The organism is Vibrio lamellibrachiae (assembly GCF_050337265.1).
Classification (GTDB): Bacteria; Pseudomonadota; Gammaproteobacteria; order Enterobacterales; family Vibrionaceae; genus Vibrio; species Vibrio kyushuensis.
Genome location: NZ_JAKJSU010000012.1, coordinates 1 through 57,671, shown reverse-complemented (window position 1 = coordinate 57,671; position 57,671 = coordinate 1). Strand labels below are relative to the sequence as shown.

The following is a 57,671-nucleotide window of genomic DNA, read 5'->3' as shown; positions in this document are numbered from 1 at the left end:
ATTAAATTAAATAAACCCACAACGGGCGAAGCAAGTTATTTATTCTTCGCGCTAATTGGCGGTTGGATATGCAGCCTCATTTTTCACTATGTTTGGCACCTTAAACAGAAATCGTTCTTCTATCAGGTGTTCTTGTTCCTCATAATCACTGGGCACGTCGCCTTTTTTGGCTGGACGCTGACCGCCTATGGAACCTTTTGGCTTGAACAACAATTAATAGCTTTAAAGCCGCTGGTAACAAGCCTTCGAGAAATACTGTCACGGTATTAAGCTCAATAGTGAGCTGGTCAATAACCGCTAACTAACCTTTTGATAAATCGCTCCTTAATTGTTTTATTTCCTCCAAGATTAAGAATAATTAATGAAAGCACAACCGCTCCTTAATCCTCACTTATTTATCCTAGAGAAATAATCAATATAAAAAGGATAAGAGATGAACATACTTGGATATTTACAAAAAATAGGTAAGGCGCTGATGGTGCCAATAGCCGTACTCCCTGCAGGCGGTCTGATGTTAGGTTTAGGCTATGCTTTGGACCCTACTGGTTGGGGTGAAAATAGTGCTATTGCAACCATCTTAGTTTACGGAGGCAAAGGCATTATGGATAACCAAGCATGGTTATTCGCAGTCGGTGTTGCTTACGGTCTTGCTAAAGATAACAACGGTGCCGCTGCCCTTTCAGGTCTTCTTGGATTACTCATCATTGAAATGATCGTAGGAAACGTAGCCGTCATATCCCAAATTACCGGTGTTCCGGTCAGTCAAATGACCAGCTCTGAGCTAATTGCATCTGAGGCTTCCGTCAGTGCGTTTACGGGCATCATGATGGGTATTGTTGCAGCGACACTGTACAACCGCTTCCACACTATCAAGCTCCCTGCGGCTTTAGGCTTTTTTGGCGGTCGACGCTTCATTCCAATCGTAACTTCACTCGCTGCAATCACCATCAGTTTAGCAATGGTCTACATATGGCCTGTCGTTTATGGTGCATTAGTTGATTTTGGTATTGCGATTTCAGAACTAGGCGCAGCCGGCGCTGGGCTGTATGGGTTCTTCAACCGTCTTCTTATTCCTGTTGGCCTTCACCACGCGTTAAACCAAGTGTTCATTTTTGATTTAGTCGGTATTAATGACATTTCAAAACTTTGGTCAGGCACTGGAGAACTCGGTGTAACGGGTATTTACCAAGGTGGTTTATTCCCTGTGATGGGCTATGGCTTACCAGCAGCGTGTTTAGCAATGTACCATTGTGCGAAGCCTGAAAACAAAAAGAAAGTAGGTGGCATTTTAGGTGCATCAGCATTAACAGCAATTCTTACGGGTGTAACCGAGCCAATTGAATTTGCCTTTATGTTTGTCGCTCCTGTTCTCTTCGTAATTCATGCTCTGCTCACGGCATTATCACTGTATATCGCAGCTAGCATGCAATGGATTGCCGGTTTTACTTTCAGTGCAGGACTTATTGATTTCGTATTGTCATTCAACCTACCGCTTGCAATGAAACCTTATATGCTAATCGTACAGGGAATCTGTTTTGCGGCGATTTACTACTGTGTATTCCGCTTCGCAATCATCAAATTTGACCTTAAAACACCAGGTCGTGAAGATGATGAAACAGAAGAAGTGGCAACAGTAAGCTCTAACGAGAAAGCTGCTCTTTATCTAAAAGCATTAGGCGGACACCAAAACCTTGAGACCATTGACTCATGTATCACACGCTTGCGATTGACATTAAAAGATATCTCAGTCGCTGACGAGAAAGCTTTAAAAGCCATTGGGGCAATGGGTGTCGTGAAGATTGGTGGCAATAATCTACAAGTTATCATCGGTACGGAAGCTGAAGAAATTGCGCATGCAATGAAGCAGATTCCTGCTAGCCAAGACTTAACCGGGCTATCAACACCAGCTCAATAGCGCCCGAAGATAGTATTTTAAGTACAATAAAGCCAAAGCATACGCTTTGGCTTTTTCTTGATTAGACTAAGCACTTTACTTCTAGTGATCGAAATAAATTCTCGCTCTTAGCCCTGGGTTGTTGTCTCTCAAAATCAAGCGGGCATTATGCCGGTTGACCACGGCATCAACTAATGAAAGACCTAATCCATTGCCATGCTCACTTCTACTTTTATCAGCTCGGTACATAGGTCGGCACACATTTAGTTTATCAGCATCCGAAATCCCTATACCGGAATCAGTCACAACGACACCAAAATGATCAACGATCACCTCAACACGACCGCCTTCAGGCGTATATTTAACTGCGTTTTCAATGAGGTTAAAGACTGCTCGAAAGAGTAACGATCGGTCTCCTATCACTGAGCAGGGGTGGTCTTCACGAAGAGTCATTGACTGTAATTTCAACTCGGCCAAAGGTGAAATAAACTCCATTGCATCTTTCGCTATCAACCCCAAGTCAACACGTTCGGTTTGAACCATTAGCTGACCACTATTCAACTTAGCTATTTCCAACATGCTATTAAACAGAGAAAGAATCAGCTCTAACTCATCGTGGCAGATCGACAGTTGCTCTTGCTGCCCCTCGGGTAAATCTGATTGTGACAACATGTCTTCGAGTCGTAACTTGAGGCGAGCCATTGGCGTTCGCATATCATGCGCCATCCCAACCGTTAGAGACTTGAGCGATGATTCGTTTTGCGCCATTTGTTCAATCATAAAATTGAGATGGATCGCTATGACATCGAATTCATCATCTTGCTTTGAAACAGGAATTTTTACATTTCGCTCGCCACAGAGCACTCGGTTCATCGATTTATTGATAAGCTCTATTTTTTTTAGCATTACAACGGTAAAAAATAATGCAGCAACTAACATGACAGCAATCGGAAATACGACTCCCGATAGCACAATAGGGATCAGTGATTTACGAAACGCATCAACACTTGCGGGGTCAATACCAATTTCCAATTGATGGTCTGTGCCAATACGAATATAAGTCTTATTATTGACGGACAAAGAACTTACAGGGTAATAGTGAGCACTATAAACTGGCTCTTCATACTCAGAGAGTTTATAAAAGAAAGGGGTTTTGGTCACTTGCTTAGTCCGTAGAAAGGTCTCTACTTGTTCTTTCCCTTGTTTTGCCACAAAACTAAACTCGAGAATTTCATCGTTGAGCTGCTTAGTAAGTTGTTGTTGATGAAAAGCGTCGGAATCTAAATATACTTTTCGTATTACTACGATATTTACAATCGTCACTAAAATAAACAAGGTAATAAGTGTCTTAAAAATCGATGACCGTGTCAGTGTATAATCATCGACGAAGGACATAGCCAGCCCCTCTCACTGTATGGAGTAAATCCCGACAATCTGCGTCCTCAAGTTTTCGCCTTAAGTTGGCCACATGAACATCAATCACATTTGTTTTTGGATCAAAGTGGTAGCTCCAAATACTTTCAAATAAACGCATACGCGAGACCACTTGCTCACTGTGCTCAATAAAATACTGGAGTAATTGAAACTCTTTAGGCTGCAAGTTAAGTTCTTGATGATTACACATCACACGATGTGCTTTTAAATTCAGCTCAAGACAGTCATAGCTGAGTATGTTTTGAAACGGTGTCTGCCTTTGAGTTCGATTAATGATGATATCGACTCTAGCGATCAACTCTGCCAACGCGAAAGGCTTTATCAAATAATCATCGCTGCCCGCTTGTAGACCATCAACTCTGTCTTCCACGCTGTCCATTGCGCTCAATATCAAGACGGGTAGATCTTCTTGGGTTGCCTTTATAGCAGATAGCACTTTCATTCCATCTAGATATGGCAACATTCGATCAAGAACAACCAACTGGTACTCACTACTGAGTGCCATCATAAGGCCTTGCTTGCCGTCTTCTGCTTGGTCGACAGAATAGCCGTGCTCCTGCAAACCTTTAGCAACAAACTCTCTGGTCGTCATATCGTCTTCGATGATGAGTATTTTCACAACATCTCCTCACTTTGGGGGCTTTAAGGGTATCGTATTCATAAAGGGAGTGGTATAAAAATGGCTCGCGTGACTAATGCGAGCCATAACGGTTTAGGGGGTAAACCGCGTATTCTTATTCGTCTTTAAGGACTAAGTCAGTATGACTTATCTTATATTTAGTTCTGATGGATAGAACATTAAAGATTCTTAATGCAGAACATGATTAAAGGTCTTGACCGTACAAAACAATTAATAAATTCAACTTGTCAGTACACTTTTCTTTCGACACCTAACAAGTGTTAGTAGCGGCATCATCAGTAATGCAAACCAGCCTATAGAACCACCACCAGAGTCACCACCTGTATCGGTTGTAACACCGTCAGTGTCAACTACACTAGAATCCTCATTACGTATTAAGCTACGTATACCATTGGTTGTGACAACATAATACTTTGGATCTTCTTGACCATTGATAACTTGGCTAATCCAAGATTGATAATCATAGACCTCAGTGAAAGCAGATGAATAAGGAGCAGATGAATCTCCGCATGTTTTGGGTCCAAAGCTAGTGATCCCTATTTGTTGCCCTCCCCAAAATAGCGGCCCGCCTGAATCACCATTACAGGTAGAGTTTTTATACCCGCTTCCACCAACAGCACTAGTAAAACAAATCTGCTTATTTGACATTCGGCTATCGCAGGTTGCATTATTTTCTTGAGTTAACGTTGTCTCGAGTAAAAGATTACCACCATCCACGTTACCCTCAATCAAACCATGACCGATGGTGGTCGAGTTACCCGTATACTCCAACGTAGAGCCCGTATAATTCGTCGTTGTATTAAGCAAAGCGTAGAAGTTACCAACGTTAAGTGCCGTTTCTAATTTAAGAATAGCGATATCATTCGCGTATAAGTCGCTATCACTGTCAGAATAATCTGTAGGGTAATAGTATTTTTCGACTCTCGCTTTATCGACCCCGCCATTCAAATAATCAGACTCATCTTCAAGCCCCGGGGCGACATAAAAATTCAACATCCCATCAAAATCATCATAAATGCAATGGGCAGCTGTCAAGATATACTGCGAATTGATCACCGTCGCCCCACAGTAGTTACCATAAGATGAGCCGTTGTCATAAAAAAGACTGGCAAAGCTAGGATAATTGGCTATATCTGCGCTACTACCATTAACAATATATGCACTTACATCAGAAGCAAATGCATTAAAACTCAGTGAAGCACAGCCTAAAAGCAGGCCACTAACGCGCATACAACTTTTGTTCATCAAGTAATCCTTCTTAACTGAACATTGATTAGGTGAATATGTCCATATAGTACCTAAGTGCCAACAACAAAAAAACCCTCGGAAAGAGGGCTTTTACTTCATTCCTTAGTACTAGTATAAGCTACCCACGGAAATAACGCTGAGGAACAAACGGCATTTTTTCTACTGTCATTGGAAGCTTTTTACCACGTACTTCAGCAAACAGTTCTGTACCAACAGCCATTAGGTCAGCTCTTACATAAGCCATTGATACTGGCTTGCCAGCATTTGGTCCAGCTGTACCACTTGTTACGATGCCTACTTTGTTATCTTCTGCATCAAAAAGCTCAGTACCTTCACGTACTGGTGCTTTCGTTTGACCAATCAAACCAACACGTTTACGCGTTACGTCTTTAGTGATGATTTGGTTTAGGATGATATCTGCACCAGGGAAACCGCCTGCACGTTCACCATCTGTACGACGTACTTTTTGAATGCCCCATAAAAGGCTAGCTTCAACTGGTGTTGTGGTCGTATCAAGGTCGTGACCGTACAAACATAGACCACACTCTAAGCGAAGTGAATCACGTGCGCCTAGGCCAATCCATTCGACTTCTTCAAACGACGTTAACTTACGACCCAAAGACTCAGCATGCTCAGATGGCACTGAAATCTCGTAGCCATCTTCACCCGTGTAACCACTACGGCTTACGATACATTCAACGCCATCGATATCTAGAGTTCTTACATCCATAAACACCATGTCTGCAACTTCTGGTTGAATCTGAGACAATACAGTGACGGCTTTTGGTCCTTGAAGTGCAAGTAGTGCGCGATCTTCAATAATTTCAAGTTCTACACCTGAAGGTAGATGTGCTTGTAGGTGGGTAATGTCTTGCTCTTTACATGCAGCATTAACAACAACAAATAGATGATCGCCTTGGTTCGCCACCATAAGGTCATCCATAATACCGCCCTGCTCATTGGTAAAGAACGCATAACGTTGATTGCCTTGTGGAAGGTCGATGATATCAACAGGAACCAATGACTCTAAGAATGCAGCTGCCCCTTCACCGTGCAGGCGTAGTTGCCCCATATGAGACACATCAAACAAACCAGCAGCGTCACGAGTATGAAGATGCTCTTTTTTAACGCCAAGTGGATACTGAACTGGCATGTCGTACCCTGCGAACGGTACCATCTTTGCGCCTACTTCAACGTGTAGGGTATGCAGCGGGGTCTTCAAAAGTTCTTGATTCGTTAGTTCTTGAGACATTTTCTTCTCCGGTAGGTCAGACACAGCGTATCTATTTATTTAACTGGTTCGATTATTTAACTAATTCGACAAAGTTAATGAGTGCATTGGGCGATTAACCGCTTTTCACAACTAATAGCTTTTAGCTACTTATTGCTTTAGCTAACCATAGCTTTAACGACTAATCACATGAGCGACTGTTAATGTGGCAATGTTTTATAATGTGACAATGTTTTAGTGAGCTTTCCACTTTCTAAATTCACTTAGGTGGAAATCTTGTTTCCTATAATAAACAAGCATGACGACTTTTCCACCTTTAACAAGTTCCCCACAGCTCAAAGTGTGACATTTAACATACTAATTACAATAATCAGCCCAAATAAAAAGCGCCCATTCGATTCATTCCAAATCAAACAGGCGCTTTTCAATCGATTTACTTAAAAACGAAAACGGTTGCTTTCACTATAAGAAATTTGTATCCCTCACTTTAAACATCACGAATTGTCGTATTTACTTCGCGGTCACCCACAAAATGTGCGCATCTTCCTCACTGGTAGAGATCAACATATGGCCCATATTCGCGTCATAATAAACACTATCACCTTCGCTCATTGACACTGGTTCGTAAAACTCAGAATAGAACAATACTTCACCAGAAAGAATCAACAAGAACTCTTCACCATCGTGTCTTACCCAATCCCCATACTCTTCAAACTTACGTGCATGAATGCGGCTTTTGAACGGCATCATCTTTTTATTAGAAAGCTGAGTGGCAAGCAATTCATGCTCATAAGTTGGGGTAGGATGTGCTTTACCTTCACCAGAACGGGATATATCACGACGCCCCGTTGCAACTTTTTTCCTAGGTGGCTCAAAGAGTTGAGGCATATTTATCTGCAAACCAAGCGCCAATTTCTGCATTGCTTGAAACGTTGGTGAGATCTGTTCATTTTCTATTTTACTTAACGTAGAGCGAGCTAAGCCCGTTCGTTGACTAGCCTCTTCTAACGTAATACCAAGCTTAGCTCGAATGTCTTTGATTCGCTCTCCAAGCTTTAATGGCTCTATGTTTTGATCCGTTGATTCTTTGGCCAACGTTAAAGATGGGTACTCGTCATAGATGTCTTCTGACATGCTTTTCCCTCTACTATTGTTACTTCCTGTCTGTGAGTATTCATTGTTGCATGAAGCGACTAATTGATTAAAGACCACACACCAAAATAAAGCGTGCTCTCGGTAACAGAAATGGAAACTAGGTTTCCTATAGGAAATTTTTGATTGATTGTTTTTGTGGCTGGGGGTATGTTATCGACTTGTTAGATGAAGAGATGCAGTTTTTGGTTTGACCTAAGTTCGTTTTATTGAGCATTTGGTTGAATCGCTTTTACCCATTTTAGGGACTTATTCGCGCTGTATTGCTGTTAGAAATCAATGGTTGTTAGATGCAAGTTGTTCCACCTAAACCATGCAGATAACACCGCCTATAAACAGTATTACAGTTATAAACGAAAGATTTAGCAGGCAACAACAATAATGCAAGCTTGCTATTAAATTGGAAGACCTCTGCCATGAACAAAGCTTACTCGAACCACAGCCTAGACAGTTTTTTCACCACCAACCTTGGTGCTACTGACGATGCCGTATTTGCAGGCATCCAAGCTGAGAACACGCGTCAAAACGAACAAATTGAATTAATCGCCTCAGAAAACATTGTTTCTAAAGCGGTTATGCAAGCGCAAGGTACATGCCTAACTAACAAATATGCAGAAGGCTACCCTGGTCGTCGCTACTACGGTGGTTGTGAACATGTTGATACAGTAGAAGCGATTGCTATTGAGCGCGCTAAAAAGCTGTTTAACTGTGGCTATGTGAATGTTCAGCCTCACTCTGGTGCTCAAGCGAACGGTGCGGTCAAACTAGCGCTTCTTCAACCGGGCGACACAATTCTTGGTATGTCTTTAGACGCAGGTGGCCACTTAACTCATGGTGCGCGCCCAGCAATGTCAGGAAAGTGGTTCAATGCTGTTCAATATGGCGTTGATCGTGACACTCTAGAAATCGATTACGATGCCGTATTAGAACTAGCTAAAGAACATAAGCCGAAGATGATCATCGCGGGCGGTTCAGCTATTCCGCGCACTATCGATTTTGCTAAATTCCGCGCAATCGCTGATGAAGTCGATGCAATCCTAATGGTCGATATGGCTCACATCGCCGGCCTTATTGCTACTGGTGCTCACCCTAGCCCACTTCCTCACGCTCACGTTGTAACAACAACAACGCATAAAACATTGCGTGGCCCACGTGGCGGCATGATTCTAACAAACGACGAAGCGATCAATAAGAAGATCAACTCAGCAGTATTCCCTGGTCTTCAAGGCGGTCCACTGATGCACGTTATCGCAGCTAAAGCGGTCGCATTTGGTGAGGCACTTGGTCCTGAGTTTTCGACTTACATTGATTCTGTCATCAACAACGCGAAAGTTCTTGCTGAAGTCCTGCAAGCTCGTGGCTGTGACATCGTTACAGGTGGAACAGATACACACCTAATGCTAGTCGACCTACGTCCTAAAGGACTAAAAGGTAATAAAGCAGAAGAAGCATTAGAACGTGCAGGGATCACATGTAACAAAAATGGCATTCCATTTGATACAGAAAAACCTATGATTACATCGGGTATCCGTTTGGGTACACCAGCAGGAACCAGTCGTGGTTTCGGCAGTGAAGAATTTAAGCTCGTCGGTGAGTGGATTGGTGACGTACTAGATGGTCTTGTTGAAAGCCCTGAAGGTAACCCAGAAGTTGAACAGCGTGTTCGCAAGCAAGTGAAAACGCTGTGTGCTCGCTTCCCACTGTACCAATAAGAATTGAACAACATTTTAAAAACTAATAGTTATTTTTGGAGATAAGCAATGGATAACACACTAAAGTTTGCAGAGAGCCACGAATGGGTTAAAGACAATGGTGACGGCACTGTAACCATCGGAATTTCAGCTCACGCACAAGAAATGCTTGGCGATGTCGTATTTGTCGACCTACCAGAAGTTGAAGACGAAATCGAAGCGGGCGAAAGCTTCTCTTTGGTTGAATCTGTTAAAGCAGCGTCTGACATTTATGCTCCTGTAACTGGTGAGATTGTTGAAATCAATGAAGAGCTTGAAGATAGCCCTGAGCTGATTAATGAAGAGTCTTACGAAGGTGGCTGGATAGTAAAAGTTAAGCTTTCTGACCCATCAGAGCTTGATAATCTAAAAAATGCTGAAGAATACCTAAACTCTATCGAAGATGAGTAATTAGGAAGACAAATTAAAGCTGCCTTGTTACCCCAACATTGGCAGCTTTTTTTCAAGATGAACATCAAGCGCATCATCTCGTAATGAATTGCGATTGATTTCCATCTGTTAAAGAAGGTAAAGGAACAATGACTGAATTACTTCAAAGCCCGTTACTAGCCGATCTGGGCACACAAAACGAATTCGTTGCACGTCACAACGGTCCAAATAAAGCGGATCAACAAAAGATGCTAGAAGCGATTAACGCCGCTAGCCTTGAATCTCTTATTGATGAAACGGTTCCAGCACAGATTCGCGTTGAACAGCCAATGACGCTTGCTGCGCCAAAAAGCGAAACGGACATGCTGGTGGCGATGAAAGAATTCGCTAATAAGAACCAAGTTAAACGTACCTTTATCGGACAAGGTTATTACAACACCTTCACTCCTAACGTTATCTTACGTAACGTACTAGAAAACCCAGGTTGGTACACAGCGTACACGCCTTATCAGCCTGAAATCTCACAAGGCCGATTAGAAGCACTACTTAATTTCCAACAAATGGTGATGGATTTAACGGCGATGGATATTGCCAACGCATCACTGCTTGATGAAGCAACAGCCGCAGGCGAAGCGATGACGCTTTGTAAACGCGCTGGAAAAAGCAAAAGCAAAGTCTTCTTTGTTGCAGACGATGTGCACCCTCAGACGCTAGAAGTTGTTAAAACTCGCGCAGAGTACATCGGTTTTGAAGTGTTAGTTGGCGCTTTAGAGACATTGCCACAACAAGACGTGTTTGGCGCTCTGGTTCAATACCCAAGCACAACAGGTCAAGTACAAGACCTCACTGACGTAATCGCAGCAGCACAAGCAAACAAAACTTTGGTAACTGTAGTTACTGATCTGCTTGCTTCTACTCTATTAAAGCCTGCTGGTGAAATGGGCGCTGACGTCGTCATCGGTTCATCGCAACGCTTCGGTGTTCCTATGGGATACGGCGGTCCTCACGCTGCATTCATGGCAACACGTGACAAACACAAGCGTACAATGCCAGGTCGTATCATTGGTGTCTCTGTAGACTCGAATGGCAACCAAGCACTGCGTATGGCTATGCAAACTCGTGAGCAACACATCCGCCGCGAGAAAGCGACATCAAACATCTGTACCGCTCAAGCTCTACTTGCAAACATGGCGTCATTCTTTGCTGTGTACCACGGCGCTGAAGGTCTACGTACTATCGCTCGTCGTACGCACCACATGACAGCAATTTTAGCGGCTGGCCTAACGAAATCTGGTTTTGAGCTTGCTCACAACAGCTTCTTTGACACAATTACGCTAAATACCGGTGATCAAACAGACGCGCTTTATGCGAAAGCACAAGCGGCTGATATCAACCTACGTAAGCTACCAAATCAGATAGGTGTGAGCCTTGATGAGACGACAACAACATCTGATATCGAAGCGTTATTCGCTATCTTCAATGTTGCTGAAGATTTCAATGCACTATCAACTGAAATTGCTACGAACGAGTTTGCAGCAATTCCAGAGAGCTGCCGTCGTGAGTCTAAATTCCTAACTCACCCTGTTTTCAATACGCACCACAGCGAAACGCAAATGATGCGTTACCTGAAGCAGCTAGAGAATAAAGATTTCTCGCTGACTCACGGTATGATCCCGCTGGGTAGCTGTACGATGAAGCTTAACGCGGTTGCGGAAATGATTCCGGTCACTTGGCCTGAGTTTAGTGAACTGCACCCATTTGCTCCACTAGAGCAAGCTGCAGGCTACACAGCACTAGCACAAGATCTAAAAGAGAAACTGTGTGAAATTACTGGCTACGATGATTTCTCACTACAACCTAACTCTGGTGCTTCAGGTGAATACGCAGGTTTAATTGCGATTCAACGTTACCATGCTAGCCGTGGTGAAGGTCACCGTAATGTGTGTCTGATCCCTAGCTCTGCGCACGGTACAAACCCAGCGACAGCGTCAATGGTTTCTATGAAGGTTGTAGTTGTTAAGTGTGATGAAGATGGCAACATCGACATGACAGACCTAGCAGCGAAAATCGAGAAGCACCACGATAACCTTTCAAGCATCATGATCACTTACCCTTCAACGCATGGCGTATACGAAGAGCAAGTGAAAGAAGTATGTGAAATGGTTCATGCTGCTGGCGGTCAAGTTTACCTAGATGGCGCGAACATGAACGCACAGGTTGGTCTTACGTCTCCAGGCTTTATCGGCTCTGACGTATCTCACCTAAACTTGCACAAAACATTCTGTATCCCACACGGTGGTGGTGGTCCGGGTATGGGTCCTATCGGTGTTAAATCACACCTAGCACCTTTCCTACCAGGTCACATCGAGAATGGTTCACAAGGTACGGATTACGCAGTATCTGCTGCAGATCTAGGTAGCGCATCTATCTTACCGATCTCTTGGGCGTACATTGCCATGATGGGTGAACCTGGACTTAAAGAAGCAACCAAGGTGGCGATTCTAAACGCAAACTACGTGATGGAAATGCTTCGTCCTCACTACCCTGTTCTTTACCGTGGTACTAACGGCCGCGTAGCACACGAATGTATTATTGATATTCGCCCGCTAAAAGAAGAGACAGGCATCAGCGAAGAAGATATCGCTAAGCGTCTAATGGACTACGGTTTCCACGCGCCAACGATGTCATTCCCTGTAGCAGGCACATTAATGGTAGAACCAACTGAATCTGAAGATTTAGAAGAGCTAGACCGCTTCTGTGAAGCGATGATCGCGATTCGTCATGAAATGACAGCGGTAAAAGAAGGCGCTTGGCCACTAGATAACAACCCACTTGTTAATGCTCCACATACACAAGTAGACCTATCTAGCGAAGAGTGGGATCGTCCTTATTCACGTGAACTGGCATGTTTCCCTACATGGTCCACTAAGCAGTCTAAGTACTGGCCTACGGTAAACCGCGTTGATAACGTGCACGGTGATCGTAACCTGATTTGTTCTTGCCCAAGCATTGATCATTACCAGTAAGGTTTTAATTCTCCCGTTGGAGTTTAGAACAACCTAAATTAAAAAATGGACAAACTTCGGTTTGTCCATTTTTTTGCCTATAGAATATAGCGACCCTAAACGTCCGACTTACTCGCTAATTTCGAGTTCGCTGCTGCCTGCTCAACAGCAACAAGCTCATCAAACACAGATACACTAGCTATAAACGATGCCCTTTCACTCTGATCAATCGATGTCGCTAGTGGAAGATCGGCGGTCATGGGGTCAACCGCTCTATTTCGTACCAACACTTCAAAATGTAGATGTGGCCCAGTTATTCTCCCAGTCGCCCCCGCTAAGGCTATTTTTTGACCGCGTTTAACAGTTTGTCCACGCTTGACTAAGAAACTATCTAGATGAAGGTAACGAGTTTTGTAGACGCTATTATGCTCAATCACCAAGTACTTCCCTGCATAGGGGTGGTTTCGAACCATGATCACTTTTCCATCGCCCGTTGAATAAACTGGCGCCCCAATAGGCGTCGCGAAGTCAGTACCGTTATGTGGCGTCACTCGCCCTGTTACTGGGTGCTTTCTTTTGGGGTTAAATGGCGATGTGATACGTCGATATTTCTTATCCACTGGATAACGGTCGAAAGCCTGCTCTAAGCTGTTGCCTTGCCTATCGTAAAACCGACCATCTTTTGCCAAAAATGCTGATATATCTTTTCCATGTACATTTATCGAAATACCTTTAATCTCATTATTCCCAGTTAAATGATTACCCACGTATTGCTGCGTTATAAGCACGTTAAAGGTATCCCCTGCCCTTAACTCCCTTGAGAAGTTCACTTTATCGCGCAGCACTCTCGTAATGTTGGCAATTTGAGCGGTTGTTAAACCCAACTTATAAGCCGATGCAGAAAAACTTCCGTTAATGGTTCCTGAAATGAGCTTTTCTTTCCATTCTCCAGCCTCTTCAACAAATTCATAAACGTAGCTACCGTCTTTCGCTTTCTTATATATCGCACGTTCCACGAGACTTTCATGGTAAATAAGTTTAACTAACTGTTTTGAATCACTATCAAGGAAGAGTTCGATGTGGTCCCCTGGTTTGATGGTATCGAGCTTAAGCGACTCAAGATCCGATTCTAGAATCCTCTGTGTTGTCTCATACGGTATACCCCATGATGAAAAGATCGTACTAAGAGAGTCACCTACTTTTACAAAGTAATGAACTCGAGCTAGATTCCGCTCACTTTTGTAGTGCGGGCTTTCTAGAGTGTTTTCGGCCTCTGGGTTTTGATATGAAGTGACCTTTATTTCGCTCACTTCATCTTTTGGTTGAGAGTTAAAAGTAAGTAAGGCTGCAAAAGAGAAAGCGACAACCGCTATGGCAATTAATGTGTATCGGAAAAATTTCATAAAATAATAAGTGTTAAAATGGTGAAAGTTAATGTTTTAAGCGACGAGGCACGCCATCAAATGTTTTTCAAACGAATCATCGATGGTGCCTGATATCAATTCAATACGGCTTTCCATGCAATCGTCTAACTCAACCTCCGTTAACTCGTCAGGGGTGAGGTTGTAGCCAAACACACCAGTGTCAGTGATAAATACCGCTTTCATTCGTTCCGCTTTAAGACTCACTAACAACGAAGAGAGCTTTGTTCGGCTAAAGACTTTCGTAGGTTCAAACCGCCAACCGATACTTTGGAAACCGTCCTCTTCATTTTCTGCTTTGATAAAACCGCACTCTGGAATTGGAAGCTCTGAGACTATTGGCTTTGAATGCCCATGGTGATGGTGGTGATGTGAAGCCACAGTACTAAACACGGTCGGCCCACTTAGCTCTGAAAAATCAAACTGCCCTTGTTGAGCGAATAGAACTTTGGTGCCTCGTTGCCCATGTTTCGCCACATAATCCCGCAATACCTCTTTATCGGCATCTTGATAAAGATCCAGTTTATGACCAACAATCGTGTCGGCGATTGATATCTGTTGGTTAAACGTATCGTGATTGGTATATCGAACATCAGACAATTTTCTCGCATCAACCAAAGTCAGTGTTTTTTGCAGTGAAAGTACCTCTCGATAGTACTCAGATAACAGAACTTCCAATACCTCTTTAGGGTGACCAAGCCCAGTAGGTTCAATCAATAATCGGTCCGGTTTCGCTTCAGATAACAACTGACTTAAAGCAATTTGCATCGGTAAGCCTGCAGCGCAACACATGCAGCCACCTGGAACCTCACGAATGAAGACCTTCTGCTCTTCGTCGTACTGCCCTTTCATCAGGCTGCCATCAACACCAATCTCACCGAATTCATTAACTAAAATAGCCCAACGCTCACCTTCAGGTTTATTTTGCATTAAATTTAATATGGCGGATGTTTTTCCTACACCCAAAAAACCAGTGATGATATTAGTGGGTACTGCGCGGATTGGATCAGGTTTGGAACTCATCTGTTGTTCTCATTACGACAATCGGAATAATTAAAACGTTATAACATAACAACAAATAAAAACAAATCTAAGTAAAGCCCATACTTACCTAGTTTGTTGGTTCAAATAGCTTGTGTTCAGGGGTTAAGCACAGGGAGCGCTATGTGGAATATTACAATTCATTGAAAGGACTTTAAGGCAAAGAAGGATTATGACAAGCCTAAATAAGGTGAAAGGAACTCACTGACTTCATCACTTGCGATACCAACGATAACTTCAATACCACGACGTTCAAGCAAGCTAATACCCTGACCATTATTTCTTGGGTCTGGATCTAACATAGCTACCACCGCTCTTCTGATTCCAGCTTCCGCTAACGTTTCGGCACATGCGGGGGTTCGACCAACAAATGAACAAGGCTCTAAAGTCACGTATGCCGTTACTCCATCCATCGAACCTGAATAGGCTTTCAGTGCCGTCACCTCCGCATGATCACCGCCGATCGATTGTGTAAATCCTTCTGCGACGATTTTCTCGCCGATAGCCAATATGCACCCAACAGGTGGGTTAGGCTGGCAATCCGGCAATGCCCGCTTTGATACCTTTAACGCTCGAAGCATTAGTTTCTTTTCGATAGCTAGATTCATCAATCAGTTTGAACCTCTGTATTTATGTAAGAGATCCTGTGGAATATGGCAATAGTCGTTTGGCCGTAACGTTAATCTGTCCTGATGCTCATCATCGCTTTTGATGTAATTAGAAAGTGGAAGTACCTCAATTACTATTCGATCTGAGTCAGACTGCGCTTGAATAAAGCTAGCTGCCAGTTTCAAGTGCTCTGGATTGGTGCTGTAAACACCCGTTCGATACTTCTCGCCAATGTCTTCCCCTTGTTGATTGACGCTGAAAGGATCGATGATTTCAAAAAGGTAAGCCATCAATTGGTCAACGGACACTATAGTCGGTTCAAACTGAGTTTTTACACACTCCGCATAGCCGTCGTATTCACCTTCTGTTGTAGTCGACGTTCCATTCGCTCGACCAGCTTCAGTAGAGACAACCCCAGGCAGGTGTTTCATAAACTCCTGAACACCCCACAGGCAACCGCCAGCAAACACTATCTCTTCCATTAATATTCTCCATACCGCACCAATCATATGATGAGCTTAAGTTTACACAGGAAATGCTGAGCACTACAGGTTTTCATTTCTCACTCATATCATATTCGTTCATAACCAAAATGCGACCCATCACAATCAAATCCTCATACGCCTCACGATTCATATGCTATATTTTTCATAGTTAACGGATATTAATCCGACATCGATGTCCGTAAATCAGTTGTCTGCCACCATTTGAAAGGAACTCAATATGCTTAAAACATTACAATGGACTGTGCTGCTAATCGCTGGATTGAACCTAATCGGCTGTGCAAAACTACTCACCGTCGAAGAATCAGCGCCAGAAGTTAATATTTCGTCTGAAATTGGAGCAGTTTCTATCGCTGTATTAGATCAAAGACCCTATGTATTAGATAAAGATAAACCAGCTGCGTTTGAGGGAATAATTCGAAGTTCACTTGGTATTCCATACAGTTACAACACCGCGACTCAAGAGCCTATGGCAACATTTATTGGTACCAGAATCGAACACGGCTTTAAGGATAGAGGCATCGATGCGACATTACATCTCACAGAACTTGAGACTCAACTTCCCGACCTGATCGATGAGTTAGGACAAGATGGCAAGAAGTCACTAGTAATCTCGTTAAATGAGTGGAAGTATGATTTTCATGCGTTTTCCGATTCATCTTGGTATGACGTTGATATCATCATCTTAGACCCAGCAGGTAAAAAGCTGGTATCGAAGAATTTTACTGGTGAAAATGACATCCCTGATAGCGGAGCTATCATGAATGAGATGCAGCTGATTTACAAAGCTCGTTTTGAAGAGGTTTTCTCATCGCCAGACATTGTGGATGCTCTAACACATTAAACTGATGATAAGAGTGGAGATCCGATCTCCACTCTTATTGCTGCTTGTTTAGCTATACAAAACACATGCTATGGCTTGTACCACCCTTCCAAACCCGACTGCAAACGATTTGCAGCATCAGCAGGCATCATTGAACCATTGATAACACCCACACTGGTTTCCCAAATTTCCATTTCTAGACTTGGAGTACCTCGATTTAAAATTTGATATGAATTTCGAATCGTCGAGTCACATTCGTCTCGCCAAGCGATCATCGCTTTCGCGGTTGGATCAACAACATCAATGAAGTGATTGGATAGAGAGAAAAAGCCCGGCAATGCGTTGGTAAAAATACCTGCAAACTCTTCACTTGCCATCCAATTTATAAAAATTAATGCTTCTTCCTGATTTGAGCCCTTAGCATTAACACCAATTCCTATGTCCGTGTGATCACTGATAAAGCAATCGTCACCTGCATTTGCTACTGGCGGTCTAAATACCCCTAAATCAATCTTGCTATTAAACGCTGATATATCCCAAGAACCGGCGGGATAAACTGCTGCTTTGCCCCCTCCAAACATCTCTATGGCATCACCATAACCACGAGTTTGATAGCCCTCGCCCATATAGCTGCCCCATCGACCAAGTTGCTCAAAAACAGCGGTATACTCTGGCGCTGACAATTTACCTTCACCAGAAATGATCGCGAAACGTCCATCTTCGCCATGCCAGTAGTTTGGTCCGACATTTTGAAAGCCCATGGTCGCGGCTTCCCACTTGTCGTTGGTTCCCATAGCTAAGGGGACATACTTACCATCCGCTTTCACTTTTTCCAATGCTGCAAAAAACTCTTCAACCGTACTCGGCTCTTTTAACCCTAACTCAGAAAATATCGTTTTATTGTAAAAGAACCCATGAATAACCGACGCTAAAGGAAGACAAAAAGTGGAGGCTCCGTCATCGGTTTGCCAAGCTGATTGCGCAAAGGATGGGAAGTTTTCCATTCCATCTTCGTCTGTCAAATCAATCAGATTCCCTGCTTCAAATAACTTTAGAGAATCATCGAACGGACGGCAGGTAATAATATCGCCAGCCGTTCCATCAGCAAGTCGACCGTTTAATTGGTCGTTATAATCAGTGGCGATCGTATGTTTGTATTCAACTTTGATTCCCGGATGTTTGGCATTGAACGCTGGAATAATCTTGTCATTCCAGATTTTTCCATCTTCGCGCCAGCTCTCTATCACCAAGGTTCCACTCTGCCCTACGGCTGAAAAGCACACCGCAAAAAATAGGCTCAACTTTATAAAATATCTCATAACACTCCCTACCTTTTGATTCGCCAACGAACGCTCAACTACAGCTTAAATTTATGGACCAGTGTCCGTTGTTGTTGTGCGAGCTGAGCCAATACATCACTTACTGACGATGCTCCTCTCGCCTCTGTTTCTGTTTCTGTTGCTACTTCAGAAATTTCATTAATGGTTTTCGCTATATCTTTACTTACCGCAATTTGCTCTTCTGATGCATGAGCAACTTGCATACTCATTTCGTTGATGGCTTCCATACGCTCTGCGACAGACTTCAGTGTTTCGTCAGTGACTCGGCTTTGGCTAACACACTCTTTGGTTTTATCCTGACTGGTATTCATAACCGCCACCACTTGCTCAGAACTCTCTTGTAAGCGCTCGATCATGGCTTGAATTTCTACGGTCGATTGCTGCGTTCGCGTTGCTAACGTTCTGACTTCATCAGCAACTACAGCAAAACCCCTTCCGTGCTCTCCTGCTCGAGCCGCTTCAATTGCCGCATTTAGTGCCAGCAAATTAGTTTGTTCTGCAATGCCACGAATAACATCCAAGATACTGCCGATGTTGTTACTAAACTCTTCCAGCTTATGGGCAATATCTACCGCAGAATTGATAGACTCAAACAGCTCTTCGACTAAAACGAGGCTACTTGCCACTTGCTCTCGACTTACTTGAGTACTCGCGTTAGCGCTTTCTACCTCATTTTGAGATTGTTCTGTTGAACGAAACACCTCAGAAACACTCACTTCCATCTCAGAGATAGCGGCAGCGACCAACTCAATTTGCTGTTTCTGAGTAGATACACGAGACATGGTCGTTTCGCTAATATTAGAGGCATTTTGTGCTTCTTCCGCCAAGCTATCCGTTCCGGTATTAATCTGAGAGAGGACATTTTTCATTTCAGAAACCAGCTTATCAATCGATTGGGACAACTCACCAAACTCACAGCTCGATTGATAGTTTACGTAATGGGTCATGTCGCCTTGTGTCATCTTGCGTAATACTCGGTTGATAAGCGACAAAGGGTTGTGAATGGCTTTGGAGGTTAAATAACCGATTATGGCCGCAACAAATGCCGAAGCCATCGTCAATGAAATGATCATTACTTTTGCAGTGCCTACCGATTGAGACGTAACAAAGCTGGTTGAATCCACTTCTTCTAACGCTATGGTTGCGAGTTGATCCACTTCATTTTCAACCAAGCGAGTATTTCGTTGAGATTGTTCGATTAAACCTCGTATCTCAGCTTGTAATTGCCTTTGCTGGATCATTAATGGCAACATACCTTGTTCAGACACTCCCGCTTCTTCTAGCTTAGCGACTGTCTTTTCAAATCGAGCGATAACACCTGCACTCACTTTAATACTACTAATCCCTTCTTTTGCTCGGCTAACATTACTGGTGAAGGTCTTAACCAATTTTTGCAAATCCATCTCAGGGTTTGCAGCTCGTAGTGTTCTCAAGTCTCGCTTAATTCCGCTGGTAAGACGGTCAACTTTATTGCTTTGTGAGCGGCTGCCACTCACCTTATCAAGAAGCAATAACGTCACTTTTTGAAACGAATCTTCGTATTTCACAAACACTTCACGGGCGCTGTTTAGTTTGAGGTTAAGTTCAATAGATTTTCGATGACGATCCATTATCTGATCGGCGACTGAAAAATAGGATTGCGATGCATCACCTATAGCACTGGTCTGCTCAACCCCAGAGGCAGAAGATCGGATTTTTTCTAATATCGATAAAAACTCCCCCTTCTGTTCATTAAATAAAGAGATAATTGGAGGCAGGTACTCTGCATCCGTGTAGGTAATATACTCAAGAAGACTTCTTTGGCTTTTAAGAACTGATATTTGCAGCTGAGATGTGTCAACTAGCAGCGGAGTCGCTTCATTGGTGACTTGCACAACATGGTCATTTACCGTGGCTAGTTTGAGAAAACTGCTTCCTCCGAGCAATGCCAATAGAAGAAACATGATGAAATAACCACCAACAATTCTCTGGACAATACTGAACTTCATGAGCCTTCACCTAATACGAACACTATCAATAAACGTAGTAGATATATCGACCTTGATCACAAAAAGATCATGCTATGGCGTTAATTTTTAGGGCGAAATTTTATCGAAGATTTAACTGTTCCATCGGCTAGACTATGTAAAACTCCGACAAGACACTGAATTTATGCAGTTTGGGCATTCATGGCCTATATATCCGTCCATTACATTAACGACTTTCTGAACATAAAAATTGCTAACAATATTAAGCCGTTTTCAACCTTTCTTTACGAACGCTATTCAAACGATGACAAGCTAGCCCCAAACATAGTCCCCAAAACGTACTACCGATACCTAACACTGTAATGCCTGAAGCAGTCATTAAAAACGTCAACAGCGCCGCCTCTCGTTGCTCACTCTCCGCCATTGCACTCGTTAAACAATTCATCAATGTGGGCATCACAGCGAGCCCCGCAATGGTCATCACCACGGCTGCTGGCACCGCTTGAAATAGTGAAACAAATGACATTCCTAATACGCCCGCTAGCAGATAAAACACACCCATAGAGATTGCGGCCATATATCGAGTTTTCGGGTTTTCGTCAGCATTGGGGCCCATACAAATCGCCCCGGTAATCGCAGCTAGATTAAAAGCAAAGCCGCCAAATGGAGCCAGTATTAATCCTGTAAACCCTGTGGCCGTGATGATCTTTGAAGATTCAACTTTATAACCATTCGCTTTCAATACAGCAAAGCCCGGTAGATTTTGAGAGGCCATAGTAACGATGAACAGCGGAATCCCAACACTGATTAATGCGGAAAGGTTAAAGTCAGGCATGATAAAGACAGGTTGAGTCACTGTAAGTGTTACAGCCGTTAAATCCAGTTTCCCCATCCCGATAGATAATGCCAAAGCCACCGAAAAAATAACCGGAATCAACAAGTTTTTGAGCCAAGCTTTCATCAAGATGAACAGGGTTAACATCACAAAAACAATCTGGACTTCTTCCAGTAGTGATGAAAATACCCCGATTCCAAACTGCAATAAAACACCGGCTAACATAGCCGCGGCAATGGACGTTGGTATCTGTTTCAATAGCTTTTCAAACACACCCGCTGCACCGACTAAAGTAATCAATAGTGAACTAAAGAGAAATGCCGCCACGGCCTCGTTCATTGTTAGCCCCTCAAGAGAGGTAATGAGCAGAGCCGCCCCCGGAGTTGACCATGCTGTTACGATAGGTTTTTTATAACGAAACGACAACAAAATGGTGGAAGCACCCATTCCTATTCCTAATGCCCAAAACCAAGAAGCCACTTGTGATTCACTCGCACCTGCACTCATTGCTGCTTGGAAAATAATGGCGGCTGCACTCGCGTAGCCGATGAAAACAGCTATGAATCCCGCGCTTATGTGGGAAAACTTTAGTTTCGTCATATTAATTGCCTGCTAGTCATCTGATATAGCTCATTAGTTATGTTATTCAGCCCTTAGGTATGTTCTTTAAAGGCGATGTGCGTTATAACGTCCATAGAGACAACCTACACTTGTGCGCTATAACGCACAAGTATTTTTGTAGAGTAATTATGCAAACAGAGATAAAAGTCAGTGACAACTTAAAGCGCCTTCGTAAAGAAAAGAGCTGGAGTCTAGACAAAGCCGCAAAGGCGACAGGCGTGAGCAAAGCCATGCTAGGTCAAATTGAACGAGGTGAATCGAGCCCTACTATCGCTAAACTATGGGAAATTGCCTCAGGGTTTGATGTTTCTATTTCAGACCTAATATCAGTGAGCTCCAATAATGAAATAACGAGCCTGTTTCGAGATGCTAATGAACTTAGACGCGAAGAGTATAACGTTGGATTTCTTGTCAGTTTATTATTTCCGTTCGAACCAGCGTTAGGCTTTGAGATATTCGAGCTAACGCTAACACCTGATTATCAACACCACTCCGACGCCCATAACCTTGGGGTGACAGAGCACATAATATGTACGTCTGGTGAGATGTTGGTTCTTTTCGACGACGAGTGGCACGAACTTAAAGAAGGCCAAGCTGTTCGTTTTAACGCCAATCAACCGCATGGTTATAAAAATATAAGCAAGAAGAATGCGGTGTTTCATAACGTTATCCATTACGCTCATAGCCACAGGTAACGGAATGTCAGTGCAACGTCACGGAAAATTATCGTGAAGATGACGAAAATTCGCGTTATTTAGTCGCTTAACATTACATATTGGCGCCAAGTAAGGTATAACGTCGCTATGAAAATACCGAAAAGAATACAACCTTTAGTTGACGATGGTTTAGTCGACGAGGTAACAAGCCAGCTGATGAGTGGCAAAGAAGCCGATGTGTACATTGTACGCTGCGGTGAAGAGATCCGTTGTGCCAAAGTGTACAAGGAAGCCACGCAGCGCAGCTTTAAAAAAGCCGTCGCCTACCGAGAAGGCCGCAAGGTCCGAAACAGCCGCCGTGCGCGTGCGATGGAAAAAGGCTCAGGTTTTGGCCGAGACCAACAAGAGAAAGTTTGGCAGAGCGCCGAAGTGGATGCTTTATTCAAACTGGCTGCTGCAGGCGTAAGAGTTCCTGAACCTTACGGTTGCTATGACGGCGTCTTATTGATGGAACTGGTCACCGATGACGAAGGTTACGTAGCACCAAGGCTCAACGACGTCATGATGCCTGCAGATCAAGCACTCGAAGATCATGCAGTGATGATGACTTACGTCGTCAAAATGCTCTGCGTCGGTTTAATCCATGGTGACTTGTCTGAATTCAACGTGTTGGTTGATGAGTATGGTCCTGTGATCATCGATTTACCGCAAGCCGTTGATGCTGCTGCCAATAATAATGCAGAGTGGATGCTAACGCGTGATATTAATAATATCCGTGATTACTACAGCCAATTTGCACCAGAATTAAAAGAGACCGACTACGCCAAAGAAATTTGGGCGATCTTTGAAAAAGGCGATTTGAAGCCTGATACCGAGCTAACCGGTCAATTTACCGAACAAGACATCGACGCTGACCTAGCTTCTATCATGCAAGAGATTGACGACGCTCGACGTGCAGAACAGTTCCGACGCGAACGTATCAAAGAAGCAAAAGAAGGTGTTGACGAAAGTAAGTTCAATTGGGCTGACGCGGACTCATAGAACTGTTACGACACGATTATTCTTAAGAAAAAGGTAGAGATGATTCTCTACCTTTTTTCATTTTAAGTAGCCTAATTAACTTAATCATAGACTAATCAAGAGATAAGGAAGCCTACTCCTAGTTCGGTGTTTTGAGTTTGATTACTTTTCGTCTTTCAACATTTAAAAACTCAAAGTCGGCGCTCCAATACTCTCTAGCCATCGCCTTTATTAATCCATTTTTTTCAGCGGCAATAAGGGCTTCTTTTAACACCGGTACAATATCAGCGTGCTTACTGGAGATGTAGAAAACAAAATCTCGCTCATAGCTAAGCAACAGATAAGGATCAATGGACAAATACGGGTGTTGGATAGATTCATTGGCGATTTCTGTCAGCCCACGAGAAAAGTAATCGAGGCCTCGATTTCTTCTGGCTAACATTTTATATAGCCTTCTCCACTCACCATCGATCTCTAGATAAGGCAAACCATTCAGCGCCCAAACTTTAGTATCAAACCAAGATTGACCAAAACCACCCACTTTACCTAGCGTTCTAAAATCCTCCAAGGAATCAACAAACCTGAAAACATCTTCATCCCCTTTAGGAACAAACAACACCCTCTGACCAATTAGGCTGTCCGTTAACCCGACACTCACCGGAATGTAGTCCTTATCTTCATTTCTCTGCTTGGATTCCACCAACCAAATTAAGCTAAACTCGCCCGTTTTTACCTTATGAATCGCTCGTTTTTGGGGAATATGGACCGATGTAGTTGTAATCTGTACCTCGTGCCCCGCATCCGTTAACGCTTGATAAAGTAACTCATGATAATAGATATGCGATTCATCAGAATACGAAGGCAGCGTCAATGTAATGGTTTCTGCTGCAACCGAAGTAGCAAAAAGTAGAGCCCCAAATAGACCCTTAGTGAGTAACGTCATTCTTTCCTCTCTTAAATTAAATTCTAGAGTCCCAATTTAATTTTCGAAGTTGCTGACCAAATATGACAATAATTGTAGTTCGGTTAATCAAAAACATGATGGTGAGTATTCCAAGAACACTCTGTTATTAGAACCCAAAGACTGTCTTTAGCCTCCAACTTGTAACTGCCTTAGTAACTGCTAGTTTTATTATTAAATACCAAATATTTATTTAGATCTAAGGCTCACCTCATGAAGCATTTATCGATTAGCACTAAGTTGCTTTGGATTACATCGACGCTATTCCTATCAATAGTACTGCTTCTCTCTCTTTCATTATGGTGGACGCTCAACGAAAAGAACGCAGAAATGGCCGAGCAGGTTCAGCAAGGCATTCATTTCGAGATCAAGTCAAAACTGTCTTCCACGGCTGGTATGTATGGTGAAAAGATCGCAGGATTCATTAATAGTGCTTATCAAATTCCCTATTCAATCGCCGCTTCTATAGCCAAAACATCTGGTTCTTCTCTCAACTCTCGCGACGCTGTCGAGGGAAACCTAGACGCTACTTTAAATAACAGCCCTCAGCTATCCGCGATTTACGCACAGTTCGAACCAAACGGATTTGATGGTAATGATGAAGAGAATACTCAAGGGACAACCCATAGTGTTCCCGATGTGGGTAGCTTAGAGCTATATTTTTATCGTGAAAGCGATGGGAGTGTCGTACAAGAGCAGGTCGAAGATGCCGATGAGAAATACGCTAATGAACTTGATGAGTTTGGGCTAAGAGAAGCGGAATGGTACTTATGTTCTAAAGATAATCTTAAACCCTGCATCATGGAACCCTATCTTGAAGAGGTGAATAGTCAGGAAGTCATGATGAGCTCTCTGGTGGCTCCGGTTATTAAACAGGGTCAATTCTCAGGCGTTGTTGGGGTCGATATTCACCTTCCCATTTTTCAACAATTGATCGATGAGTTATCTCAAAGCCTCTATGGCGGTGAAGCGAAAGTCACTCTTCTCAGTGCAAAAGGGCTAATCGTCGCAGCCAGTCATTACGAACAAAAAGGACGACCTTTAAAAGAAGCGATACCTTCAGAGCTAGCCCAAACATTAAGCTCTCTTCACCAAAATAACGGCTACTTTGAAAACGACATCGAAATCGCCGTCGCTTACAGCATCGATATCCCATTAGCTAAAAACAGTTGGTCATTGATCATCGAGGTTCCGAATCAGCAAGCATTCAGCACTGCTAACATACTCAGCGACTCAATGCAGGAGATGGCTAATTCACTTGGCCGTCTACAGATGATACTGGGTATCGTTGTCTCAATCATCTCCATCATCAGCATTGCTATCGTGATTAAAGGCATTGTCGCCCCTATTAAAACTATTCAAACTCGAGTAGAAAATTTGGCCAGCTCTGAAGGTGATCTTACACAATCGATTTCGATTGAATCACATGCTGAACTTATTGCTCTAAGCCGCGGTTTCAATCTCTTTATCGATAAACTAAAGAGACTGATTATCGAACTTAAAGGACTTGCAGATCAGTCTCAAAATGTCAGCTCTTCCACTGCAACGATTGCTCAACAAACGCGGGATAGCCTTAATGATCAAAACCGTGAAATCGAAAATGTAGTAACAGCTATGAACCAAATGAGTGCCACCGCATCTGAAGTGGCGAACTCTTCAGAACAGACTGCCAGTGAAACTGAACATATGTCTAAGAACCTCAAATCTTGCGAAAATAGCTTGGTTCTAGCAATGGATCACGTAGATACGATGTCGAAGGAATCACTGCATGCAAAAGAGGCTGTGAGCAAGGTAGCCGAGAGCAGTAACAATATTAGCTCCATCGTTGAAGTCATTCGTTCAATTGCAGACCAAACCAACTTGTTGGCGCTCAATGCGGCCATCGAAGCCGCCAGAGCTGGCGAACAAGGGCGAGGATTTGCTGTGGTTGCTGACGAGGTTCGTTCCCTCGCCTCTAAAACTCAGAGTTCAACCGATGACATTACTCAGCTCATCAACGCACTTCAAATCGAAGTAGATAGCGCCTCAAAAGTTATCGAGTCCGGCACAGAAAAAGCTGAACTTGCCGTATCCCAGACTAACGAGGCCTTGTCATCAATCACTGCGATAGTCGGCCAAATTGATACTGTTTCAAGCCAGATTACTCATATTGCCACCGCAGCTGAAGAGCAAAGTGCAGTGACCGAAGAGATAAACAGAAACATCACCGGTATATCCGACTCAACAGCGCAGTTAGCGCGATTGGCAGATCAGTCATTTGATAGTAGCAATCACTTATCTGAACTTGTTCGTGCTCAATACGAGCAGCTTGATAGGCTAAAAACTTAGATGCTTAGATAGCGGGTTAGTAAAAATGAAAACAGAGGTGAATGATTGTGTTCACCTCTTTTTATTCGTGTGCCCTATCTTGCTTGATTCGCTTTGAATGAATCAAAAAAAGTCTCGCATCACTTTATCATGGAAAATCGAAATTCTGCTCACGACATTCTTAAGGTTTTTTTGTTCTAGATAAGTAAGATCATTGATGGCTAGTACATCGTTCACTTTACGCAAATCTGTGTATTCGATGATCTGATTCATAAAGCGAAGATGCCAAATATGGTCAAAAATATACACCATTTCTCTAAAGGCTTTCGCGTCAATTTCTTCTTCGGCTAACAGCCCTTTAAGCCTCGCCATTGTATTGATCTCTCGAATGTCATGCTTAAGCGCATAGAGTCGACAGAAAATCTCCATTGGTCTTAAACAGTCCTTTAAATTCAACGATTCTCTACCATCATGCTTTTCCGTTTTGATTTCATCAGCGGTATTAAGTGGAACTTCATAAGATAAGCAGTTCTGTGCATAAATTGAGAAAAACTCTGGGTGCTGACGAAGTAAAAGTTGAATATGTGATTGAATAGCGTCTACTAAGCGCGCTTCCCCATAGGTAGATCTAATATCAAAAAACACATTGAGTTCAAGTATCGAATCTGGAGAGGCTTTGTCTATCCAGTCACTAAAGTTGGCTTGCCACTCTTTCTGACTCAAGCACCATTGATGATTCGACGCCATGATCAGCCCATCACAATAACTATACCCAGCTTGGTTTAGCATGGCGCAGACCTTTTCTGCCAAATGTAGGAAGTAGCGTCGAATAGACTTAAGGTCAGCGTCGTCTGGAGTTTCAAAGACAATCGCATTATCTTGATCAGAGAACAGCGTCATGTCATGACGAGCATTACTACCAAATGAGATAAAGGAGAATGGCACCGGTGGTTCACCAATGTCATCAATTGTTAACTCAATAAAACGGCAAATGGCCGCATCATAAGTGCTACCAATGAGACGACGAAGGTAGTCTGGACGTGAGCCTGTCTCTATCATTTCTCGGATCAGATCTGGTAGTTGATTAAGCGACTCCACCACTTGCCCATGACTCTGTCCGTTTTCAATTTCAGTCACAATGACACTGCTAAGTTTTTGGTAATTGCTCACTTGGTTCACTGAACCAAAGCGACCACCGTAAATCTTGCGCACAATCGGACGAAACGAGATCACATGGCCTAACTTTTCAGATAAAAATATCTTAGAGGTACTAAGAATGATATCAATCTGCTTCCCACTTTTAGTTTTTAACTGAGCTTCAAACTCTCCTGGTTCACTTTCATTATTAAACAGTTGCAACAGATGTTGAATGACGTCTCTGTTTTGTGGGCTATCGGCAAACAGCTCTTTCCAAATAGAATGATTTTTTAACTCGCTATCAGTATATCCGAGGAGTTGATGTAAACGGCTATTAGAAAAGATAATCTTGCCATCAGCTTCTAAAATATAACCTTCATTGGAAGACTCAACCAGAGCACGATAGCGGTCTTTCGCTTCATGTAGCGCCATTTCAGCACGTTTTTTACGAATTTCAGATGATTTCGATTGTGAAAGTACATAGCCCATCACCCCGATTAAGCCTAATGTAATAATAAAAAACACTCGATATAATGTTGCTTCTAGACGATCAATCCCTTGCTGTACATCTTGAAAATAGACCCCTGTTCCAATGATCCATTGCCACTCTTCAATGCCTTGAACATAAGTCATTTTGGGTGCAGTAATGTTTGGATCGTCTTTCCACTGCCACTGGTACTCTAAAAATCCATGCTGTTTAGCTTTAACTAGCTTAGTGATTTCAGCAAACACTGGAAAACCAGTGGTATTTTCGCTGTCTCTATAATTGGTAAGATCTTGCCCGGTTAAATCACGTCGATATGGGTGCATGATCATTTTTGGCTGCATATCAGTTATAAAGAAATAGTCTTTATTTTCAGCACCGTAACGCATAGCTTTAATTTCTAAAGCTGCTTTGGCCTTTGCTTCCTCAGTGGTCATCAAACCGCTCTGCTCTTGAGCAACATAACTGTCAACAATACTTACCGCAGTGGAAGTCAGCTCTTTTAGCATCTGCCTTTTTTGCCCGCGCATTGAGTCCTCAACAAGAGGGACAATCACATAAATAATGGAGGTGACAAAAAGTACAATCGCAATAATCGTTGGCAACACAATTCGGAAACTGAAATTATTGATAGAAGATTGATTCTCTTGGCTAGAGTGATGTAGGCCACTAAAGTAATCTTCCAGCTCACCCGCATCAAGTACCTCACGAATCTCTTCAGCATGCGCTGCGTCGTGGTATTTGGCTGTAAACGTACCGTTTTCAAAGTCAGCTCTTAAAGGCAGGTAACCCGCATAGTCGTCGCGAACATGGGTTTCAAAAATATCTTTGATTTGCTGATTGGTATACTTATCGCCAAACTCTTTTACCGCTTCACCAAGCGCCTCTTTACAGTGGCGAAAACGGCGATGATCGTAGGGATCATAGTCCATATTGCTGGACATTCTTAATGAATGATCAGTGCCATTGTGATCAAAAAATCCATCAATCCATTTATGTATTTCTTCGGCTCGAATACCAAACAGTTGCTCGGTACGGTTAGCATGTTCTGAGATTTTCATTCTTTTTTACCGGCTCAACAGTGACAATTGATAATTCACTCAAAAGTGTGCAGTGTGCTGCAATTTTATTAAAAGTAGTAGCCCTCTCCACCTGAACTCTAGCTATTAATTAACCCAAATCAATAAGTCCTGCAAATGTCTTTTTTAGACTCAAGGTGAAGTCGTAGTTCGTATTTCATACGGGAGCAGAGGTTCCCGTTTATTCAACATCGAGTAACTGCAGTTCTTCGAATCTCCTCTTTATTGAAACAATAGAGGTGCATGGTAGCGTCTGGGATGTCGCCCCGTACTGATCGAAGGTCAGTATACCAAGCGTAAGCGAGATTGAACGAATTGGGTTGACTCGAAATCCTATAAGGAAAGAGTAGATGTCTAGGAAAAGCAAGACTTTTTATAGAGATATGCGTCGTAAGGCGCAAGAGTTTGAAAGTCGTGAAGAGTTTCTTAATCACGATCTAAAAATCATGAGTTTTCGCCGCTGGGGTATTCACTTACCTTCGCGTGACTACAGTGTCGAACTTGAAGACCTAGTACCGGCACTTGCTGCAACCATTGGTAAAGTCGTGATGGTAACCGCTATGGTTGCCGTATTTGCTGCGCAGTTTGGGCTGTCTCCGGAGTTTGTCGCTGAGAACGTTCGCTATGAGCTACTCATTGCCGGTGGTCTATTTGTTATTTTATTCTCAGCAATTTTAAACCCTAACGCAAACCTAGCCGGTACCCATGGCCCGATGATTCCGCTAATACCGTTGATAGCCGCGGCCGGTGGACACCCACTGGCACTCGGCATCATGGTGTGTGTTTTTGGTCTTGTACTCGCTTATACCAAAGGGGGTTCTAAACTGATGACCCTCACCGGAGTTGGTGTACGGGGCGGTTTACTTATTTACCTTGGTGCGGTGGGTTTGATCGGTCAGATCAACAAAACCGAAACATGGGCAGCGAGCACTGATCAGGGCTACATTTCATTTGCTGTGATTGGCGTAACTCTTGCTGTTTACGCTTACTTAGCAAAAATCAATAAACGCTGGCTGGCAATCCCGCTATGTTCTTTGATTGCGGGTATTGTCGCTTATGCTATGGGGGCAGAATTTGCCTTCTCAACCGAGCCTGGCCTACCGCACTTTAGCCCATTTTACTGGTGGGGTGAAGACACAGGCTGGCAACTGGGCTGGCCGAACTTAGCTCACTTTGTTGCGGTAACGCCGTTTGCACTTCTGGCAGTTGCGATGTGGTCTCCGGACTACCTAGGGCACCGTGTATTCCAAGAGCTTAACTACCCTAAAGATGCAAAAGGCGTATTGATGGACGTAGATGACACCATGATGGTTGCTTCTATCCGTCAGGGTATTGGTTCTTTCCTAGGTGGTGGTAACCTAGCTTCATCTTGGGGAACATACATGATCCCAGCGGCTATAGCTAAGCGCCCTATCCCCGGTGGTGCACTGCTAACAGGTGTGATGTGTATTGCTGCCGCAGTTATAGGCTACCCTATGGATCTGGCAATGTGGGAACCTGTTCTGCGCGTTGCATTGATCGTAGGTGTTTTTCTACCGCTACTTGAAGCTGGTATGCAGATGATCCACAAGCATAAAGACTCACTAAGTGCCGGTATTTGTATCTTCGCTTGTGCGTTTGTAAACCCTGTTTTTGGTTGGGCAACCACGATGCTACTCGACAATATGGGCCTTATTGGTGACCACGAACGAGCAAAAGAGCTTTCAAACAAAGACAAGTACCTCATCCCAGGGGCAGCGTTTGTTATCTGTGTTGGTTCACTAGCCGCAGTTGGTCAGCTTCCGGGTATACCAGCTATTATCGGTAATTAATTTGTCACGACTTCACTGATTCTTTATCAATAACTACTTATTGTGACAATGTTTAGGCGCAGATATTCTCTGCGCCTTTTTATTTCTCCAATTCGGTACTGCGGGCACATTACGAGCACTGATCAAAGTTTCTACACGACTAAACTCGCGGCACTCGATTTATTGACTAAGATAATTAAATGCTTACAAACACTTGATTGATAAAATGAAACTAGAATCTAAGTTAAACGCTATTGATGCACGACTCCTAGTTCTACTGTGCCTCTCGTTTACCCCGCTTGCAGAAAGTAAATCCACACAAGTTCATGCCGATATTTGGTCTGATAATTGGTTTGCAATGTACCTCGGTGATACGCTGATTAAACAAGATTCAGTATCGATAAACACCGAACGCTCTTTTAATGCTGAATCATTTACTTTCGAAATTAATCTTCCCGCAGAAATTGGTTTCGTAATAAAAGATTTCAAACAAAACGACACAGGCCTTGAATACATAGGAAGCCGTAAGCAGCAGATGGGCGACGGAGGCTTTATTGCTCAATTTAAGCAAGCTTCAAATGGATCACTATTATTGGTCTCGGATAGTCATTGGAGGTGCTTGCCTATCCACGTAGCACCGCTTGATAAGCACTGTGAGAAATCTAGTAACCCTGACAAAGATTGTAAGAGCAGCATAGTCCCCGAACCCAATGACTGGAAAGCTCAAGGTTTTGATGACAACCAGTGGCCAAATGCAGTCATATTTTCCAAATCAACAGTAAGACCAAAAGGTGGTTATGACCGGATAAAGTGGGACAGAAGTGCTCAATTCATTTGGACCTCAGATATAGAAGCCGACAACACGATCTTGTGTCGTGTCACTTTAAGTTCTGACAAGTAACAAGCTAAGGAATCGTCGTCAATGAAGACCTCATTTGTACTTCTTATCATATTGGTAGCATTATTTGGCTTATCGACTAATTCTGTTTTTGCTAAGAATGATTCTAGAGGAAAGAAGCCACCACCAAGGGGAGGTAAACAGCAACAAGCAATCACACTACCTAGTAGCCATATTGAAAGCCTTGAATGTTCTCGAATTAAAGCATCTATTCTCGATTCAGGATTTAGTAATGTCGCCATTATATGTGACAAAAAATACGCCTACATCCAGTCAGATACTTATCCCGAACATCAAGTAATGACAGGTATAACTGGAACTAACGAACAGATCCCAGTACCTGCTTTGGGTTATATTGCGCCGATCAAATTAACACCCAAAATGGCAAGCGATAAAACGACTATTGACGCCTCATTAGGGATTGCTGTAAACGGTGTTCCTATCTACGACTACTCCTCTCAGGGAGAACTCGATATTGGACGCTATAACCCAAGTAAAGACACTATTTTACTTGGCCAACTCGACCAATGTGGCGGCCATGCAGGGCGTGGTGACGACTATCACTATCATGCTAAACCAACTTGTATGATCAATGTTATGGATAGCTATCATGATGCCTCTATTATTGGTTGGGGTTATGATGGCTTTCCACTTTATACTGACAACAACCCTGATGGTTCTGTCGTTTCTAGTGGTGATCTAGATGTATGTAACGGGCAAGCCGACGCAACCTACGGTTATCGCTATCACACCTCGGAAAAGCCTCCGTATATATTTCAATGTCTCGTCGGTGAAGTCGACACTGGTATCCTGCCAAGAGTGGCACCTTTGAGAGGGGCGAACGCTCGATCTGATTTAAAACCACCTAAAGACGGAGTGATGAACCTGAAGCATATTGAGTTGGAAGACGGTACTCGCTCTATGACCTATCTCTATCAAGGCGTGGAGTATTATTCCCGATACAAGCCATCCTCTAGCAAAGATAACTGCTACGATTTTGAGCAAAAAACCATTAGTAATAATGGCAAGGTTGAGTCTGGAACGTATTGCCGATGAAACGATTACTCGAAAAAAATCAAATAAAACGAAACATCCAGTTTTTCATCGCTGTGCTCTTTACCATGGCGGGAGTCTTCTTTTCCAATCCCGCTTTTTCACACACTTTAAAGCAAACATCTGCCCAAATTACTCTTCGAGATGGGCAAGTTGAACTTAGACTCTATATCAATCGAGACTTATGGCTTACTCAACTTCAAGACCATCAAGCTTGGTTAACGGGATTAAATTCAGTGCTACTTCTAGAAGATGACCTCTCTTCAACTGACTTAGCAGGCAAGTTAATGTCGGTCATCTTAACTGAAACAACCATTCGCCTTGATGGCTATACGGTTGAACTAGCCACGATCAAATCAGATTCAAATCCCCTTTCTGATCACCTTTTAGAATTTCGATTTTCAGCATCTCATACGCTCAGAAATCCAAGTCTCATTGAAACAACGTTTGCTCAGTCTCTAGGAGATGTACACCTGTCAGTCACAAGACCAATTTACAGAAATCTCGCTCAGGGGAGTACCGTGTCTTTGTCCCTTGAGTAAAACAGAGATGGAGTACTCTTTTTCTCTATTTCTCTATTTCTCTGGGGTGATACGCTCAATCAGCTTCTTTTAATTGCTCTAAGATGAAGTCGACACACTGTTTAACTTTGGGAATCTGATATTTCGCTTGCTGATACAAAATATATATATCTAGGTTAACCCCCCTTGTACTCGATATAGGGCGCTCAGTAGGCACTTCCACCAACTCCCCAGACGCTAAATAGTCCTTAATCCACCAAGTCGGATAAAGAGCTAACCCTTCATCTCGTAAAGCCGCATTCATCAATGTTTCGGCACTATTGCAACGCATAAGCGGGGTGATGTCGACTTTCTCCCAAACTTCATCCCTTAACGCCCACCACAACAGATCTCCGTGGTTACCTCTATATTGCAATGTCGGGCACTTTTCTAGATCTTTAATATTTAGCACCGAACGGCCATAACGCTCAGTTAAGCTGCTAACTAACGCTGGGCTCGCAACTAATTTAAATTCGGCACTAGAGATCCGTTTTGCGATCACTCGCTCTTCAGGTGCGTGCCCTGCCCGTATCGCTATGTCCACGGCATCTTGGCCAAAGACGACCTTTTCATCAGAAAAATCTAAGTCGAGAGTAATCAAAGGGTACTTTTTACGGAATTTTTGCAAAATGGGGGAAAGAACCTTCTCACCATAACTTGTGGTAGAACTAATTCTTAGCTTTCCTTCCATGGCATCCATTCTCTGCGAGATAAGCTCGTCTGCATCATCAATTTTTTTTAGGGCATCTGAAATCAAATTATAATAAACGCTGCCTAGTTCTGTTGTGCTGACATGGCGCGTTGAGCGCTTTATTAACTCCACGCCAAGGTCATTTTCAAGATCTTTGATTCGACGTGAAATTGATGAAGCAGGAACATCAAACTCTAGTGCCGCTAGACTAAAACTATTGACCTCAGAAACCTGTTTGAAATAGCGTAATGCTCTCAATTTATCCACAATAATCACAATATCCTTATAAAACCTGCTCCAAACTAACTCTTTATTGTCAGAAAGACAAAACTGATTTGCCCCTTGTCATCTATTTCGGCCCAAGTTCACCCTGTATTGTCTCTTTAACGAGATTAGCAATTGAACTGAATTATAGAGAGGTAACCTTCCATGGAAAACAAAAAATTACTGATACTGGGCGGGTCTGGAGGCTGTGGAAAGTGGGCAGTTAAGATTGCTCAAGAGCGTGGATTTCAAGTAAGAGTCTTGATTCGCCCTGAGACACGCTATAGCGCACCAGAAGGTGTTGAAGTATTACGGGGGGAAGTACTGGATAAAGATGCGCTTGATAACGCAATGAAAGGCCAAGATGCAGTAATTTCATGCCTAGGGATCAAAAGAAAAAGTCCGGCAAACCCATGGTCAAAAGTTGTCTCTCCATCCAACTTAGCGCAAAGCAGCGGAAAAAACATCGTTGATTCAATGAAGAAACATCAGGTCAACCGTATCGTTGTTGTCAGCGCCGCAGGTGTCGGTAATAGCTTTGATAGAGTCAGCCCACTGATGAGGCTGATTATTCGTAACAGTAACGTACAGATCACATTCAATGACTTCGATAATATGGAACAAATACTTGCTAAAAGTAATATAGATAGCCTAGCCGTGCGTCCAGTCGGGCTTGTAGATAAACAACAAAACAAGTCAGCATCATTGGTTAACCGCTTTACTATTGGCTCTCAAATTTCAAAACGAGACGTGGCCACTTGGATGTTAGATGCGATTGAACGTCCTGACCCATTCACGACTAAAACAGAAATGATCGGTTGGAGTTAATTATGATGAAAAATGCACTAGTGATCGCTACGAATCATTCACACGTTAAGAAAGAAAATATCGTTCCGACAGGGTTATGGCTATCGGAGTTGACTCACTTCTATGATGAGTTTGAGCAAGCGGGCTATCACATTGATGTTGTAAGCCCCAAGGGGGGAGAAATACCCATTGATAAACGTAGCTTAGGTTTTTTTGTCTTGGATAAAGCAACAAAGTCACGCTACCAAGATTCAGCCTTTATGTCTCAATTGGCATATTCAAAGTCTCTCACTGAGATCGATTGGAAGTTATACGATATCGTCTATGTTGCTGGCGGCCATGGTGCAATGTGGGACTTAGTCGACAATAAAGAACTTCAAACGATTATAAGCAAAATGTTTGAAGCGGGTAAGGTTGTTTCAGCCGTTTGCCATGGCGTAGCAGCCTTACAAAACGTAAAGCTTAGCAACGGTGATTATCTAATCAAAGGTAAAAAAGGAACCGGATTTCCTTACTTTGACGAAACCATTGCAGGTGCCAAGAGCTTCGTCCCTTATAACCTAGAAAAAGTGCTAAGAAGTCGCGGTATGAGTTTCAGTAAAGCGCTATTTCCTCTTGCTGGGCATTCTGTGGTTGATGGAAAACTTATCACAGGGCAAAATCCGAACTCAACAGTTCAAACAGCGCAAAAGGCATTAGAGATGCTTCACGCAAATAGATAACGCTACCCTTAAATCGTTACATCTGTGATGTTGTAACCATTAAGCAAAACAAAGGCGACCATCAAGATCGCCTAAACGTTATTCAGTATGCATTAACCAAAAATAGATGAACCACGCGGAATCGGGTTTTGTTGGCCAGAGTTAGTTCCATTCTCAAAGCCTCTACAGAACGAACAATGAATATGATCGTATTTTAATCCTGCATCCTGAACTGCTTTTACTGTTTCATAAAATGTAGGTGGCGTACCGCAAGAGCGATTTCGAATCGTCAGCACGTCCATTTGCACACTGCCATTGTGCTGCATTAGAAAGCTTTGAACGGTAGTATCATCTAGCTTCAGCACATCTCGATAATAGGACTCTAAATCGTGCATTCCTTTAGCGATATATGCATAGGTTTCAGCTTCATCAGAAGCTTGATATTTTGACAAAACATAGTCATGACTCAGAGCAGAATTACTAATTACTTGTCGTGGCTCGACATAACCCGAGGCGAGCTTTCGAATATCCATTGAACCACCTTGGGTAAAGCCATGTTCACAATAAAATGAAAAGTTTTGCCCATATTTCAATTTAATAGGCTTTTTACTGGAGGTTCTCCCGTGAGCGCTAATAATAAGATGAGTTGACGTCGCTTTCCCTTTATTTTTGGACCACAAGTACAAATGGCCCCCTATTTCGTGTTTTGCAAAAATTGCCCCTTTAGGCACCTTCATAGGCATATCGATTATCCTTAACTGTCCCATGTGAAACTACCGCTACAAGTAAATTCACTAATCCATTGATTAGTAATTATATGTTGGATTTATCATTCACCTCGGACTATCACGCTGTTGCATTTGAAAACTGTGATATGCAATCATACTTACACTCATTTTATTGCGCCAGGTCAAGGTCCATATTGTATGTGCGACCCATTAACCTCTTGATATTCATATCCTATTGAGGAATTAATCATTTAAAATTCGTTAGATCACACTTTGATTATGGGAAAAAATCTTTCCCTTGTTCCCACCTATTGATGACGAGACAATTCTTTTCAAGAACAGAGGAAGGAGTCATTACATGAATAGGCAAGAGTTTATAAAATCAGTTAATACTATTGATGCTTTAACCGAATCTGAAAAGCAGATTGTCGAGTACTTTACTTGTCAGTTTGAAATGTTACCTTTTGCCAAAATTAATGATTTATGCAGCCAAATCGGTATTGGAAAAGCCACATTAGGGCGTTTCTTACAGCGGTTGGGTTTTAATGGTTTTCTCGACTTCAAAAAAGCAGTAACCGATGATCTCATTCTAGATCTCAGCATTCCTATCGACCGATGCAATAATAAATCTACATCGAGTTCTCTTTCATGTTTAATCGAAGAGCACAAAAAAGAACTTCTTGATAATATAGAAGAAACCTATCGTGATTTAAATGACACTAAGTTAGAACAGGCGACGACACACTTACTCAATGACAGCGGAAAACTCTACGTCATTGGTAGTGCGTCAGCAGAAGCTTTAGCCAATTACTTTTACCTGCTAGCCCGCTACTTAAGAAATGATGTTGTACTATTAAAAGCCGATTCATCAACACTTCCGCACCAGCTTGCCGACGTCACAGATAAAGACACTCTTCTTGCACTTTCGTATCATCGATTTTCAACGACCTCGGTAAAAGTCGTTCGATGGTTTAGCAACGTGGGTGGGAAAACTGTCGTCATTACTGATCAAGAAGTGAATCCCTTCGTATCATACAGCGATATACAAATTCGAGCCGCCAGTGAAAGCAGTGCAATATTTAATAATCGTGCCGCAGGCTTCTCTATCATCGAATTATTAATTAAAAGTATGTCTAACCGTTCAAATGACAAACATCGTTTCGACAAAATGGAAGGACTATTTAAAGAATTTAGTATCTTTAAAAATAACGTTTAGTAATTACTTAAAGCTAGCCATCAACTAGCGATATTCACCATTTAATAAACACCTAATTTATTTGGGCGGAACAAACTCGCTTAAATAAAACCAATTAATTCCACAATATATTTATAAGGGTAGAAATATGGTTACTTTTTTAGCACTACCGATTATTTTTTCCGTCGGATACTTTGTTGTAAAGAAATACAATACACAAGCGGTTTTATTTTTAGCAGGCTTAATGATGATCGCTTTGGGCGTGATGGACGGGGCTTCCGACTTCATTCCTAAGGGGGGTAAACCAACAGGCTCTGTTATCGTTGATTTCTTTGAGGTGATCACCGTCCTCTCATCTTCTACCCTCTCCAAGCTGGGTCTTATCATCATGGCCGTTGGGGGTTTCTCTCGTTATATGAGCCACATTGGCGCTGCGAATGCGATGGTACAAATAGCGACTAAGCCACTGTCAAAAATCAAAAATCCATATGTCGTGCTTGCACTTGCCTATATTATTGGACAGCTAATCAATGTCTTTATCCCTAGCGCCACAGGACTAGCACTATTACTGCTTGTTGCAATGTACCCTGTTTTGGTGGGTGTTGGATGTAACCCCGCGGCAGCCGCTGCCGTTGTGGCGACTACAGGTTGTTTAGATTTAGGGCCTGCATCATCAGCGGTAAATAAAGCAGCAGAAGTCTCTGGTATCGATGTAGCCACCTACTTTGTTAGCTACCAATTGGTCGTTTCTATCATCGCAATGATTGTCATTGCTGTACTGCACTTTGTTTGTCAAAAACACTTTGATAAAAAGGACGAAGAAAACGGCGTTACTCATGAATTTAGCCTTAAAAGTAAAGAGCATCGTGAAGCACCAAAATGGTTCGCTATTCTGCCCGTGCTACCCCTAGCGCTGCTGCTAACGTTCAGTAAATTTGCCATTACTAGCGTTAAAATGAATGTCGTCACCGCGATGTTTATCGCCCTATTTGTCGGTATGGTATGCGACTACATTTACACACGTGACGCCAAAAAAGTCAGCGCTTCACTTAAAGTGTATTTGGAAGGTATGGGCGCGGTATTCGCAAGCGTTGTTAGTTTGATCATCGCTGCTCAAACCTTTGTTTCGGGTCTATCGACTATCGGCTTCATTGACTTGCTATTAGACAGCGCCGCTAACGCAGGGTTTGGTTACATTGCTATGGTGCTTGTATTGGTTGCTATTATTGCAATCGTTACTCTACTTTCGGGGTCAGGTAATGCTTCGTTCTTTAGTTTCTCAAATCTAGCGCCCGATGTTGCAGCTCAAGTCGGTACAGCAGCCGCAACAGTTGCGCTTCCAATGCAGTTAGCTTCGGGTCTAATGCGTTCTGCCTCTCCTGTAGCAGGCGTGGTTATTGCCTGTGCTGGCGTGGCGAATGTATCACCGATAGAGCTTGCTAAGCGTACCGCTATTCCAATGCTAGGCGGTTTAGTAACGGTACTTATTTGCTCTCAAATTTTGCTTTAGAGAATAAATAGCACTATCAAAAAGCTGAAATTACAAAAACTTAAATTTCACAAAACAACACAGTAATAGAAAGTGTTAGGGTTGGATGAAAACCTTAAGGTCCTAAACGAACCTAAGCTTCCAACCCTACTAATTATAAGTAACTGATGGTTTTTACTTTCAACTAACTACCCAAGACGTCGAATAATTAAGGCTATATAACTATGAACGTACTGCTATTAAGTAACGGAAAAATCGCTGGAAATACGAATCTTCTCGAGTTCGGCTACCCTTGGATAAAGCCGATGATTGAAAAAACTGAAGCAAAAAGAATTCTGTTTATCCCGTACGCGATGATTCGTGGAGATTACGACGAACGCACTCAACTTCTTAACGAAAGCTTAGGGCAGTTTGGCTGTGAAGTTACCGGTATACATACCTGTAAAGATCCTGTTGCTGCCATTGCTGAATATGATGGCATCGTAGTCAGTGGAGGTAATACTTGGGTACTGAATAAAATGCTTCATGATCTTGGACTTGTACGTCCAATTCGTAATGCTATTTTGAAAGAGAAGAAACTTTATATCGGCTGGAGTGCAGGTACCAATATCGCCTCACCGACCATTAGAACAACTAACGACATGCCTATTGTGACCGCTGCTATTTTGCCAGCGCTTAATATCATCCCTTTCCAAATTAACCCTCACTACATTGAAGCGAGTGTTTCTGGCCACATGGGGGAAACAAGAGATGAACGTATTCAAGAGTTCTTGATTATGAACCCGAGCGAATTCGTTGTCGCTATTCCTGAAGGCTCTCTTCTTAAATTGGAAGATGATCAACTCTCATACCATGCTGCAGAGAACCGCGTGATGAAGGTATTTTCACACGAACAACCAACGGAATCATATAATTCCGACAGTGATTTGACTGAATACTTAAATCACGGATGTTGATCTTACGAGGTTAAAGAAATGCAAAAAGGTGGTCTTGGGACCACCTTTTATGCGGGTGGAGTATAAATGACGTAATCACACCCATTAGCTTTCTTAGCTTCAAACATTGCGACATCGGCATAGTGAATAAGGCTTTGCCCATCATGGCTATGATCTGGGGAGATTGAAACGCCAATACTGAGGGTGATATCAAGCAGTAAATCTTTCGCAACAAACTTAGGTTCAAAGGCTGATATGATTTTTTGGACGACCAACTCAATTTCCGATTCCATATTAATCTGCTTAACAAGAATCACAAACTCATCACCACCCACTCTAAATACCGAGTCATTCGAGCGAACTGCTGACGTTAAGCGCCTTCCAACTTCTATCAGAACAACGTCTCCTACTTCGTGGCCATATTCATCATTTATGGGTTTGAACTTATTTAAATCAATGTAAAACAGGGCCAATTTTGATTCTGTGACTCTTGAGTGTGCCACTTCTTCGAGAATTTCATTATCCAATGTCTTTCTGTCTTTTAAGCCCGTTAACCCATCGTGAATTGACTCATAATGTAATCGCTCTGCACGTTCATGGACTTGCGAACTCATGGAATAGAAACTGGATAGTAATACTCCCATTTCATCTTTTGGGACATGGTCTGAGATGCTTAACATCTCTCCTTTTTTCATTTTCTCAGTATTCGCTAGCAGCACTTTCAAAGGAGCAAATAGACGGTCATGGACAAAAACATAAGTGATAATCGAAAATAAGGTAAAGAATACAATTTCGATAACCTGAATAAGTTTTATATACCCATCTAATTCATCTAAGCGCTTTCTTCTTTCCTCTAGCAAAGCCTCTTCAAATTGAACGAATTCTGCCATGATTAAACGTATTTTCCCCATGTGAATTTTTCCGTTATTTTGACGGACCATATTTATCGCATCGGCTAGATTCCCTTCATCTGCACGCTTAATTGTTTCGGCTAACTCATCAAATTTCAAAGTAATATGATTTGTTACTTCATCAATTCTCTCTTTCTGCTCGGGGTTATTAGATGTCAATTTTTTCAGGCGATGTACCTCCCCCAAGGCTTCTATTCGACCAACATGATAAGGCTCTAGGTACTCTGGATTTATCGTTAAGAGGAATCCACGCTGGCCAGTCTCTGCATCTTTCATTGCACTAAGAAGCAACTGAGAATGGTAAATAACACTATTGGTATGATTGACCCAACGGACTCTATCGTCACTGTGGGACTCAAGGAAATAAAACAGAATGGAGTTGCCGATTGATGCAGCAAACAGAATAAATAATATGATGGTTAGCTTTAACCGTACACTCATGGGCAATTAGAGCTCTAACGTTTGATGATAAAACGAGAAACGGGTAATGCAACCTACCATATTCCCTTATGAACCTTTAGCTTAGTAGAGTCACTCTAGAAGTGCATAGTAGATTGAATAGATTGCTTTTCCGACTAAATTGAGTTGAGAAAAGGAATATGGCTCGTAAAGCTTTAGCTATCGCTCATCTTTAGGTGATCCCATAACCACCATAGTCGAGATTGATTTCACATGTTTACACTCACCCAGTACATCCGAGTGAATTCGTTTATAACTAGATAATGAGTTGGTCTCTACGCGTAGTAAATACTCATTTGCTCCGGTGATGTTATGACATTCCACCACTTCATCGACAAACCTTACATGCTCTTCAAACTCAAGTTGCGCTTTTTTTCCATGACTCGCTAAGCCGATCGAAACATACGCGATAAAGCCGATTCCTAATGGCTCTCCATTTAGTATCGCACGATACCCTTTAATCACTTCAGTCCGCTCTAGTTCTTGTACTCGGCGTAGCGTTGCTGAAGGCGATAAACCCACACGATCGGATAGATCAACATTGGAGATTCGCCCATCACTTTTCAGCTCTTGCAATATTCTTTCGTCAAACTTGTCCATACGCTACTTTATTGCTCAATAAATTCAATATCACTCAATAAAAACACAAAATTGCGCCCAATTCTACTTAACATTGTGTTTAACAAATGAACAAGAATTAAAACGGAGTAATTTAATGGAATTAGAACAGCTTGGGGCTCTACTACTTTTTGCCTTTGTATCGACCTTTACCCCTGGGCCAAATAACATCATGTTGATGACATCGGGCGCAAACGTAGGATTTGCTCGTACCATTCCGCACATGCTGGGTATCGCCTTAGGTTTCGCTTTTATGGTGATACTGGTTGGCGTAGGCTTAATAGGGATATTTAATGCTTATCCCATCAGCCACCAGATTTTGAAATACGTAAGTTTGGCTTATCTGGTCTACCTAGCAGCCAAGATCGCAATGAGTGGGCGAGCTAAAGAAGTTGAAGGCTTTAAACCTCTCACTTTTATAGGCGCAGCCAGTTTTCAGTGGGTAAACCCAAAAGGTTGGTCTATGGCGTTAAGCGCAGTGACACTGTTTAGCAGTGGGGGTGCTTGGTTTGAATTGGGGATTATTGCCATCGCCTTCACCCTCGCTAATATTCCTTCAGTCAGCTTCTGGACATTCGCTGGGCAAAAACTTCAGCATTGGTTAACAACCCCAATACGTATTCGCAGTTTCAACGTTTCAATGGCCGTTCTGCTTATCGCATCTACTGTTCCGATGATTTGATTTGATGAAATAAAAAACCCTCAGACGCGATGCCTGAGGGTTGAACTATCAAGAATGCTTAACTTAAAGTAAGAACCTATCTATAACTATTCTTTACCCATCAGCGAACGTTGAGGCAGTTTAGAACATAACATTAATCCACCAAACATCATGACAAGTAGACCAATCAGAGCATTATGTACTGAGCTTAAACGTGACTCAGCCATCAGTGTTACAACGATTTGTTGCTCCTCTACGTCTGGAATCAGGTCAGCCATTAGATCAATAGCCATAGCGTTCGATACGAATGGAAGAGATGGCTGTTCCATAACAAGAGCTTTAGTCTCGTAAGAAAGCTGTTCACTTGCTTCTACTTTGCTGTGGATTTCACCTGTTAATGAAAACAGCATGATTGAACCTAAAATCGCCACACCAAATGCTTGACCAATGTTACGAGAAGTGGCTTGGATACCACCAGATTGCTGAGCTTCTTTTTCTGACAGCGCATCAGTAACAACAATTGAAGCCTGAGATGCAAGTAGACCTGCGCCAGCACCAAATACCATCAACGAAACATATTGCCAGAACGTAATGCCTTCAAGAGTGAAGCCAAGGAACATTAGCGCAGTACCCGCCGCCGCAGTAATGAAACCAATTTGGCAAATACGCTGACAGCTCATATTACTAAGAAGAGCAGGAGTACCAAGAGAACCAATCATCATGCCCAAAGCAAACGCACACAGTGCCATACCTGAAGCAAATGCACTCATACCAGCGACTAACTGCATGTAAGAGATATTAATAAAACCAGTTGCACCAAATAGTAGGAATATAACCGCGCAAAGAACTAGACCAACAACAACTTGTGGGTTCTTGAGGTAAGATTCTGGAAGTAGAGGTGTACCACCATTCGCTTCAAATTTACGCTCCCAGATCATTAGCACTTTCAATGTAATGAAACCAAATATAACAGTAGGGATAGCAGGAGAAATACCGAAAACGGTTAGATCAGTAAATGGCGTCACTAAACCCCACTCTGAGATTTTTAGAAGACCGGTAACAAACGCGAGAAGACCAACACCTGCAAGTAAAATACCGACAATGTCTAGCTTACCTTCAAATGGCGTTCTCTCTAGCTCTGGTAGTTTACACGCACCCAGCGCAACGATTGAGCAGTAAACACCTAGCACCATAAATGCCGCTTGGAAGCTAAATTTATCTAAAATAACACCAAAAATAAGAGGCGTTAAAGCACTTGCAAGGCCAATAAGAGCCGCAATTGCAGAGAAAGCAATCGCTTGATCTTTACCCTTATAGATACCACACACGTTGGCTAACACCGCTGGTATCATTAAACACGCACCCAGTCCCGATAGAACACGAGCACCGTAATTCAGAACGTCCATATTTGGCGCAAAAGCAGCACCAAACGCAGACAGTGCCATTAAAGAAGCACCAATGATCATTTGGCGTTTCCAGCCAATAATAAGACCAGTCAAACCACCAGCAATCATGCCTGCACCCGCGATGAGAGGGTACATAGCGTTTGCCATTTGGATGTCTGACATGGTTGCACCATGAAGTGCAATAAGCGCTTCTGTAGAGATGGCTAAGCCTGAGTTATCTGCCATGGTTGAAAACTGGGCCGCTAGAAGGACGATAAGTGGGAACCACTTTGCCATACCTACGTTAGCCGGCGCTTGAGCCGCTTGTGTTGTCATTTTTATTACCTTTTGTATCGGGCTCAAACAAAGTGAAAAGCCCAGTGTTATTGAAAGAGCAATCCAATTTGCATAATTCATCCGTTAAAAGGATTACAACAGGAGTCAATAACACTGCATAAACAAAAAAAGTAATAGAAACACAGACCAACTGAAACTAAATGAAATAGGTATAAATCTAAAATCTGGCGGCAAAATAATTATAAATCATCTCCGGAGAATCATCGTTAAACTGGTTTCGCTGTTATAACGAACATCAACAAGAAGCGTATCCTTGTCTTCAAGTTTCCAAGCCTCTAGAGTCAATAACCCGCTCATCGCGGGAGGTGCCAATTGGCTTCTTTTCTCGAACTTATCGAGTCCAAATAATTCACGGTCAACTAACTTAAGATGAACTCTGCCCGAATCATTTTCCAATACCTTAATTCGTGCATCATATATAAAGTTACCTAACTCCGGAGATCCTATCAGTTCGGAGCTTACTGAAATTCGTTGCTCTTCTTTCGTAATAAAAAGAGACACATCATTCATTATATCTTGCCCATTATATTGGCTAGTAAACTTTCCATGCCAAGTCCCACTATTAGACTGAAGCGAGTTAATGGATGTTTGATGGACTTGAAAGCCAAGAAAAAAGCTAAAGCACAGAAAAGCAATCGCTGGTAAAACACCTAATCTACGAAATGACATTTAAGCGTATCCCCTACTGATTCACACAACTTGTACCCATATTGATCTTTGAATACAAAGTAGCTTGTTGGACCTTCTATCAATGGCAGCTTTTCGAGATCTTCTGCTGTTGCAGAAAACATTATCCAATGTCCTTTGTACAATGACTTATCTTGCCCAGACGATATTGACATTGAAAGTAAAAAACCCAAAACAAATGCGCTAATCAAACCGACAATTAGCCTAAATGCCACCTGCTTGCTGTTACTCGTTTTGTTCTTAGTCTCAATACCGTCAAGATCTTTTATTGAAGGTAATATTGCGGCTTCCATCAACTCATCATTATCGTTATCTAAAGGGCCTATTGCCCCTTTTTTCACATCTCGAGCGTCCCTTTCCTTTAATCCTTCAGTTATAATTGGTTGGATGGATAATACATACCCTTGTTTTGGAATGGTTCGAATAAGTTCACGATCAGTGTCTAGCAAAGAGTCTCGCAATCCCTTCACTGTTTGATTGATGGTCGCATTGGTTGCGTATGAATTGCTCCACAAGCGTTGTTCTATCGCTTGTCGTGACAATATTTCAGGAAATGATTCAACTAAAGCGGTGAATAGGTTTGCTTCCATCGCTCGAAGTCGAATAACGTCTTGTTTAAATTTAACAATGCCGGATGTGACAGAGTAACGATATTCTCCAATTTGATAAATTGGAGGTTCAAAAGTATGACTACTCATAAATAAAGCCTGCTCTTTAAGTTCAACAACTTAGTTAGATACACGAGAATAAAAAGTTACAGTTTGGTCAATTGAGCGACATTCACTCCACGGATGTCATAACCAGTTAATAGCAAACTATCTTGGCCATCATAATCCCAGACTTCTAACGTTAAGATTGACGAAATTGAAGACAGCGTGACGTTCGTTTTTTCTTCAAAGTGAGCCAGTCGATTCGAATTCCTATAAACCACTTCGAATCTCACTTTTCCTTCCTCTATTGATAATACTTTTAACTTTGCGTCAAACACTGTATTAGTTGATGTAGGAACCTCCATCACTTGAGTGTTGACAGAGGTACGATAATCTCCTTTATGTAGCAACAGCCTAATCGTTGACTTTGTGGTTACGCCATTTACATCAAACTCAACAATACCGTACCAGTCTCCAGATAGTTCAGCGAGAGGGTCATTCCTATAATCTCCCCATTGAGCCCCTAATAAATATCCTACTGATACCACCAATAAAGCAACGAAAACTAATCCAATTTTTTTCTTCGACATTCGAGCCCTCTCTCTATCGGATTACAAATGTGATAACCAATTTTCCCTTTAGAAACGATGGATTTTTGATCCAATTCAATCAACCCAAGCTGCTTTAGTTCATCTTCGCTTGAATCAAATAGTATCTGATGACCATGATAATAGTGGCTGGTATAAGGTTTCAGCTCCAAAGTGGTATTCACTACCCCAACTAAAAAGGCGGCTATAGATAATGAACTTAGGATGATTAGCTCACTTTTTCGTACTTTAGCGCTGCTGGCTTGGCTGATATTAGGTGCTGGTTTTTCCTGTAAGTCCGTTCGTTCTGCATTCGTTCTTTCAGTAAGTGGTTCAGGTTCTGCCAATGACTCTTTTAGTATGGGCTGTACTGACAGTAGGTATCCTTTCTTAGGAATAGTTCTGATAAAAGTACGTTCGCCATCCTTTAAACACGTTCTTAATCCTCTCACTGTCTGATTAATGGTGGCATTTGCTTCGTATAAATCTTTCCAAATAGACTTCTCTATTTCCTCTCTCGACAGAACCTCAGGGAATTTATCAATCATTGCTTGGAATAACATTGCTTCTCTGGGTCTTAGCCGTAAAATTTTATTGTCAAACTTCACCACTCCAGAAGACGTTGAAAATAGATAATCACCAATTTGATAAATAGGCGGCTCTAACTTAAGACTGACCATTCACTTACCTTCTATTGAGCCTGTTGGGGAAGAAGCACATATTTGGCTTCTTATTCAATGCCGCTCAATGTTATCAAACCCTCCCCTTTAAAATACGGGACAAGATCAAAGTATCCCTCTACATGCTGATAACACTGTCATCTAAGAAAAATCAAGATTAATGATGGAATTTCCTTTGTAAACAATAATTTAATGTTTGGTGTTTTTTCTTATTTCATTACGTTTTATTTAATTTACTTTTATTTGGCTCGCCCGAGATCTCCCATAAATGCACTCTGATTAACGATCGAGCATCAAGCATTGAGCAATCGTTTGACGCTACTTTTACCCTATACATTTATTCTAATTATGGAGTTCATATGACAACAAGCAACACATTAAAGCCAGGTCTTGCGTACAGCCAAGATGTCGTCATTTATAAGGCAAATATTCTTACAGTCAATGAAGCTCAACCTACAGCGGATGTGGTAGCAGTAAAAGATGGAAAAATTTTAGCTGTTGGTAGTCAACAGCAAGTGGAATCTGAAATTGAAGAATTAGGATTAGACTTCACTATAAACTCAGATTTTTGTGAAAACACATTAGTACCTGGCTTTGTCGAAGCGCACATGCATCCAACTGTCGTAGCACTATTTACTGCTCGATTCGGTTATGTGGGCCAAATTGAACGTAAAGGTGCAGAAGGAAAAACACTTTTTGCTAGTCTTACTAAAGAAGAATTGCAAGCAACGATTAAAGGTCATGTCACCGCGCACAACGACGCAGGTAAAAAAGGAGAATGGTTAAACCTTTGGGGTCTGGACCCGTTACTTATTCAAGGTGACATTCTAGTCGGAAAAGACTTCTTAGATGAAATCTGTTCCGACTCACCGATTATGATAATGCATACGTCTTGTCATGTTTCTTCGTTCAATAGCTTAGCCATTGAGAAAACTGGATTCACTATTGAAGATAATCCTGAGTTCGTTCGTCAAGAAGGTGGCCAGTTAACTGGAGAAGTGTGCGAAATTCCAGACATGAGCCGTGCGCAGATTGCTGGCGCGATGAATTTTGGTACTCCAGAAGATTCATTAGCTGCAATGCTTTCATACGGAGATACAACAAGTCGTCTAGGCCTAACGACTATGTCAGACTGTGGGATGGGTGTCCCTGCTAACCCTTACCCTTTATACCAAGCAATCTCACAAATGCCGCACTTTAAATCTAGAATAGCGGCCTATCCTTTAATTCCATTTTTCAGTGGTGAACAAATTAAAGAAATGGAAGAAGTCAGTAATGACCGTTTATTCATCAACAAAGTTAAATATCTTGGCACCGATGGTTCAATTCCCGGTTTTACAGCAAGACTGAAAGAAGGGGATACTTACTATAATGGCAACGCCAACGGACCATTCATTAACTCCCTAGAGAAAATGTACGACGACATGTTTGCCGCTCACAAGCTAGGCTACAGCGTATCGCTACACTGTAACGGTGAAGGCATGACAATTGCAGCTCTAGATATGTTTGAAAAAATGCAAAAAGAGTGCCCTCAGCCAAACGTACGCCACTGTTTAGAACACAACCAGATGGTAACGCCAGAGCTAATGGATCGTATGAATGAGCTTGGTGTGGTTCATAACCTATTTGGCACTCACATTACGTTCTGGGGCGACATCCACGCTTCAACGACTGTTGGTCCAGAAAGAGCTAAAACGCTAAATCCATTCCAAACATCGGTGAAAAAAGACGTTCCGTTTGCTATTCACTGTGATGATGCGGTAACTCAAGTAAACCCAATCTTTATGATGTGGAGTGCAATGAACCGCCAGTGCATCTACTCAGGTACGGTTTACGGTGAAGATGAGTGCTTAACTGCTGAACAAGCACTTCACGCATTAACATTAGGCCCTGCTTACCTAATGGAACAAGAAAACATGATTGGCTCAATCGAAGTTGGAAAACTCGCGGATTTCGCTATCTTAGACAAAAACCCGCTAACAACAGACAAAGCTGACATCAAAGACATCAAAGTCTCAGCCACTGTTTTAGGTGGTCAAGTCTTCGACTACCGTCACTAATCACGCGTAACCCATATATACGTAATAAAGCTCCACTTCACCCCTGAAGCTGGAGCTTTTTTGTTCTTGAAGTACTATTGCATTTCAACTTGATTAACTTAGACGCTCACTTAAAAAGTCTATTAACAAACGTACTTTAGGTGATAAGTTCCTATTCTGAGGATACACCGCCCAAATACCTTCTTTGTCGTCTCGATAATCACTGAGCACTTCCACCAACTCACCGCACGACAAGGCATCATTGACATAGTAATCAGGCAGCTGAACCAAACCTAAATCACGTTTGGCTGCGTCTAAAAGCGATAAGCCACTGTTGCATTTTATTCTGCCAGTTACTCTTACCGCTCTCTCTTTACCTTGATCTTTGAAACGCCAGTGTTCAAATGAACCAATCAAGCAACTGTGATGATTGAGCTCTGATAACGTGTGCGGCTCCCCACTACGTTCTAAGTAAGTCGGGCTTGCGCAAACATAGAGTTGGCGTGACGATAATCGTTTGGCAATTAAGCTTGAGTCTTCTAATCGACCTAAACGGATTGCGACATCGACACCTTGTTCAATCAAATCCAACTTTTGATTCGTTAAATGAAGATCAAGATCCACCTGTGGATACTGTTCTAAAAACAGATGCAGAAGTGGAGCAAGGTGAGTTTCGCCATAAGTCACAGGCGCTGTAATTTTTAATAGCCCTTTTGGTGAGCTTTGCATTTGTGTCACAGCGATCTCGGCAAGTTCTAACCCTTCTACCAAATGCTTACACTGTTGGAAATATAGCTGCCCCGCTTCCGACAACGTTACTTTGCGTGTCGTTCGATGCAGTAGTTTAACGGCAAGCCTATCTTCAAGGGCTGAGACTCGACGACTGATTTGAGCCACTGATGTGTTTAGCTTTTTCGCCGCTCCAGTGAAGCTATTTGTTTCTGACACAGCAACAAACTCGCTGACCCCTTCCCAATTCGCCATATCGCCCCTCTATTTATTTTTTATTACAAGTTACTTCAATTATTACAAATGCGTAAAAATCATTTTCATTTTAACCGGATTATCATCAAATGAGAAATATATATAATGAGTCCAACAAAACAAGAGAGCGGATTACAAAAAGCTTTACTAAGCTTTATTCTCAGCAAAATGAGTCGCCGCCAAAACACTACACAAAAGGAACATCAAATGACGCTTGAAATCAAACCGGGTCAAACTTCTATTAAATCAAAAGCTATGGTCGCTTGGGCGGCAGGCGAACCTCTTAAGATGGAAGAAGTGGATGTACAACTTCCAAAAGCAGGCGAAGTATTAGTTCGTATCGTCGCTACTGGTGTTTGTCACACTGATGCATTCACATTATCTGGTGACGATCCAGAAGGTATCTTCCCTTCTATCTTAGGTCACGAAGGTGGCGGCATCGTTGAAATGATCGGTGAAGGCGTGACTAGCGTTGAGATCGGCGACCACGTGATTCCACTTTACACCGCAGAGTGTGGTGAGTGTAAATTCTGTAAATCTGGTAAAACGAACCTTTGCCAAGCAGTACGTGAAACCCAAGGTAAAGGCCTAATGCCAGACGGAACAAGCCGTTTCTCTATTAACGGTGAGACAATCTTCCACTACATGGGTTGTTCTACGTTCTCTGAGTACACGGTACTTCCTGAAATTTCATTGGCAAAAGTATCTAAAGAAGCACCTCTTGAAGAGGTATGTCTTCTTGGTTGTGGCGTAACAACGGGCATGGGCGCTGTACTTAATACTGCAAAAGTTGAAGAAGGCGATAACGTTGCTGTCTTTGGTCTTGGTGGTATTGGTCTTTCAGCAATCATCGGTGCTCGTATGGCTGGCGCTAAGATCATCATTGGTGTTGATATTAACGAGAGCAAATTTGAGCTTGCTAAGCAACTTGGCGCAACTCACTGCATCAACCCTCAGAAATTCGACAAGCCAATCCAAGAAGTCATTGTTGATATGACAGACGGCGGTGTTGAGTACTCTTTCGAGTGTATTGGTAACGTGAACGTTATGCGTCAAGCACTTGAGTGTTGCCATAAAGGTTGGGGCGAATCTGTCATCATTGGTGTTGCTGGTGCTGGCCAAGAGATCTCAACTCGCCCATTCCAGCTTGTGACTGGTCGCGTATGGCGTGGTTCTGCTTTCGGTGGTGTTAAAGGCCGCTCTGAGCTTCCAGAAATCGTTAACCGTTACATGGCAGGTGAATTCGGCTTACAAGAGTTCATCACCCATACTATGGGCTTGCAAGACGTAAACGAAGCGTTTGAGCTAATGCACAAAGGTGAATCTATCCGTACTGTTCTACATATGGATAAGTAAACTGAACTAACCTAATAAACGCCTTGGCCCTCTCTTTGTAATTCTCTTTGTGATTAAGAAGAAAGACAAGGCGTTTTTATTGTTCACACTTCCCGTTTATGACACTCAAACCCTTCTGATCGATGGAACCGTTATGACAATTGAAAACATCAGCCAAGCCAAAGTTGCAGGCGGTTGGCACAAGCAGTTTACCCATGAATCAACAACGCTAAATTGCTCAATGCGATTTGCTATTTTCCTGCCGCCTAACGCGACTAAATCGGCACCCGTTCCGGTACTTTATTGGTTGTCTGGCCTGACTTGTACTGACGAAAACTTCATGCAAAAAGCAGGGGCATTTCAAAAAGCCGCAGAGCTGGGTATTGCGATTGTTGCGCCAGATACTAGCCCTCGTGGTGACGATGTTGCCGATGATGATGGCTACGACTTAGGCAAAGGGGCGGGGTTTTATCTTAATGCCACGCAGCAGCCATGGGCTTCGCATTACCATATGTATGACTACGTGACGAAAGAGCTTCCTGAGCTTATTGAAAACACATTCCCTGTGAGCAGTGTGAAATCTATCTCAGGCCACAGTATGGGTGGGCATGGCGCTTTGACTATCGGGCTTAAAAACCCAGAGCAATACCGTTCTATTTCCGCATTTAGCCCAATTAGCCACCCTACTTCGTGCCCTTGGGGACAAAAAGCGTTCAATGCCTATTTGGGAATGAACAGAGATGAATGGAAGCAGTACGACGCAACTGAACTTCTTAGTGGCGCTCAATCACCTTTGCCAATTTTGGTCGATCAAGGTGACGCTGATAACTTTTTAGCCGAACAGCTAAAACCAGAGTTATTGATTGAAGCAGCCAAGAAGCATCAGTCGCCTTTAGAGTTAAGAATGCAGCCGGGTTACGATCACAGCTATTTCTTCATCTCTAGCTTTATTGGCGAGCACCTAAGCTTTCACGCCAAGCACCTTAATGTCTAGTTAATGCATTCGATATGCCACGCTTTTACCCCGAACATAAAAGTGTGGCTATTAATATTCAATAAGATACACATCCCACTGCTCAATTGTGAGCCTAGCCGATATCAAAATTGTTGCTTAAAGTAAGATACAGTCAGCAGTATCAAAATATCTTTAGGAGCACTTATGATGAAAACTCGATTAAAAGCGTTGGCCATAGCGTCAACTATCCTCTTCAGTGGCTACTCATTTGCTGCGACAGAGAACTACAATACAGATATTCCAACGAGTATCATGACACCCGATACTGTAGAAACGAGCCTCGGAACCTTAGAGTTTAAAGATGGTGTACCAACAACCGACACAACTCAAAAACTCTACGATAACTTAGACACGTTAAGAGCAACTGAAGTGTTCCTAAATGCAATCCCTATGGCCTCCATTGAAGCGATAAGAATTGGACATGAAGAACTCGGAGTTACCCACTCTAACCAGGTTGTTCTATTTGATAAGCTGATGGACTCTAACCCGCTCTTTTTAACGGGTAATACCGACACCGTTTACGCTTCGGCCTTTCTTGATTTAGAACGTGATGGTCCGACGGTTATTGAAGTGCCACCAGGCATGGGGCCAACTACAGTAAACGACGCTTTCTTCCGTTTCGTAACTGATTTAGGTGTCGTCGGTCCGGATAAAGGCAAAGGCGGTAAATACCTCGTTTTACCACCAAATTACAAAGGTGAGGTTCCTGAAGGGTACTTTGTTTCCACCTCCACCAGCTACACCAACTGGTTTATTGCGCGTGGCTTTTTAAAAGACGGCAAGCCGGACTCTGCGGTTAACGATTTCAAATCACAGCTTAAAATCTACCCATTAGCGAGTAAATCTAAGCAGCCAAAAATGGAGTTTATTTCCGGAAGTGGCAAATCATTCAACACTGTTCACGCCAACAATGAGCATTTCTATGACGAGATCAAGCCTGTTCTCGACAAAGAACCTGTAAGTTTTATTGACCCTGAACTACGCGGCTTAATGACGAGTATTGGAATACAAAAAGATAAACCTTTTGAGCCTGATGCTCGTATGCAAAAGATACTGAAAGATGGTGTAGCGATTGGTAACGCAACCGCACGTAGCCTCTATTTCCACCCGAGAGATAAGGCCGCATACAAATACGACAATAAGCGTTGGAAAACAGCCTTTATTGGTGGCGACTACCAGTGGTTGATTGATGAAGGTAAAGGCGGACGCAATTTAGATGCGCGTACTTACTTCTTCTATATCGCAACGGTTAACACGCCAGCAATGGCATTGAAGTTGATTGATAAAGGTTCACAGTACGCCCTGTCTGACCAATCTAAAGATGGACAATTTTTAGATGGCGGGAAAACATACAAACTGAATATTCCAGCGAATGTGCCCGCGAAAAACTTCTGGTCTATTGTAGCGTATGATCCTCAAACTCGTTCAGAGCTACAAACGAGCCAACCTTTCCCGAGCAAGAACAACAAGCGTGATGACTTTATTGAAAATAGCGACGGTTCTGTTGATCTTTACTTTGGCCCTAAAGCGCCAAAAGGGAAAGAAACGAATTGGATAGAAACTGTACCTGGTAAAGGTTGGTTTACCATTCTTCGCCTCTATGGGCCGCAAGAAGCTTGGTATGACAAGTCATGGCAACCGGGTGATATTGAACTGGTGAAATAACTAACAGCGTAGAAAATCAAAAGGGTTCACCTCTTTAAATTAAAGAGGTGAACCCTTTTTTTATATATCGTGCTGGCTTTATAAACGCTATAAGCGGATTTAAACGATTTCCCAGCTGTGCGTCATTTCAATACCTTCACCAAGCATTAAACAAACCGAGCAATATTTTTCTAGTGAGTCAGCCGCGACTTTAGCAACAGTTTCAGCGTCTAAAGATTCACCAGACACTTCAAAGTGAACATTCACTTGAGTAAAAATACGCGGTGCAGTTTCACGACGCTCGGTGGTCAACTTAGCCACACAACCCGTCACCTTCTGGCCCGCTTCCTTTAACCCGTCAACCACATCAACAGAGCTACAACCACCCGCAGCCATTAATACCATTTCCATTGGGCTTGGTGCTGTCGCGCCGCCGTTACCATCCATCACAATTGAATGACCCGATTGTGATTGGCCAAGGAATTTAAAATCTTCTATCCACTTTACTTCAGCTTGCATCTTTACGTCTCACTACTACAAATCTTAGTGCGAAAGATAACAGGTATTAGTACAGCTCAACAAGTTTAAACACTCTCCTACTCTGCATCAGTTGGAAAAACGACGCCCGTTTGTCTACGTATTTCAGTTAACGCTTTTGAAACCAAGAGCGAACGACTTACCCCACGTTCATCCATCGCCTTTTCTTCATATTGTTTCGCAAAGGCGGCCGCCTCATAAAACATTCGATTTGGAACTTGCTCTACACTCAAGTCTTGTTTGTCCCCTCCTCTCGTCAATTTAGTCACCCGATTGCAAAGAGAGATCATATCCACCTGTAATGCCGCCTCTTCACCTTGGAACTCACTCGGCAAATATGAATCACTGATTTTAGAGTGACTGATCACGACATCAAACCCATCATATTGAAATATCACGCTGCCATTACCGTCAACGCCAGATTCAAGCAGGTGCGCTTGGGCGTTAATCGAGACAGGTTCGCCGAACAGGGCAATAGCTGCTCCCACACAGTAGTAACCAATATCCATAATGGAGCCGTTCGAGAATTCTGGATTAAACGTATTTGGATTTTCACCATTGAGGTACTTCGGGTAGCGAGAAGAGAATTGGCAGTAACTAATAGTGGCCTTTCTCAAAGCGCCAATCTGCGTTAGTTGCCTCTCCAATACATGGAAATTAGGCAGATGCGGTGTCATAAACGCCTCAAATAATACCACTCCATTTTCGCGTGCTGTTTGGTACAACTCCTGAGCCAGCACATAATTGGATGCCAACGGCTTCTCACATATCACGTGTTTACCGGATTTCAACAACTGCTTAGTTTGAGGTGCATGATAAGAGTTCGGGCTCGCAATATAGACCACATCAATTAACGTTGATTCTGCCAGTTCTTCAAAATCGGTAAACAACTTAGGCGACGCATATTTTTCAGAAAATCTTTGAGCACTTTCAAGGCTTCGAGAATACACGCCTGAAAGTTCATATAGACCAGTCTGCAAAGCGGCTTCAATAAATTGATCGGTAATCCAGTTTGTTCCTATTACTGCAAGTCGAATCATGAGTGGTTTACCTTTTAATAGAGTGAGCACAAAGAATACGGTGTAAGCTCAAGCGAGTTCAAGGAATTCAACATGTTTTATTTTGCTGCGAGTGGAGCTATTGACTAAACAGCTGAGATAACGGGCTTTTGACGCCACTTGCGCCTCTATCAATGACATGGGTGTAGATTTGCGTTGTTTTCACATCAGTATGACCAAGTTGTTCTTGTACAGTTCTGATATCTGCACCACTTTCTAGTAAATGGGTAGCAAATGAATGGCGCAATGTGTGGCATGAAACGTTCTTATCAATCTTTGCCGTTTTAGCCGCGAGTTTAACGGCTTTTTGAACGCTTGTTTCATTAATGTGATGACGACGACAAAGCGATGAAACGGGATCAACTGAGCGCCTTATGGAGGGGAACAAATACTGCCAGTTAAGGTCGTTATTGGCATTAGGGTACTTTCGCTCCATTGCATCAGGTAACCAAACGCCTGAATAATCATGCTGTACTTTGTCTTGCTTCCAAATTTGTTTCACTTGCTCTTGTTGGTGACTAAGTGACGGTATTAATTCTCTAGCCAAAGTCACAATACGATTCTTATTTCCTTTTGCCCTCCATATGCGCAGAGCAGAATATTCAAAATCAATATCTTGAAAGCGTAATCTTAAACATTCCATCAAACGCAGCCCTGATCCGTACATAAGCTGTAGTGGTAATAAATGTGTGGGGCTGACATTGGCAAGTAACCTACTCACTTCACTTTGAGTTAATACCGTAGGTAGCTTCTTTCCTTTAGCTGACTTTCGAAAGCGGATATCCACATCAATTGGGGCAGCTAGGATATGTTTATACAGAAACACCAAAGCATTCAGTGCTAAGCATTGTGTGCGAGCCGCCATGTTTCTCCCTGTAATAAGATGAGATAGAAACGCTTCAACCTCAGCAACACCCAACTCCTTAGGATGCTTCTTGTCGTTGTAAATAATGAACTGAACAATCCAATAGATGTACGCTTCAATCGTTCTTTTTGCGTAATGACGTGACGCCATATAGTGCTGAATATAAGTCAAAAATGGTGATTTCATCACAACCCTCACATACTGTTAATTTATACAGACAAAACTGTAGCGAGGATTAATTCTGTTATACGGAAAGATTCCGTATTTTGTGATGAGCAACCAGTTTAATAATTCGTAGTACACTGATTTACATAACTATCTGGATTACCATGGTTAGATTCTAAATAATTAGAAGGCGGTAGCGTGGATTACTATACGGAATTAGTCCGTCTATAAAGCTACATGGACTCCCTCTTTTGTCAACAATAGCTACCGCTGACAACAGTGGATCGGACAGCAGCTCTACATACGGTGTTTCGTCGGAATCTATCCGTCACCCTGATGATATTCGCTTGATGCTGACCTAATTCGTTAGGCAGTATTGTCTACTTGCTTTATAG

General features: G+C 42.5%; 50 protein-coding genes (1 of these 50 running past the window's edge). 23 read left to right on the top strand and 27 right to left on the bottom strand.

The features are described from left to right. Together L4C54_RS19335 and nagE are read left to right on the top strand one after the other, a co-directional pair. Window positions 1–270 carry the end of a DUF1294 domain-containing protein gene (locus L4C54_RS19335; RefSeq protein ID WP_428809426.1) on the top strand. It extends 357 nt beyond the left edge of the window, so only the last 270 of its 627 coding nucleotides appear in the window; the start codon falls outside the window, past its left edge; its stop codon occupies window positions 268–270. A 163-nt stretch (window positions 271–433) separates the two neighbouring features. Continuing rightward, complete coding sequence (gene nagE / locus L4C54_RS19330) at window positions 434–1,915, top strand: N-acetylglucosamine-specific PTS transporter subunit IIBC (RefSeq protein WP_428809425.1); 1,482 nt, start codon at window positions 434–436, stop codon at window positions 1,913–1,915. Between the two features lie 81 nt (window positions 1,916–1,996). Here the strand turns inward: nagE and L4C54_RS19325 are convergent, their stop codons facing one another. The 5 genes from L4C54_RS19325 to L4C54_RS19305 form a co-directional block, all read right to left on the bottom strand. Beyond that, window positions 1,997–3,289: a sensor histidine kinase gene (locus L4C54_RS19325; RefSeq protein WP_428809424.1), complete on the bottom strand. Its 1,293-nt coding sequence runs from the start codon at window positions 3,287–3,289 to the stop codon at window positions 1,997–1,999. Beyond that, window positions 3,273–3,947, bottom strand: coding sequence for a response regulator transcription factor (locus tag L4C54_RS19320; RefSeq protein WP_428800662.1), 675 nt, complete (start codon window positions 3,945–3,947; stop codon window positions 3,273–3,275). The genes L4C54_RS19325 and L4C54_RS19320 overlap by 17 nt, the downstream gene beginning before the upstream one ends. A 240-nt stretch (window positions 3,948–4,187) precedes the next feature. Continuing rightward, window positions 4,188–5,213, bottom strand: coding sequence for a S1 family peptidase (locus L4C54_RS19315; protein WP_428809423.1), 1,026 nt, complete (start codon window positions 5,211–5,213; stop codon window positions 4,188–4,190). 121 nt (window positions 5,214–5,334) lie between these two features. Beyond that, window positions 5,335–6,468: a glycine cleavage system aminomethyltransferase GcvT gene (gcvT, locus tag L4C54_RS19310; protein WP_428809422.1), complete on the bottom strand. Its 1,134-nt coding sequence runs from the start codon at window positions 6,466–6,468 to the stop codon at window positions 5,335–5,337. Between the two features lie 489 nt (window positions 6,469–6,957). Then, entirely contained in the window at window positions 6,958–7,581 is a 624-nt protein-coding gene (locus L4C54_RS19305; RefSeq protein ID WP_428800665.1) for a helix-turn-helix domain-containing protein, read from the bottom strand. A 434-nt stretch (window positions 7,582–8,015) separates the two neighbouring features. On the opposite strand from L4C54_RS19305, the gene L4C54_RS19300 reads away from it, so the two are divergent. The 3 genes from L4C54_RS19300 to gcvP all read left to right on the top strand — a co-directional run bounded on the left by L4C54_RS19300 (window position 8,016) and on the right by gcvP (window position 12,745). Further along, window positions 8,016–9,311, top strand: a complete 1,296-nt coding sequence (locus tag L4C54_RS19300) for a serine hydroxymethyltransferase (protein WP_428809421.1) — start codon at window positions 8,016–8,018, stop codon at window positions 9,309–9,311. Window positions 9,312–9,359: 48 nt separating this feature from the next. Beyond that, on the top strand, window positions 9,360–9,740 hold the full coding sequence (gcvH, locus tag L4C54_RS19295) for a glycine cleavage system protein GcvH (protein ID WP_428800667.1): 381 nt from the start codon (window positions 9,360–9,362) through the stop codon (window positions 9,738–9,740). A 128-nt stretch (window positions 9,741–9,868) separates the two neighbouring features. Beyond that, window positions 9,869–12,745: an aminomethyl-transferring glycine dehydrogenase gene (gcvP, locus tag L4C54_RS19290; protein WP_428809420.1), complete on the top strand. Its 2,877-nt coding sequence runs from the start codon at window positions 9,869–9,871 to the stop codon at window positions 12,743–12,745. A 95-nt stretch (window positions 12,746–12,840) separates the two neighbouring features. Here the strand turns inward: gcvP and L4C54_RS19285 are convergent, their stop codons facing one another. The 4 genes from L4C54_RS19285 to L4C54_RS19270 all read right to left on the bottom strand — a co-directional run bounded on the left by L4C54_RS19285 (window position 12,841) and on the right by L4C54_RS19270 (window position 16,277). Next, on the bottom strand, window positions 12,841–14,127 hold the full coding sequence (locus L4C54_RS19285) for a peptidoglycan DD-metalloendopeptidase family protein (RefSeq protein ID WP_428809419.1): 1,287 nt from the start codon (window positions 14,125–14,127) through the stop codon (window positions 12,841–12,843). A gap of 36 nt (window positions 14,128–14,163) precedes the next feature. Continuing rightward, window positions 14,164–15,168, bottom strand: a complete 1,005-nt coding sequence (locus L4C54_RS19280) for a CobW family GTP-binding protein (RefSeq protein ID WP_428809418.1) — start codon at window positions 15,166–15,168, stop codon at window positions 14,164–14,166. Window positions 15,169–15,356: 188 nt separating this feature from the next. Further along, window positions 15,357–15,794, bottom strand: coding sequence for a bifunctional diaminohydroxyphosphoribosylaminopyrimidine deaminase/5-amino-6-(5-phosphoribosylamino)uracil reductase RibD (locus L4C54_RS19275; protein ID WP_428809417.1), 438 nt, complete (start codon window positions 15,792–15,794; stop codon window positions 15,357–15,359). A 3-nt stretch (window positions 15,795–15,797) separates the two neighbouring features. Further along, window positions 15,798–16,277, bottom strand: a complete 480-nt coding sequence (locus L4C54_RS19270; protein ID WP_428809416.1) for a peptide-methionine (S)-S-oxide reductase — start codon at window positions 16,275–16,277, stop codon at window positions 15,798–15,800. Window positions 16,278–16,518: 241 nt separating this feature from the next. Between L4C54_RS19270 and L4C54_RS19265 the strand changes: the two genes are divergently transcribed. Then, window positions 16,519–17,142, top strand: a complete 624-nt coding sequence (locus tag L4C54_RS19265; RefSeq protein ID WP_428800675.1) for a hypothetical protein — start codon at window positions 16,519–16,521, stop codon at window positions 17,140–17,142. Between the two features lie 68 nt (window positions 17,143–17,210). Here the strand turns inward: L4C54_RS19265 and L4C54_RS19260 are convergent, their stop codons facing one another. The 3 genes from L4C54_RS19260 to L4C54_RS19250 form a co-directional block, all read right to left on the bottom strand. Further along, window positions 17,211–18,440 carry an ABC transporter substrate-binding protein gene (locus L4C54_RS19260; RefSeq protein WP_428809415.1) on the bottom strand — a complete coding sequence of 410 codons (1,230 nt, stop codon included), beginning with the start codon at window positions 18,438–18,440 and terminating at the stop codon, window positions 17,211–17,213. Window positions 18,441–18,478: 38 nt separating this feature from the next. Then, a complete protein-coding gene (locus tag L4C54_RS19255) occupies window positions 18,479–20,449 on the bottom strand; it encodes a methyl-accepting chemotaxis protein (RefSeq protein WP_428809414.1) in 1,971 nt (656 codons plus the stop codon). Between the two features lie 241 nt (window positions 20,450–20,690). Then, window positions 20,691–21,863: a benzoate/H(+) symporter BenE family transporter gene (locus tag L4C54_RS19250; protein ID WP_428809413.1), complete on the bottom strand. Its 1,173-nt coding sequence runs from the start codon at window positions 21,861–21,863 to the stop codon at window positions 20,691–20,693. A gap of 149 nt (window positions 21,864–22,012) precedes the next feature. Between L4C54_RS19250 and L4C54_RS19245 the strand changes: the two genes are divergently transcribed. Then, window positions 22,013–22,579 (top strand): helix-turn-helix domain-containing protein, encoded by a 567-nt coding sequence (locus L4C54_RS19245; RefSeq protein WP_428800679.1) that lies wholly within the window; start codon window positions 22,013–22,015, stop codon window positions 22,577–22,579. Window positions 22,580–22,687: 108 nt separating this feature from the next. Beyond that, window positions 22,688–23,581 carry a PA4780 family RIO1-like protein kinase gene (locus L4C54_RS19240; protein WP_428800680.1) on the top strand — a complete coding sequence of 298 codons (894 nt, stop codon included), beginning with the start codon at window positions 22,688–22,690 and terminating at the stop codon, window positions 23,579–23,581. A gap of 118 nt (window positions 23,582–23,699) precedes the next feature. Here L4C54_RS19240 and L4C54_RS19235 read toward each other — a convergent pair whose 3' ends face one another. After that, window positions 23,700–24,503, bottom strand: a complete 804-nt coding sequence (locus L4C54_RS19235; RefSeq protein WP_428809412.1) for a hypothetical protein — start codon at window positions 24,501–24,503, stop codon at window positions 23,700–23,702. 231 nt (window positions 24,504–24,734) lie between these two features. Here L4C54_RS19235 and L4C54_RS19230 point away from each other — a divergent pair, with 231 nt between their 5' ends. After that, the gene (locus L4C54_RS19230) at window positions 24,735–26,849 is read left to right on the top strand and encodes a methyl-accepting chemotaxis protein (protein WP_428809411.1); all 2,115 of its coding nucleotides are present in this window, start codon (window positions 24,735–24,737) and stop codon (window positions 26,847–26,849) included. Between the two features lie 102 nt (window positions 26,850–26,951). Here L4C54_RS19230 and L4C54_RS19225 read toward each other — a convergent pair whose 3' ends face one another. Continuing rightward, complete coding sequence (locus L4C54_RS19225; protein ID WP_428809410.1) at window positions 26,952–29,510, bottom strand: DUF294 nucleotidyltransferase-like domain-containing protein; 2,559 nt, start codon at window positions 29,508–29,510, stop codon at window positions 26,952–26,954. Window positions 29,511–29,878: 368 nt separating this feature from the next. Between L4C54_RS19225 and L4C54_RS19220 the strand changes: the two genes are divergently transcribed. The 4 genes from L4C54_RS19220 to L4C54_RS19205 all read left to right on the top strand — a co-directional run bounded on the left by L4C54_RS19220 (window position 29,879) and on the right by L4C54_RS19205 (window position 33,811). Further along, window positions 29,879–31,339: a DUF3360 family protein gene (locus L4C54_RS19220; RefSeq protein ID WP_428809409.1), complete on the top strand. Its 1,461-nt coding sequence runs from the start codon at window positions 29,879–29,881 to the stop codon at window positions 31,337–31,339. Window positions 31,340–31,544: 205 nt separating this feature from the next. Continuing rightward, the gene (locus L4C54_RS19215) at window positions 31,545–32,219 is read left to right on the top strand and encodes a PEBP family protein (protein WP_428809408.1); all 675 of its coding nucleotides are present in this window, start codon (window positions 31,545–31,547) and stop codon (window positions 32,217–32,219) included. A gap of 21 nt (window positions 32,220–32,240) precedes the next feature. Beyond that, complete coding sequence (locus L4C54_RS19210; protein WP_428809407.1) at window positions 32,241–33,272, top strand: YHYH protein; 1,032 nt, start codon at window positions 32,241–32,243, stop codon at window positions 33,270–33,272. Then, a complete protein-coding gene (locus L4C54_RS19205; RefSeq protein ID WP_428809406.1) occupies window positions 33,269–33,811 on the top strand; it encodes a hypothetical protein in 543 nt (180 codons plus the stop codon). Before L4C54_RS19210 ends, L4C54_RS19205 begins: the two co-directional genes overlap by 4 nt. Window positions 33,812–33,866: 55 nt before the next feature. Here the strand turns inward: L4C54_RS19205 and L4C54_RS19200 are convergent, their stop codons facing one another. Then, window positions 33,867–34,787: a LysR family transcriptional regulator gene (locus tag L4C54_RS19200; protein ID WP_428800687.1), complete on the bottom strand. Its 921-nt coding sequence runs from the start codon at window positions 34,785–34,787 to the stop codon at window positions 33,867–33,869. A 162-nt stretch (window positions 34,788–34,949) separates the two neighbouring features. Between L4C54_RS19200 and L4C54_RS19195 the strand changes: the two genes are divergently transcribed. Then, the gene (locus tag L4C54_RS19195; RefSeq protein ID WP_428809405.1) at window positions 34,950–35,612 is read left to right on the top strand and encodes an NAD(P)H-binding protein; all 663 of its coding nucleotides are present in this window, start codon (window positions 34,950–34,952) and stop codon (window positions 35,610–35,612) included. Between the two features lie 2 nt (window positions 35,613–35,614). After that, complete coding sequence (locus L4C54_RS19190; protein ID WP_428809404.1) at window positions 35,615–36,313, top strand: type 1 glutamine amidotransferase domain-containing protein; 699 nt, start codon at window positions 35,615–35,617, stop codon at window positions 36,311–36,313. A 92-nt stretch (window positions 36,314–36,405) separates the two neighbouring features. Here the strand turns inward: L4C54_RS19190 and L4C54_RS19185 are convergent, their stop codons facing one another. Beyond that, window positions 36,406–37,029 carry a putative adhesin gene (locus L4C54_RS19185; RefSeq protein ID WP_428809523.1) on the bottom strand — a complete coding sequence of 208 codons (624 nt, stop codon included), beginning with the start codon at window positions 37,027–37,029 and terminating at the stop codon, window positions 36,406–36,408. Window positions 37,030–37,378: 349 nt separating this feature from the next. On the opposite strand from L4C54_RS19185, the gene L4C54_RS19180 reads away from it, so the two are divergent. The 3 genes from L4C54_RS19180 (at window position 37,379) to pepE (ending at window position 40,660) form a co-directional block, all read left to right on the top strand. Further along, window positions 37,379–38,236 carry a MurR/RpiR family transcriptional regulator gene (locus L4C54_RS19180; RefSeq protein WP_428809403.1) on the top strand — a complete coding sequence of 286 codons (858 nt, stop codon included), beginning with the start codon at window positions 37,379–37,381 and terminating at the stop codon, window positions 38,234–38,236. 127 nt (window positions 38,237–38,363) lie between these two features. After that, window positions 38,364–39,725: a C4-dicarboxylate transporter DcuC gene (gene dcuC, locus L4C54_RS19175; RefSeq protein WP_428809402.1), complete on the top strand. Its 1,362-nt coding sequence runs from the start codon at window positions 38,364–38,366 to the stop codon at window positions 39,723–39,725. Window positions 39,726–39,928: 203 nt separating this feature from the next. After that, a complete protein-coding gene (gene pepE, locus L4C54_RS19170; protein ID WP_428809401.1) occupies window positions 39,929–40,660 on the top strand; it encodes a dipeptidase PepE in 732 nt (243 codons plus the stop codon). Window positions 40,661–40,707: 47 nt separating this feature from the next. On the opposite strand, the gene L4C54_RS19165 is transcribed toward pepE, so the two are convergent. Then, window positions 40,708–41,991, bottom strand: a complete 1,284-nt coding sequence (locus tag L4C54_RS19165; protein WP_428809400.1) for a CHASE3 domain-containing protein — start codon at window positions 41,989–41,991, stop codon at window positions 40,708–40,710. A 177-nt stretch (window positions 41,992–42,168) separates the two neighbouring features. Continuing rightward, the gene (locus L4C54_RS19160) at window positions 42,169–42,609 is read right to left on the bottom strand and encodes an Lrp/AsnC family transcriptional regulator (RefSeq protein ID WP_428800695.1); all 441 of its coding nucleotides are present in this window, start codon (window positions 42,607–42,609) and stop codon (window positions 42,169–42,171) included. A 115-nt stretch (window positions 42,610–42,724) separates the two neighbouring features. Here L4C54_RS19160 and L4C54_RS19155 point away from each other — a divergent pair, with 115 nt between their 5' ends. After that, window positions 42,725–43,309: a LysE family translocator gene (locus L4C54_RS19155; RefSeq protein WP_428809399.1), complete on the top strand. Its 585-nt coding sequence runs from the start codon at window positions 42,725–42,727 to the stop codon at window positions 43,307–43,309. Between the two features lie 86 nt (window positions 43,310–43,395). On the opposite strand, the gene L4C54_RS19150 is transcribed toward L4C54_RS19155, so the two are convergent. The 5 genes from L4C54_RS19150 to L4C54_RS19130 form a co-directional block, all read right to left on the bottom strand. Further along, a complete protein-coding gene (locus tag L4C54_RS19150) occupies window positions 43,396–45,009 on the bottom strand; it encodes an MFS transporter (RefSeq protein ID WP_428809398.1) in 1,614 nt (537 codons plus the stop codon). A 207-nt stretch (window positions 45,010–45,216) separates the two neighbouring features. After that, window positions 45,217–45,699, bottom strand: coding sequence for a hypothetical protein (locus L4C54_RS19145; RefSeq protein ID WP_428809397.1), 483 nt, complete (start codon window positions 45,697–45,699; stop codon window positions 45,217–45,219). After that, window positions 45,681–46,415, bottom strand: a complete 735-nt coding sequence (locus L4C54_RS19140) for a winged helix-turn-helix domain-containing protein (protein WP_428809396.1) — start codon at window positions 46,413–46,415, stop codon at window positions 45,681–45,683. Before L4C54_RS19140 ends, L4C54_RS19145 begins: the two co-directional genes overlap by 19 nt. Before the next feature lie 56 nt (window positions 46,416–46,471). Continuing rightward, window positions 46,472–46,957 carry a hypothetical protein gene (locus tag L4C54_RS19135; RefSeq protein WP_428809395.1) on the bottom strand — a complete coding sequence of 162 codons (486 nt, stop codon included), beginning with the start codon at window positions 46,955–46,957 and terminating at the stop codon, window positions 46,472–46,474. Continuing rightward, window positions 46,933–47,634: a winged helix-turn-helix domain-containing protein gene (locus tag L4C54_RS19130; RefSeq protein WP_428809394.1), complete on the bottom strand. Its 702-nt coding sequence runs from the start codon at window positions 47,632–47,634 to the stop codon at window positions 46,933–46,935. The genes L4C54_RS19135 and L4C54_RS19130 overlap by 25 nt, the downstream gene beginning before the upstream one ends. A gap of 359 nt (window positions 47,635–47,993) precedes the next feature. Between L4C54_RS19130 and L4C54_RS19125 the strand changes: the two genes are divergently transcribed. Further along, complete coding sequence (locus L4C54_RS19125; RefSeq protein WP_428809393.1) at window positions 47,994–49,694, top strand: amidohydrolase; 1,701 nt, start codon at window positions 47,994–47,996, stop codon at window positions 49,692–49,694. A gap of 93 nt (window positions 49,695–49,787) precedes the next feature. On the opposite strand, the gene L4C54_RS19120 is transcribed toward L4C54_RS19125, so the two are convergent. Beyond that, entirely contained in the window at window positions 49,788–50,657 is an 870-nt protein-coding gene (locus L4C54_RS19120) for a LysR family transcriptional regulator (protein ID WP_428809392.1), read from the bottom strand. Between the two features lie 207 nt (window positions 50,658–50,864). Between L4C54_RS19120 and L4C54_RS19115 the strand changes: the two genes are divergently transcribed. The 3 genes from L4C54_RS19115 (at window position 50,865) to L4C54_RS19105 (ending at window position 54,672) form a co-directional block, all read left to right on the top strand. After that, window positions 50,865–52,013 (top strand): S-(hydroxymethyl)glutathione dehydrogenase/class III alcohol dehydrogenase, encoded by a 1,149-nt coding sequence (locus L4C54_RS19115; RefSeq protein ID WP_428800698.1) that lies wholly within the window; start codon window positions 50,865–50,867, stop codon window positions 52,011–52,013. Window positions 52,014–52,146: 133 nt separating this feature from the next. Beyond that, window positions 52,147–52,986 carry an S-formylglutathione hydrolase gene (gene fghA, locus L4C54_RS19110; RefSeq protein ID WP_428809391.1) on the top strand — a complete coding sequence of 280 codons (840 nt, stop codon included), beginning with the start codon at window positions 52,147–52,149 and terminating at the stop codon, window positions 52,984–52,986. Between the two features lie 165 nt (window positions 52,987–53,151). Further along, window positions 53,152–54,672 carry a DUF1254 domain-containing protein gene (locus L4C54_RS19105; protein ID WP_428809390.1) on the top strand — a complete coding sequence of 507 codons (1,521 nt, stop codon included), beginning with the start codon at window positions 53,152–53,154 and terminating at the stop codon, window positions 54,670–54,672. A gap of 99 nt (window positions 54,673–54,771) precedes the next feature. On the opposite strand, the gene L4C54_RS19100 is transcribed toward L4C54_RS19105, so the two are convergent. From L4C54_RS19100 to L4C54_RS19090, 3 genes are all read right to left on the bottom strand, one after another. Further along, the gene (locus L4C54_RS19100) at window positions 54,772–55,170 is read right to left on the bottom strand and encodes an OsmC family protein (protein ID WP_428809389.1); all 399 of its coding nucleotides are present in this window, start codon (window positions 55,168–55,170) and stop codon (window positions 54,772–54,774) included. A gap of 77 nt (window positions 55,171–55,247) precedes the next feature. Beyond that, complete coding sequence (locus L4C54_RS19095) at window positions 55,248–56,228, bottom strand: Gfo/Idh/MocA family protein (RefSeq protein ID WP_428809388.1); 981 nt, start codon at window positions 56,226–56,228, stop codon at window positions 55,248–55,250. 97 nt (window positions 56,229–56,325) lie between these two features. Further along, a complete protein-coding gene (locus L4C54_RS19090) occupies window positions 56,326–57,297 on the bottom strand; it encodes an integron integrase (protein ID WP_428809387.1) in 972 nt (323 codons plus the stop codon). Window positions 57,298–57,671 lie beyond the last annotated feature (374 nt).

What these genes read in the sequence shown, in the direction of transcription:
- L4C54_RS19300 (WP_428809421.1), top strand. Translation starts at nt 8,016, where the DNA reads ATGAACAAAGCTTACTCGAACCACAGCCTAGACAGTTTTTTCACCACC.
- L4C54_RS19160 (WP_428800695.1), bottom strand. Translation starts at nt 42,609, where the DNA reads ATGGACAAGTTTGACGAAAGAATATTGCAAGAGCTGAAAAGTGATGGG.
- L4C54_RS19225 (WP_428809410.1), bottom strand. Translation starts at nt 29,510, where the DNA reads ATGAAAATCTCAGAACATGCTAACCGTACCGAGCAACTGTTTGGTATT.
- L4C54_RS19180 (WP_428809403.1), top strand. Translation starts at nt 37,379, where the DNA reads ATGAATAGGCAAGAGTTTATAAAATCAGTTAATACTATTGATGCTTTA.
- L4C54_RS19165 (WP_428809400.1), bottom strand. Translation starts at nt 41,991, where the DNA reads ATGAGTGTACGGTTAAAGCTAACCATCATATTATTTATTCTGTTTGCT.
- L4C54_RS19120 (WP_428809392.1), bottom strand. Translation starts at nt 50,657, where the DNA reads ATGGCGAATTGGGAAGGGGTCAGCGAGTTTGTTGCTGTGTCAGAAACA.
- pepE (WP_428809401.1), top strand. Translation starts at nt 39,929, where the DNA reads ATGAACGTACTGCTATTAAGTAACGGAAAAATCGCTGGAAATACGAAT.
- L4C54_RS19240 (WP_428800680.1), top strand. Translation starts at nt 22,688, where the DNA reads ATGAAAATACCGAAAAGAATACAACCTTTAGTTGACGATGGTTTAGTC.
- dcuC (WP_428809402.1), top strand. Translation starts at nt 38,364, where the DNA reads ATGGTTACTTTTTTAGCACTACCGATTATTTTTTCCGTCGGATACTTT.
- L4C54_RS19245 (WP_428800679.1), top strand. Translation starts at nt 22,013, where the DNA reads ATGCAAACAGAGATAAAAGTCAGTGACAACTTAAAGCGCCTTCGTAAA.
- L4C54_RS19235 (WP_428809412.1), bottom strand. Translation starts at nt 24,503, where the DNA reads ATGACGTTACTCACTAAGGGTCTATTTGGGGCTCTACTTTTTGCTACT.
- L4C54_RS19280 (WP_428809418.1), bottom strand. Translation starts at nt 15,168, where the DNA reads ATGAGTTCCAAACCTGATCCAATCCGCGCAGTACCCACTAATATCATC.
- L4C54_RS19155 (WP_428809399.1), top strand. Translation starts at nt 42,725, where the DNA reads ATGGAATTAGAACAGCTTGGGGCTCTACTACTTTTTGCCTTTGTATCG.
- L4C54_RS19220 (WP_428809409.1), top strand. Translation starts at nt 29,879, where the DNA reads ATGTCTAGGAAAAGCAAGACTTTTTATAGAGATATGCGTCGTAAGGCG.
- L4C54_RS19125 (WP_428809393.1), top strand. Translation starts at nt 47,994, where the DNA reads ATGACAACAAGCAACACATTAAAGCCAGGTCTTGCGTACAGCCAAGAT.
- L4C54_RS19190 (WP_428809404.1), top strand. Translation starts at nt 35,615, where the DNA reads ATGATGAAAAATGCACTAGTGATCGCTACGAATCATTCACACGTTAAG.
- L4C54_RS19150 (WP_428809398.1), bottom strand. Translation starts at nt 45,009, where the DNA reads ATGACAACACAAGCGGCTCAAGCGCCGGCTAACGTAGGTATGGCAAAG.
- L4C54_RS19315 (WP_428809423.1), bottom strand. Translation starts at nt 5,213, where the DNA reads ATGAACAAAAGTTGTATGCGCGTTAGTGGCCTGCTTTTAGGCTGTGCT.
- fghA (WP_428809391.1), top strand. Translation starts at nt 52,147, where the DNA reads ATGACAATTGAAAACATCAGCCAAGCCAAAGTTGCAGGCGGTTGGCAC.
- L4C54_RS19265 (WP_428800675.1), top strand. Translation starts at nt 16,519, where the DNA reads ATGCTTAAAACATTACAATGGACTGTGCTGCTAATCGCTGGATTGAAC.
- L4C54_RS19145 (WP_428809397.1), bottom strand. Translation starts at nt 45,699, where the DNA reads ATGTCATTTCGTAGATTAGGTGTTTTACCAGCGATTGCTTTTCTGTGC.
- L4C54_RS19105 (WP_428809390.1), top strand. Translation starts at nt 53,152, where the DNA reads ATGATGAAAACTCGATTAAAAGCGTTGGCCATAGCGTCAACTATCCTC.
- gcvT (WP_428809422.1), bottom strand. Translation starts at nt 6,468, where the DNA reads ATGTCTCAAGAACTAACGAATCAAGAACTTTTGAAGACCCCGCTGCAT.
- L4C54_RS19210 (WP_428809407.1), top strand. Translation starts at nt 32,241, where the DNA reads ATGAAGACCTCATTTGTACTTCTTATCATATTGGTAGCATTATTTGGC.
- gcvH (WP_428800667.1), top strand. Translation starts at nt 9,360, where the DNA reads ATGGATAACACACTAAAGTTTGCAGAGAGCCACGAATGGGTTAAAGAC.
- L4C54_RS19115 (WP_428800698.1), top strand. Translation starts at nt 50,865, where the DNA reads ATGACGCTTGAAATCAAACCGGGTCAAACTTCTATTAAATCAAAAGCT.
- L4C54_RS19195 (WP_428809405.1), top strand. Translation starts at nt 34,950, where the DNA reads ATGGAAAACAAAAAATTACTGATACTGGGCGGGTCTGGAGGCTGTGGA.
- nagE (WP_428809425.1), top strand. Translation starts at nt 434, where the DNA reads ATGAACATACTTGGATATTTACAAAAAATAGGTAAGGCGCTGATGGTG.
- L4C54_RS19095 (WP_428809388.1), bottom strand. Translation starts at nt 56,228, where the DNA reads ATGATTCGACTTGCAGTAATAGGAACAAACTGGATTACCGATCAATTT.
- L4C54_RS19205 (WP_428809406.1), top strand. Translation starts at nt 33,269, where the DNA reads ATGAAACGATTACTCGAAAAAAATCAAATAAAACGAAACATCCAGTTT.
- L4C54_RS19255 (WP_428809414.1), bottom strand. Translation starts at nt 20,449, where the DNA reads ATGAAGTTCAGTATTGTCCAGAGAATTGTTGGTGGTTATTTCATCATG.
- L4C54_RS19275 (WP_428809417.1), bottom strand. Translation starts at nt 15,794, where the DNA reads ATGAATCTAGCTATCGAAAAGAAACTAATGCTTCGAGCGTTAAAGGTA.
- L4C54_RS19230 (WP_428809411.1), top strand. Translation starts at nt 24,735, where the DNA reads ATGAAGCATTTATCGATTAGCACTAAGTTGCTTTGGATTACATCGACG.
- L4C54_RS19090 (WP_428809387.1), bottom strand. Translation starts at nt 57,297, where the DNA reads ATGAAATCACCATTTTTGACTTATATTCAGCACTATATGGCGTCACGT.
- L4C54_RS19270 (WP_428809416.1), bottom strand. Translation starts at nt 16,277, where the DNA reads ATGGAAGAGATAGTGTTTGCTGGCGGTTGCCTGTGGGGTGTTCAGGAG.
- L4C54_RS19140 (WP_428809396.1), bottom strand. Translation starts at nt 46,415, where the DNA reads ATGAGTAGTCATACTTTTGAACCTCCAATTTATCAAATTGGAGAATAT.
- L4C54_RS19135 (WP_428809395.1), bottom strand. Translation starts at nt 46,957, where the DNA reads ATGTCGAAGAAAAAAATTGGATTAGTTTTCGTTGCTTTATTGGTGGTA.
- L4C54_RS19260 (WP_428809415.1), bottom strand. Translation starts at nt 18,440, where the DNA reads ATGAGATATTTTATAAAGTTGAGCCTATTTTTTGCGGTGTGCTTTTCA.
- L4C54_RS19250 (WP_428809413.1), bottom strand. Translation starts at nt 21,863, where the DNA reads ATGACGAAACTAAAGTTTTCCCACATAAGCGCGGGATTCATAGCTGTT.
- L4C54_RS19100 (WP_428809389.1), bottom strand. Translation starts at nt 55,170, where the DNA reads ATGCAAGCTGAAGTAAAGTGGATAGAAGATTTTAAATTCCTTGGCCAA.
- gcvP (WP_428809420.1), top strand. Translation starts at nt 9,869, where the DNA reads ATGACTGAATTACTTCAAAGCCCGTTACTAGCCGATCTGGGCACACAA.
- L4C54_RS19215 (WP_428809408.1), top strand. Translation starts at nt 31,545, where the DNA reads ATGAAACTAGAATCTAAGTTAAACGCTATTGATGCACGACTCCTAGTT.
- L4C54_RS19285 (WP_428809419.1), bottom strand. Translation starts at nt 14,127, where the DNA reads ATGAAATTTTTCCGATACACATTAATTGCCATAGCGGTTGTCGCTTTC.
- L4C54_RS19130 (WP_428809394.1), bottom strand. Translation starts at nt 47,634, where the DNA reads ATGGTCAGTCTTAAGTTAGAGCCGCCTATTTATCAAATTGGTGATTAT.
- L4C54_RS19185 (WP_428809523.1), bottom strand. Translation starts at nt 37,029, where the DNA reads ATGAAGGTGCCTAAAGGGGCAATTTTTGCAAAACACGAAATAGGGGGC.
- L4C54_RS19325 (WP_428809424.1), bottom strand. Translation starts at nt 3,289, where the DNA reads ATGTCCTTCGTCGATGATTATACACTGACACGGTCATCGATTTTTAAG.
- L4C54_RS19305 (WP_428800665.1), bottom strand. Translation starts at nt 7,581, where the DNA reads ATGTCAGAAGACATCTATGACGAGTACCCATCTTTAACGTTGGCCAAA.